At 63.6% G+C, this 56,978-nt stretch carries 53 protein-coding genes and 1 tRNA gene (1 of these 54 cut by a window edge); 24 read left to right on the top strand and 30 right to left on the bottom strand.

All coding sequences use genetic code 11. The features are described 5' to 3' along the window. Positions 1–161, top strand: the 3' end of a protein-coding gene (locus tag ENHY17A_RS13385) for a phosphoadenylyl-sulfate reductase (RefSeq protein WP_159713446.1). It extends 619 nt beyond the left edge of the window; the window shows 161 of its 780 coding nt (coding positions 620–780); its start codon lies off the left edge, out of view; its stop codon occupies positions 159–161. An 18-nt stretch (positions 162–179) separates the two neighbouring features. Here the strand turns inward: ENHY17A_RS13385 and ENHY17A_RS13390 are convergent, their stop codons facing one another. The 5 genes from ENHY17A_RS13390 to ENHY17A_RS13410 form a co-directional block, all read right to left on the bottom strand. Next, on the bottom strand, positions 180–980 hold the full coding sequence (locus ENHY17A_RS13390; RefSeq protein ID WP_159713448.1) for an SDR family NAD(P)-dependent oxidoreductase: 801 nt from the start codon (positions 978–980) through the stop codon (positions 180–182). Beyond that, complete coding sequence (locus tag ENHY17A_RS13395) at positions 980–1,747, bottom strand: SDR family oxidoreductase (protein WP_159713450.1); 768 nt, start codon at positions 1,745–1,747, stop codon at positions 980–982. The genes ENHY17A_RS13390 and ENHY17A_RS13395 overlap by 1 nt, the downstream gene beginning before the upstream one ends. Before the next feature lie 119 nt (positions 1,748–1,866). Next, positions 1,867–2,886 carry a phosphotransferase family protein gene (locus tag ENHY17A_RS13400; protein WP_159713452.1) on the bottom strand — a complete coding sequence of 340 codons (1,020 nt, stop codon included), beginning with the start codon at positions 2,884–2,886 and terminating at the stop codon, positions 1,867–1,869. Then, the gene (locus tag ENHY17A_RS13405; protein ID WP_159713454.1) at positions 2,883–3,968 is read right to left on the bottom strand and encodes a Zn-dependent alcohol dehydrogenase; all 1,086 of its coding nucleotides are present in this window, start codon (positions 3,966–3,968) and stop codon (positions 2,883–2,885) included. The genes ENHY17A_RS13400 and ENHY17A_RS13405 overlap by 4 nt, the downstream gene beginning before the upstream one ends. 137 nt (positions 3,969–4,105) lie before the next feature. Further along, a complete protein-coding gene (locus ENHY17A_RS13410; RefSeq protein WP_159713456.1) occupies positions 4,106–5,389 on the bottom strand; it encodes an acyl-CoA dehydrogenase family protein in 1,284 nt (427 codons plus the stop codon). A gap of 186 nt (positions 5,390–5,575) precedes the next feature. Between ENHY17A_RS13410 and ENHY17A_RS13415 the strand changes: the two genes are divergently transcribed. Further along, entirely contained in the window at positions 5,576–6,814 is a 1,239-nt protein-coding gene (locus ENHY17A_RS13415; RefSeq protein ID WP_159713458.1) for a TetR/AcrR family transcriptional regulator, read from the top strand. A gap of 158 nt (positions 6,815–6,972) precedes the next feature. Here the strand turns inward: ENHY17A_RS13415 and ENHY17A_RS13420 are convergent, their stop codons facing one another. The 4 genes from ENHY17A_RS13420 to ENHY17A_RS13435 all read right to left on the bottom strand — a co-directional run bounded on the left by ENHY17A_RS13420 (position 6,973) and on the right by ENHY17A_RS13435 (position 13,755). Further along, positions 6,973–8,289: a spinster family MFS transporter gene (locus ENHY17A_RS13420; RefSeq protein ID WP_159713460.1), complete on the bottom strand. Its 1,317-nt coding sequence runs from the start codon at positions 8,287–8,289 to the stop codon at positions 6,973–6,975. Positions 8,290–8,366: 77 nt separating this feature from the next. Beyond that, complete coding sequence (locus ENHY17A_RS13425) at positions 8,367–11,174, bottom strand: TonB-dependent receptor (protein ID WP_159713462.1); 2,808 nt, start codon at positions 11,172–11,174, stop codon at positions 8,367–8,369. Positions 11,175–11,359: 185 nt separating this feature from the next. Further along, positions 11,360–12,424, bottom strand: a complete 1,065-nt coding sequence (locus ENHY17A_RS13430) for an acyl-CoA dehydrogenase family protein (RefSeq protein ID WP_159713464.1) — start codon at positions 12,422–12,424, stop codon at positions 11,360–11,362. Positions 12,425–12,534: 110 nt separating this feature from the next. Further along, positions 12,535–13,755, bottom strand: a complete 1,221-nt coding sequence (locus ENHY17A_RS13435; protein ID WP_159713466.1) for an acyl-CoA dehydrogenase family protein — start codon at positions 13,753–13,755, stop codon at positions 12,535–12,537. A gap of 169 nt (positions 13,756–13,924) precedes the next feature. Here ENHY17A_RS13435 and ENHY17A_RS13440 point away from each other — a divergent pair, with 169 nt between their 5' ends. Next, a complete protein-coding gene (locus ENHY17A_RS13440; RefSeq protein ID WP_159713468.1) occupies positions 13,925–14,611 on the top strand; it encodes a glutathione binding-like protein in 687 nt (228 codons plus the stop codon). A 151-nt stretch (positions 14,612–14,762) separates the two neighbouring features. Here ENHY17A_RS13440 and ENHY17A_RS13445 read toward each other — a convergent pair whose 3' ends face one another. Beyond that, positions 14,763–15,557 (bottom strand): SDR family NAD(P)-dependent oxidoreductase, encoded by a 795-nt coding sequence (locus ENHY17A_RS13445; protein ID WP_159713470.1) that lies wholly within the window; start codon positions 15,555–15,557, stop codon positions 14,763–14,765. Positions 15,558–15,630: 73 nt separating this feature from the next. Between ENHY17A_RS13445 and ENHY17A_RS13450 the strand changes: the two genes are divergently transcribed. The 7 genes from ENHY17A_RS13450 (at position 15,631) to ENHY17A_RS13480 (ending at position 24,293) form a co-directional block, all read left to right on the top strand. After that, positions 15,631–17,166 (top strand): class I adenylate-forming enzyme family protein, encoded by a 1,536-nt coding sequence (locus ENHY17A_RS13450; protein WP_159713472.1) that lies wholly within the window; start codon positions 15,631–15,633, stop codon positions 17,164–17,166. After that, on the top strand, positions 17,163–17,933 hold the full coding sequence (locus ENHY17A_RS13455; protein WP_159713474.1) for an acyl-CoA thioesterase: 771 nt from the start codon (positions 17,163–17,165) through the stop codon (positions 17,931–17,933). Before ENHY17A_RS13450 ends, ENHY17A_RS13455 begins: the two co-directional genes overlap by 4 nt. 208 nt (positions 17,934–18,141) lie before the next feature. Beyond that, entirely contained in the window at positions 18,142–18,948 is an 807-nt protein-coding gene (locus tag ENHY17A_RS13460; RefSeq protein ID WP_159713476.1) for a hypothetical protein, read from the top strand. Between the two features lie 106 nt (positions 18,949–19,054). Then, entirely contained in the window at positions 19,055–19,774 is a 720-nt protein-coding gene (locus ENHY17A_RS13465) for a response regulator (RefSeq protein WP_159713478.1), read from the top strand. A gap of 2 nt (positions 19,775–19,776) precedes the next feature. Further along, positions 19,777–21,156: a sensor histidine kinase gene (locus ENHY17A_RS13470; RefSeq protein ID WP_236548060.1), complete on the top strand. Its 1,380-nt coding sequence runs from the start codon at positions 19,777–19,779 to the stop codon at positions 21,154–21,156. 141 nt (positions 21,157–21,297) lie between these two features. Further along, a complete protein-coding gene (locus ENHY17A_RS13475) occupies positions 21,298–21,993 on the top strand; it encodes an endonuclease/exonuclease/phosphatase family protein (RefSeq protein WP_159713480.1) in 696 nt (231 codons plus the stop codon). Between the two features lie 17 nt (positions 21,994–22,010). Beyond that, positions 22,011–24,293: a patatin-like protein gene (locus tag ENHY17A_RS13480; protein WP_159713482.1), complete on the top strand. Its 2,283-nt coding sequence runs from the start codon at positions 22,011–22,013 to the stop codon at positions 24,291–24,293. A 3-nt stretch (positions 24,294–24,296) separates the two neighbouring features. On the opposite strand, the gene ENHY17A_RS13485 is transcribed toward ENHY17A_RS13480, so the two are convergent. Next, complete coding sequence (locus ENHY17A_RS13485) at positions 24,297–24,545, bottom strand: DUF7218 family protein (protein WP_159713484.1); 249 nt, start codon at positions 24,543–24,545, stop codon at positions 24,297–24,299. Positions 24,546–24,677: 132 nt separating this feature from the next. Here ENHY17A_RS13485 and purF point away from each other — a divergent pair, with 132 nt between their 5' ends. Then, complete coding sequence (gene purF / locus ENHY17A_RS13490; protein WP_159714666.1) at positions 24,678–26,135, top strand: amidophosphoribosyltransferase; 1,458 nt, start codon at positions 24,678–24,680, stop codon at positions 26,133–26,135. Between the two features lie 27 nt (positions 26,136–26,162). Then, positions 26,163–26,873 (top strand): SDR family NAD(P)-dependent oxidoreductase, encoded by a 711-nt coding sequence (locus tag ENHY17A_RS13495; protein ID WP_159713486.1) that lies wholly within the window; start codon positions 26,163–26,165, stop codon positions 26,871–26,873. 129 nt (positions 26,874–27,002) lie between these two features. On the opposite strand, the gene ENHY17A_RS13500 is transcribed toward ENHY17A_RS13495, so the two are convergent. The 6 genes from ENHY17A_RS13500 to ENHY17A_RS13525 all read right to left on the bottom strand — a co-directional run bounded on the left by ENHY17A_RS13500 (position 27,003) and on the right by ENHY17A_RS13525 (position 35,080). Further along, on the bottom strand, positions 27,003–28,223 hold the full coding sequence (locus ENHY17A_RS13500) for a serine hydrolase (protein ID WP_159713488.1): 1,221 nt from the start codon (positions 28,221–28,223) through the stop codon (positions 27,003–27,005). A gap of 5 nt (positions 28,224–28,228) precedes the next feature. Next, the gene (locus tag ENHY17A_RS13505) at positions 28,229–29,488 is read right to left on the bottom strand and encodes a class I SAM-dependent methyltransferase (RefSeq protein WP_443018299.1); all 1,260 of its coding nucleotides are present in this window, start codon (positions 29,486–29,488) and stop codon (positions 28,229–28,231) included. Positions 29,489–29,638: 150 nt separating this feature from the next. Continuing rightward, a complete protein-coding gene (locus ENHY17A_RS13510) occupies positions 29,639–31,012 on the bottom strand; it encodes a cryptochrome/photolyase family protein (RefSeq protein WP_159713492.1) in 1,374 nt (457 codons plus the stop codon). Between the two features lie 147 nt (positions 31,013–31,159). Then, entirely contained in the window at positions 31,160–32,200 is a 1,041-nt protein-coding gene (locus tag ENHY17A_RS13515; protein WP_159713494.1) for a 2-oxoacid:ferredoxin oxidoreductase subunit beta, read from the bottom strand. After that, positions 32,197–34,074, bottom strand: coding sequence for a 2-oxoacid:acceptor oxidoreductase subunit alpha (locus ENHY17A_RS13520; RefSeq protein WP_159713496.1), 1,878 nt, complete (start codon positions 34,072–34,074; stop codon positions 32,197–32,199). The genes ENHY17A_RS13515 and ENHY17A_RS13520 overlap by 4 nt, the downstream gene beginning before the upstream one ends. Positions 34,075–34,117: 43 nt before the next feature. Beyond that, positions 34,118–35,080: a histone deacetylase family protein gene (locus tag ENHY17A_RS13525; RefSeq protein WP_159713498.1), complete on the bottom strand. Its 963-nt coding sequence runs from the start codon at positions 35,078–35,080 to the stop codon at positions 34,118–34,120. An 83-nt stretch (positions 35,081–35,163) separates the two neighbouring features. Between ENHY17A_RS13525 and ENHY17A_RS13530 the strand changes: the two genes are divergently transcribed. From ENHY17A_RS13530 to ENHY17A_RS13560, 7 genes are all read left to right on the top strand, one after another. Then, positions 35,164–36,141 carry an alpha/beta hydrolase gene (locus ENHY17A_RS13530; protein WP_159713500.1) on the top strand — a complete coding sequence of 326 codons (978 nt, stop codon included), beginning with the start codon at positions 35,164–35,166 and terminating at the stop codon, positions 36,139–36,141. A 108-nt stretch (positions 36,142–36,249) separates the two neighbouring features. Beyond that, the gene (locus ENHY17A_RS13535) at positions 36,250–36,744 is read left to right on the top strand and encodes an RNA pyrophosphohydrolase (RefSeq protein ID WP_159713502.1); all 495 of its coding nucleotides are present in this window, start codon (positions 36,250–36,252) and stop codon (positions 36,742–36,744) included. A 63-nt stretch (positions 36,745–36,807) separates the two neighbouring features. Then, positions 36,808–37,842, top strand: coding sequence for a DUF481 domain-containing protein (locus ENHY17A_RS13540; RefSeq protein ID WP_159713504.1), 1,035 nt, complete (start codon positions 36,808–36,810; stop codon positions 37,840–37,842). A gap of 44 nt (positions 37,843–37,886) precedes the next feature. After that, positions 37,887–39,095 (top strand): hydrolase, encoded by a 1,209-nt coding sequence (locus ENHY17A_RS13545; protein ID WP_159713506.1) that lies wholly within the window; start codon positions 37,887–37,889, stop codon positions 39,093–39,095. Beyond that, positions 39,092–40,102 (top strand): arginine N-succinyltransferase, encoded by a 1,011-nt coding sequence (locus ENHY17A_RS13550; protein WP_159713508.1) that lies wholly within the window; start codon positions 39,092–39,094, stop codon positions 40,100–40,102. The genes ENHY17A_RS13545 and ENHY17A_RS13550 overlap by 4 nt, the downstream gene beginning before the upstream one ends. Position 40,103: 1 nt before the next feature. After that, on the top strand, positions 40,104–41,357 hold the full coding sequence (locus tag ENHY17A_RS13555; protein ID WP_159713510.1) for an N-succinylarginine dihydrolase: 1,254 nt from the start codon (positions 40,104–40,106) through the stop codon (positions 41,355–41,357). A gap of 77 nt (positions 41,358–41,434) precedes the next feature. Next, positions 41,435–41,659, top strand: coding sequence for a hypothetical protein (locus ENHY17A_RS13560; RefSeq protein ID WP_159713512.1), 225 nt, complete (start codon positions 41,435–41,437; stop codon positions 41,657–41,659). Here the strand turns inward: ENHY17A_RS13560 and ENHY17A_RS13565 are convergent. From ENHY17A_RS13565 to ENHY17A_RS13615, 11 genes are all read right to left on the bottom strand, one after another. Then, entirely contained in the window at positions 41,656–42,480 is an 825-nt protein-coding gene (locus ENHY17A_RS13565; protein ID WP_159713514.1) for a transglutaminase family protein, read from the bottom strand. The genes ENHY17A_RS13560 and ENHY17A_RS13565 overlap by 4 nt on opposite strands. Further along, positions 42,477–43,415 (bottom strand): alpha-E domain-containing protein, encoded by a 939-nt coding sequence (locus ENHY17A_RS13570; RefSeq protein WP_201296455.1) that lies wholly within the window; start codon positions 43,413–43,415, stop codon positions 42,477–42,479. The genes ENHY17A_RS13565 and ENHY17A_RS13570 overlap by 4 nt, the downstream gene beginning before the upstream one ends. A gap of 13 nt (positions 43,416–43,428) precedes the next feature. Next, positions 43,429–44,910 (bottom strand): circularly permuted type 2 ATP-grasp protein, encoded by a 1,482-nt coding sequence (locus ENHY17A_RS13575; protein ID WP_159713518.1) that lies wholly within the window; start codon positions 44,908–44,910, stop codon positions 43,429–43,431. Between the two features lie 189 nt (positions 44,911–45,099). Further along, positions 45,100–45,711, bottom strand: a complete 612-nt coding sequence (locus tag ENHY17A_RS13580) for a redoxin domain-containing protein (RefSeq protein ID WP_236547978.1) — start codon at positions 45,709–45,711, stop codon at positions 45,100–45,102. 16 nt (positions 45,712–45,727) lie between these two features. Continuing rightward, positions 45,728–47,782 (bottom strand): protein-disulfide reductase DsbD family protein, encoded by a 2,055-nt coding sequence (locus ENHY17A_RS13585; protein WP_159713520.1) that lies wholly within the window; start codon positions 47,780–47,782, stop codon positions 45,728–45,730. Positions 47,783–47,843: 61 nt separating this feature from the next. Further along, positions 47,844–48,005 carry a hypothetical protein gene (locus ENHY17A_RS13590; protein WP_159713522.1) on the bottom strand — a complete coding sequence of 54 codons (162 nt, stop codon included), beginning with the start codon at positions 48,003–48,005 and terminating at the stop codon, positions 47,844–47,846. Continuing rightward, a complete protein-coding gene (locus ENHY17A_RS13595; protein WP_159713524.1) occupies positions 48,002–48,166 on the bottom strand; it encodes a hypothetical protein in 165 nt (54 codons plus the stop codon). Before ENHY17A_RS13595 ends, ENHY17A_RS13590 begins: the two co-directional genes overlap by 4 nt. A 76-nt stretch (positions 48,167–48,242) precedes the next feature. After that, positions 48,243–48,632 (bottom strand): GFA family protein, encoded by a 390-nt coding sequence (locus ENHY17A_RS13600; RefSeq protein WP_159713526.1) that lies wholly within the window; start codon positions 48,630–48,632, stop codon positions 48,243–48,245. 27 nt (positions 48,633–48,659) lie between these two features. Then, positions 48,660–48,854, bottom strand: a complete 195-nt coding sequence (locus ENHY17A_RS13605; RefSeq protein ID WP_201296406.1) for a DUF1289 domain-containing protein — start codon at positions 48,852–48,854, stop codon at positions 48,660–48,662. A 5-nt stretch (positions 48,855–48,859) separates the two neighbouring features. Then, positions 48,860–50,359, bottom strand: coding sequence for a DEAD/DEAH box helicase (locus tag ENHY17A_RS13610; protein ID WP_159713528.1), 1,500 nt, complete (start codon positions 50,357–50,359; stop codon positions 48,860–48,862). A 103-nt stretch (positions 50,360–50,462) separates the two neighbouring features. Next, positions 50,463–50,888 carry a hypothetical protein gene (locus tag ENHY17A_RS13615; protein WP_159713530.1) on the bottom strand — a complete coding sequence of 142 codons (426 nt, stop codon included), beginning with the start codon at positions 50,886–50,888 and terminating at the stop codon, positions 50,463–50,465. Positions 50,889–51,002: 114 nt separating this feature from the next. On the opposite strand from ENHY17A_RS13615, the gene ENHY17A_RS13620 reads away from it, so the two are divergent. Further along, a complete protein-coding gene (locus ENHY17A_RS13620) occupies positions 51,003–52,454 on the top strand; it encodes an FAD-binding oxidoreductase (protein ID WP_159713532.1) in 1,452 nt (483 codons plus the stop codon). A gap of 56 nt (positions 52,455–52,510) precedes the next feature. Continuing rightward, positions 52,511–53,308, top strand: coding sequence for a SapC family protein (locus ENHY17A_RS13625; RefSeq protein WP_159713534.1), 798 nt, complete (start codon positions 52,511–52,513; stop codon positions 53,306–53,308). Between the two features lie 237 nt (positions 53,309–53,545). Here ENHY17A_RS13625 and ENHY17A_RS13630 read toward each other — a convergent pair whose 3' ends face one another. Then, entirely contained in the window at positions 53,546–54,400 is an 855-nt protein-coding gene (locus ENHY17A_RS13630) for an N-formylglutamate amidohydrolase (protein WP_159713536.1), read from the bottom strand. A 108-nt stretch (positions 54,401–54,508) separates the two neighbouring features. On the opposite strand from ENHY17A_RS13630, the gene cpdR reads away from it, so the two are divergent. The 3 genes from cpdR (at position 54,509) to ENHY17A_RS13645 (ending at position 55,997) form a co-directional block, all read left to right on the top strand. Continuing rightward, positions 54,509–54,886: a cell cycle two-component system response regulator CpdR gene (cpdR, locus tag ENHY17A_RS13635; RefSeq protein WP_159714673.1), complete on the top strand. Its 378-nt coding sequence runs from the start codon at positions 54,509–54,511 to the stop codon at positions 54,884–54,886. A 217-nt stretch (positions 54,887–55,103) separates the two neighbouring features. Continuing rightward, positions 55,104–55,178, top strand: a tRNA-Val gene (locus tag ENHY17A_RS13640). A 282-nt stretch (positions 55,179–55,460) separates the two neighbouring features. After that, positions 55,461–55,997 carry an AAA family ATPase gene (locus tag ENHY17A_RS13645; RefSeq protein ID WP_159713538.1) on the top strand — a complete coding sequence of 179 codons (537 nt, stop codon included), beginning with the start codon at positions 55,461–55,463 and terminating at the stop codon, positions 55,995–55,997. Between the two features lie 134 nt (positions 55,998–56,131). Here ENHY17A_RS13645 and ENHY17A_RS13650 read toward each other — a convergent pair whose 3' ends face one another. Beyond that, on the bottom strand, positions 56,132–56,758 hold the full coding sequence (locus ENHY17A_RS13650; RefSeq protein ID WP_159713540.1) for a glutathione S-transferase family protein: 627 nt from the start codon (positions 56,756–56,758) through the stop codon (positions 56,132–56,134). Positions 56,759–56,978: the final 220 nt, after the last annotated feature.

Raw genomic sequence — 56,978 nt, forward strand, 5'->3', positions numbered from 1 at the left:
TCGAAGATAAGGGCTACCCCTCGGTCGGCTGCGCGCCCTGCACCAGCAAGGTCGCGCCGGGTGAAGATCCACGTTCAGGCCGTTGGCGCGGTTGGGAAAAAACCGAATGTGGTATTCACACGCCAATCCCGGACGGCGATCCCGATCAGCCAAGTTTCTGAGCCTCCCGCCGTGTTTGGCTACACCGCGGTTTGCCCATATTCCTGACGCGTGACCGGGTGGCTCGACGACAGTCCCCCATCGACCGCCAGCGCCTGACCATTGACATAGCTCGCGTCATCGGACGCCAGAAACAGCGCCGCACGTGCCAGTTCATCCGCCTGCGCACCGCGTTTCAACGGATTTAGGCGTCCCACCCTATCCATTTTCCCGGCATCGCGGGCATAATCGAAGGTCGGCTTGGTCATGCCCGTCTCGGTCAAACCGGGGCAGAGCGCGTTGACGCGTATATTCGAACCCGAAAGCTGCTGGGCCGCGACCGCGGCGAGATTGATCACGCCTGCCTTGGACGCCGAATAGGCCGGACTGCCCGCACCCGATCGAATGCCCGCGACACTGGCGGTCAGCACGATCGCACCGCCGCCGCGCTCGGCGATCCTGGGCGCGCCATGTTTGATGGCAAGGAACGGCCCGATCAAATTGACGCGCAGAACTTCGGTAAACAGCGAGACATCGGTGTCGAAGATGTTGGCCATGCCGCCCGAGATGCCGGCATTGGCGAAGATCACGTCGATGCCGCCATGCGCTTCCACGGCGGCGTCGATCATCCGGATCACCGCCGGTTCGTGTCCGGCATCGGCGCGGATCGCCCGCGCGGTACCGCCTTGGGCCGCGATCATCGCCACGGTTTCATCGACGCCTTCGGTGACATCGGCGGCAAGCACGTGTCCACCTTCAGCAGCGAACAGCAATGACGCGGCGCGACCGATGCCCGATCCGGCGCCGGTGACGACGATCGACTTGTTCTGGAACCGCGCCATCAGATTGTTACCCCGCCATCGATCACCATCGCCTGTCCGGTCATGAACGCCGCCGCGGGCGAGGCGAGATAGACGACTGCGCCCGCAATTTCGTGCGGCTCGCCGATGCGGCGGAGCGGGGTGGACCGGTTGGTCTGTTTCTCGCGCTCCGGGTCTTCCCACAAAGCGCGGGCGAAATCGGTGCGGATCAGCCCCGGCGCGATGCAGTTCACGCGCACATTGTCCGGCCCGTATTCGACCGCATAGTTGCGGGCGAGCTGGAAGTCGGCTGCCTTTGAGACGTTGTATGCGCCGATCACCGGCGATCCGCGAAGCCCGCCGATCGACGACACAATGATGATCGCTCCATCCTTTCGCTCGCACATTTCGGGCGCGACCTGCTGGATCAACCAGTGGTTTGAGAGAACATTGTTATCAAGGATCTTGCGAAACTGATCGTCCTCGATGCCCGCAAGCGGTCCGTAATAGGGGTTGGACGCCGCGTTGCAGACGAGGATGTCGATGCGGCCGAATGCAGCACGGGTCTCGACAACGAGTCGTTCGAGCGCGGCTTTATCCGATATGCTGGCGGCAATGGCGATCGCGGTGCCGTCGCCATGTTCGGCGTTGATCGCGGCGGCGACCTCGTCGCACGCTTCCTGCTTGCGACTGGAGATGACGACCTTTGCGCCATGCGCCGCGAGTGCCTCCGCAGACGCCTTGCCGATCCCGCGCGACGAACCGGTGACGATGGCGACCTTTCCGGTCAGGTCGAACAGGTTTTTCATGCTTCTCCCCTCCCGCTTGCGGGAGGGGCCGGGGGAGGGCCTGTCTTCCGCGAGCGGTATTTCTATAGGAGAGCGACATGCCCTCCCCTAACCCCTCCCGCGAGCGGGAGGGGAATGTCTCACGCCCCCGCCTTCACCGCAAATTCCCAGGCCGCCTGTGCCAGCCCCGGCACCCGCGCCGCTGTCGCCTCAGCCTGCGCGTTCGACGCATTGCCGTCGATCACCCGCTTCTTGATCCCCTGGACGATGCCCATCAGACGGAACAGATTGTAGCTGAAATACCAGTTAAGATCGGGGACGCCGTCGCGGCCGGTGCGTTCGCAATAGCGCGCCGTGATGTCCTCGATCGTCGGGATACCGGTTTCGCCGCCATTCACACCCTTCACCCCCGAACGTCCTTCCGGCTCGGTCACCCAGTTCATCGCGAAATAGGCAAAGTCGGCGAGCGGATCGCCGAGTGTCGAGAGCTCCCAGTCGAGCACCGCGCGAATTTGAGGTCCGTCGGGCGCAAAGATCATATTGTCGATCCGGTAATCGCCGTGGACGATGCTGGTCCGCGTCTGTTCGGGCACGGTGCGCGGCAGCCATTTGATCAGCGCCTCGGCCTCCGGCAGATCGTCGGTCTGGCTCATCCGGTATTGCTTCGTCCAGCGCGCGACCTGGCGTTCGAAATAATTGCCGGGTTTGCCGTAACTCCCCAGCCCCGCCGCCTCGTAATCGACCGCGTGCAGATCGGCGAGGGTATCGACGATCGCGTCGTAGTGCGCACGGCGGTCGGAAGGCGCCATGTCGGGCAGCGTGCCGTCCCACAGCGTGCGCCCCTCGATCATTTCCATGATGTAAAAGGCCGAACCGATGACCGCATCATCCTCGCAAAGCCCATAAGGCTTGGCGACCGGAAAGCCGGTGGGGTGAAGCCCCGCGATCAGGCGATACTCGCGGTCCACCGCATGAGCGGACGGCAGCAGCGGTCCGAAGGGCTTGCGCCGCAGAACGTAGCGGCCAGACGCGGCATCGATGCGATAAGTCGGATTGGACTGCCCCCCCTCAAATTTCTGGTAAGTCAGCGGCCCTTCGAACCCGGCAACGTTCGCTGCCATCCAGTCGGTCAGCCGGGCGGTGTCGAGATCCTGCGTCATTGGAACATGATGATCGAACGCGCGGTGTCGCCGGTACGCAATTTGGCGAGCGCATCGTTGATGTCCTCAAGCGCAATCCGCTCAGCGACCATCGTGTCGAGGTCGAGCTTGCCGTCGAGATACATCTGGACCAGCCGCGGCATATCGATGGGGAATTGCGTCGATCCGAGCAGCGATCCTTGCAGCTTCTTGCCGGTCAGAAAGGTAGGACCCGCAATCTTCACTTCGTTACCGGGTGCAATCATCCCCAGAATCGTCGCGGTGCCGCCGCGGCGCAATATGTTCCACGCAAGCTCCGCGGTGTTCGACCGCCCGACCGCCTCGATGGCATAATGGACGCCGCCATCCGACAGGGCGAGCACCGATTTCATCAGGCCGGCCACATTGGCGTCGAGCGTGTGGGTCGCGCCCATCTTTTCGGCAAGCGCGCGCTTTTCCGGCACCGGATCGATTGCGATGATCTGGCCCGCGCCCGCGATCTTGGCGGCGTTGATCGCCGACAGACCGATGCCGCCCGCACCGATCACCGCAACGCTTTCGCCCGGTTTCACCTTGCTGTCGTTGAACACCGATCCCGCACCGGTGATCACCGCGCAGCCGAGCAGTGCCGCGCGGTCGAGCGGCATGTCCTTCGAAATCGCGACACACGCATTCTCATGCACCAGCATCATTTCGGCAAAGGCCGACAGGTTGAGGAACGGCGCGAGTGCCTGACCGTTTTTCAGCTTCAGTCGCGGCGGCGCATCTTTGGCCCGCCGGGTCGAAGGATCGACGCACAGCGACGGTCGCCCGGTTATGCACATTTCGCAACTGCCGCAGAAGACGGTGAAGAAGGTGATGACGTGATCGCCGGGCTTCACGCTCGACACCCCCTCACCCACCGCCTCGACCACGCCCGCCGCTTCATGGCCGGGTACGGTGGGCATGGGATGCGGGAAACTGCCATCGACGAAATGCAGGTCGGATCGGCACACGCCGACCGCGGCGGTGCGGATCAGCACCTCGCGCGGGCCGGGCTTGTCGACCACCACCTCGGCGATCTCAAGCGGGCGTTTCGCCTCGAACAGAACGGCTGCTTTCACGCTATTCCTCATCCTCTACAAAACACGCCCGAATATCGTCATTCCAGCGAAAGCTGGAACCTCAAGCGGTTCCTGTCTCCCCCCGCCGCACGATACCCCGGCTTTCGCCGGGGTGATGCGTTTGGGGCGGGGTCAGATCACCGCGAAGCGCCCACTTCCCCACTCGACACGGCACCGCTCTTGTGATCGCCGTATTTCCCGAACTCGTTGCGCGCGATCGCCCGGTTGTGAACCTCGTCCGGTCCATCCGCGAAGCGCAGCGTCCGCATCGATGCCCAGGCGCTCGCCAATGGGAAATCGCCCGAAACGCCACCGCCACCATGTGCCTGAATCGCATCGTCGAGGATCGACAGCGCCATGTTCGGCGCCTGAACCTTGATCATCGCGATTTCCTGCTGCGCGGACTTGTTACCTGCACGGTCCATCATGTCGGCGGCCTTCAGGCACAACAAACGCGTCATTTCGATGTCGATCCGCGCGCGGGCGATCCGCTCCTCCCACACCGACTGTTCGGCGATGCGCTTGCCGAACGCCACACGGCTCAGCAGTCGCTTGGCCATATATTCGATGCCCATTTCAGCCACGCCGATCGTGCGCATGCAGTGATGGATGCGCCCCGGCCCCAAACGCCCCTGCGCAATTTCGAACCCACGTCCTTCGCCGAGCAACAGGTTGTCGACCGGCACGCGCACATCGGTCAGCACGACTTCGCCATGCCCATGCGGTGCATGATCGTACCCATATACCGATAACATCCGTTCGATCTTCACGCCGGGCGTATCGAGCGGGACCAATATCTGGCTTTGCTGGGCGTGGCGTTTGGCGTCCGGGCTGGTCTTTCCCATGACGATCGCGATCTTGCAGCGCGGATCGCCCGTCCCCGACGACCACCATTTGCGGCCATTAATGACATAATGATCGCCATCGCGAACCATCGAGGTTTCGATATTGGTCGCATCCGATGATGCCACCTGCGGCTCGGTCATCAGAAAGGCAGAACGGATTTCACCGTTCATCAACGGCCGCAGCCACTGGTCCTTCTGCTCGCGTGTACCGTAACGATGGAACACCTCCATATTACCGGTGTCGGGCGCGGAGCAGTTGAATACCTCGCTCGACCAGTAAATCCGGCCCATTTCTTCGGCGCATAATGCGTATTCAAGGTTGGTGAGCTGCGTGCCCTCAAACTCGAAACTGTCGTCGACATGGGTCTGCCCCGAATGCGGCGGCATGAAGAAATTCCACAGCCCCGCGGCCTTCGCCTTGGGCTTCAGTTCCTCGATCACCTTGGACGGTGCCCAGCGGTCGCCGTCTTTGATATCGGCGTAATAGTCAGCCTGGCGCGGCACGATATGCTGATCGATGAAAGTGCGCACCCGGTCGCGGAAGTGAGTTTCGCGTTCGCTGAGCGTGAAGTCCATGGGGCATCCTCTTCCTGATAATGGTCGCCGGAGAACCTATCCCGGCACGCGCATCAACGCCATACCCGTTTTTCAATAAAACTGATTTCGTGTTTCTCGACGCCGCACAAACGGCTCGTCTCAACCAGCCCCATGCTGCGCACAAAAAACACTGTCGCTTCGAATTTCATTTGCTAGAGTTTGGCGATGCAGGGGCAAGACACCACGGCGGAGACGTCGGCCGGAACCAAGCGATTCCAGGCCAAGCGCGACGCGATCCTCGCTGCCGCGGCAGAGGCGATCAACGAGCAATCGGCCAAGGGGATGACCTTTGCCGATGTCGCGCGGCGGGTGGGGCTGAACACCACCAGCGTCACTTACTATTTCAAGCGCAAAGAGGACCTTGCGGCTGCCTGTTTCGATCAGACGCTGACCCGGCTGACTACGATGCTGGATGCGGCGCTGGAGGAAGCGACACCACAGGCGCGGGTCGCCAAATTCCTGTCGATCAACATGGCACGTCTAGCAAGCGTTCGCGAAGGCGAAGAGACCGAATTCGCGATCCTGTCCGATCTTCGCGCCACCGAGGAGCCGGCGCGCACGAAGTTGATGGCGGGCTGGCGAGAAGTGTTTCGCAAGACTCGCGCCTTGTGGGGCGAAAGCGGCGGTCGCGAGCATACCGACCTTCGCAGCGCGCGTGCGCATACCCTTCTCGAGAACAGCTTCTGGTTGTCGGCGTGGCTGGAGCGTTACTCGGTTGATCAATACCCCCGCGTCGAAGCGCGGTTGATGGACGTGTTCGAACATGGTTTGGCCGCGCCGGGGCGCGACTGGTCACCACAACTGCTCGACCTCGATCATGGCGACACCGTGCCGCAGCGGGTGCAATTCCTGCTCGCCGCCACGCGCCTGATAAACGAACTCGGCTATCGCGGCGCCTCGGTGCAGCGGATTGCGTCCGAGCTGAACGTGACCAAGGGCAGCTTCTATCACCATCTCGACGCCAAGGACGATCTGGTGATCGAATGCTATAAACGCAGCTTCGACACGATCACCCAGGGGCAGCGCGACGGCGACGATCTGGGCGGGGATTACTGGCAGCGGTTGCAGAATGTCGTCGCGACATTGCTCGATATCCAGTTTTCGGAAGCCGGGCCGCTGCTCCGTACCACAGCGCTTTCCGGGCTTCCCCTGCGGGTGCGCCAGACGATGATCGACCGATCGAACCGCATTGCACGCCGCTTTGCGGGCACGATCAGCGACGGGATCGCCGAAGGATCCATCCGCGCGGTCGATCCGCTGGTGGCGAGCCAAGCCTTGATGGCGCTTCAGAATGCCGCGTTCGACATGCGCAAATGGGCGGGCACGATGCCGCGCGAGAAGGCGGTCGCAATCTATGCCTCGTCACTGATGTTCGGGATGTTCGACGACCGCGCAGTGGAGTGAGCGAGTCTATCCGGTTTCCGTCAGCGCCAACGCATTTCAATTATAAGCAAGCTACCTCCACCCGTTGTTTCGAGCGAAGTCGAGAAACGTGCCCTAAGCGCTTGTCTCACGCTTCTCGACTTCGCTCGAAACGAACGGTGTAGGAGGAGGCGTATTCCTTAGGCCGCCTTAGCCCGCTCCGCCTGCTGCTGCTTCAACAGCACCCCCGCGCGCCAGTAATGGAAGATCGCCCAGGGCGTGATCGCGGCAAAGATCAGCATCGCATAACGCAGCGAATCCTCGCCATAGGTAGGATACAACGCATCGCTGATCCGCCCGACCGCAACCGGCCCGATCCCCAGTCCGACCATGTTGATGACCAGCAGGGTAATCGCCGCCCACAGTGCCCGCACCTTTTGCGGTGCGAGGCTCTGGATCATCGCGAAACTCGGTCCGAGATAGCTGTTCTGAAATAGCAGCGCGACGACATAGGCCGATAGCGCGAGCTGCCAGCTATCGAGCCAGTAGAATGCCAACGCGAAGGGCAGCGCGATCAGTTTCAGCACCGCCACCATCCAGCTTTGCGAATGCATCCCGTGACGCTTCGCAAGCCAGTCGGCGAGCCTCCCGCCGATGATCGTCGACGCCGCGCCCACCACGCCCAGGATCGGGGCAACGATCCACGCGATTTGAAGCAAGTTCATATCGAGCGACCGCTGCATATAGCTCGGACCGAATGCGGCCAGTCCGTAGCCGATCATTGAGGTGAGCGTGACGCCGATGACGATGTGCACCGCCGCCTTGTTGCGCCACATGACGGCAAAGCCTTCGCGCAACGTCGGCATCGTGTCGCTTTCGGCAACCTTGGCGATATCGGACAGGCCGCGACGCGGCTCGACCACGAATTTCCAGACGAAGAATGCGAGCAGCACGCCGGGAATCCCGACCGCGAACAATGCGATCCGCCAGCCATAATAATGCGCGACCGTGCCGCCGATCATCGTCCCGAACGCAGTGCCCAGCACCACGCCCAGCGAATACACTGCCATCGCGCTCGCGCGTTTTTCGGGCGGATAAAGATCGGCGATGATCGAATGGCTGGGGGGCGAAGACCCAGCTTCGCCGATGCCGACGCCGATGCGGAACAACAGCAACTGAATGAAATTCTGCGCCAAGCCGCACGCGGCGGTCATCGCGCTCCAGATGGTCAGCGAAATCGTGATGATGTTCTTGCGGTTCATCCGGTCGGCGAGCCGCGCAACCGGAATGCCGAGCCCGGCGTAAAAGACAGCAAACGCAAGACCCGTCAACATGCCAAGCTGGGTATCGGATAGGTTCAGGTCTTCCTTGATCAGCTCTTGCAGGATCGCGAGAATCTGGCGGTCCATGTAGCTGAAGAAATAAGTGACCGTGAGCAGCCCCAGCGTCAGGCTCCGCCGCTTGATCGCGACATCATCGGCGATGGCGTCGGCAACTTGGGTGGGGCTGACGCTCACGGGCGGCTCCTTAGATGATACTCAAACAAAAAGGGCGGGTCGCTCCCCCAAGCGACCCGCCCCTTGGGCGCAGGCAGTTAGAACTTGCCGCGCAACGTAACGCCATAAGTCCGCGGTTCGGCCAGGAACTGCGAGAAGATCTGGCGCCCGCCGGGATATTGCGGATCTTGGAACGCAGCGGTGTTGGCCCCTTCCTGGAACGGCGAGTTGAACGCGACCTGGGCGTAATCCTTGTTGAGCACATTCTGTCCCCAGAATTCGAGTGCCCAGCGCTCGGAAGGTCCGCGAATGCCGACTCGAGCGTTCAGGATGAAGAACCCGTCCTGTTCCTTTTGCGGGAACAGATCGGACCCGGTGTTGTAGTCGCCGGCGAGACGGCCATCGACATAGAACAGCCCCGACAGGCCGGTGTTGCCGATGTCCGGCGTCCAGCCGACCGAGGTGGTCACGACCATTTCCGGCGCGTTGGACAAATTGTCGCCCGGCAGCTTGCGAAGCGCTTGATTCAACGGCGCGCCGCTTGCGTTTCCAACCAGATTGTCCCGGAATTTCGTATCGGCATAGGTGAAGCCCATTGCGATCCGCAGGTCGCGGTACGGCACGATCTGCGCCTCGAGTTCGACACCCTGCGAGATCACGCCATAGCCGAGATCGTCGGTGGCACATGCACCAGTCGCCGCCGCACCTGCGTTGAAATTGGGTGCGCCCGTGAACTTGCTCTGGTCGCGATCACCGCCAGCAAGATCGGCGGTACAACCGTTGACGTTTTGGACGATGAACACCGTCCCGTCGAAGGTGTTGAGCTGGAAGTTCTTGAACTCCTGACGGAACGCCGCGACCGACAGGCTGAACGGACCGGTGGCATATTTTGCACCCACTTCGAACGCATTCACCGTCTCGGGATCGAACTGGAGGTTCCCGACCAGCGCCTGCGCCCCGCCCTGTGATGCGAACGAGAAGATCGGCTGCTTCAGTGCCGAACGGTCGAGGTTGAAGCCCCCCGCCTTATATCCGCGAGAGAAGCTGCCATAGACGAGCAGGTCCGGCGTCACCTTGTACGAGAGGATTGCCGTGCCGGTGAATTCGCTCTCGTTACGCTCGTCATTTATGCTGACGCCGTTCAATTCCGACGTCGCGTTGCCTTGGCAGGACAGACCAAGAATGCCCGCTGCGATCGGCTGTAGCCCAGGATTTGCAAGAAACGCGGTCAATGCCGCCTGGTTCGCAACGCAGGCCGTATTGTCGTTCGTGAAATCAGCGGAGAATTTCTTGCTTTCGTCGGTGTACCGCAGGCCCAGCGTCAAATCGAGGCTGTCGGTGATGTGGACGATGTTATGCGTGAATGCTGCGAAGCTTTGCGTGTTCTGGCGATAGGTATCCTCGATCGAACCGCGATCGCTGATCCCGTCCAACCGGTCGAATGCAGCCAGGATCGTTGGCCCTGCCGCACCAAAGGGCGACGGAGCCTGCGGCACCTGTCCGCCGATCACTGCACGCCCGGTTGGAGAGAGACATGAGGTGCCGGTCGGCGAGTAAAGGCTGGCCAGTGCCGTACCCGATATGATGCGGCAGGTGGCGAAACGGCCATATTGCGTGCCGAACCGCAGATCGCTGTTCACCTTGATCTTTTCATCGAGGTAGAAGCCACCGACCAACCAGTCGAGACGACCGTCGAACGCTGTCCCCTGCAATCGCAATTCTTGCGTGAAGGTGCGGAACAACCGCGAGTTGGCGTCCCCCCCGCCATTGTAGAGAATATCGGGCGTGCCGTAATCGATGTCGCCTGCCTGGGTATTGTAATAGTTTCGATAGGCGGTGATCGACGTCAGCGTAACGTCGCCGAAGGTCCAGTCGACCTGACCCGAAATGCCATAATCTTCCGACTCGCTGGCAAAATCGCGACCCGGCGTCACCGAGACGTTCCGACTATAGCCTTGATTGAACGCAGCAGGATCCTGGCCGAGCGCGGTCAACACGTTGATGATGTTGTTGCCGCTGTTGAAGTTTGCAGGACCCGCATTCACCGACGGCACCGGATTGTTCAGATTGCCAACGAACGGGTTCACAGTCCGCCCGACATAGGTCGCCGCGCAGCAATTTTCGTCGCGCTTGCTGTAATCGCCGATCAGGCGGACGTTGATGTCGGAATTGGGCTGGAACAGCAATTGGCCGCGGACGAAGTAACGATCGCGATCGTTGATCTTCGTATCGTTGGCCGGATCGTTATAGAAACCGTCGCGTTTTACGTAGACGCCATCGACCCGCGCTGCGAGTACATCCGAGATGATCGGCCCGGTCAGGCCGACCCCGAAGCGCCAGAAATCGTAATTTCCGTACGTCGCCTCCGCACTGCCACCAAAGCTGAACTCGGGCTGCTTGCTGACGATGCTGATGAGGCCCGCCGACGAGTTGCGGCCACCCAGCGTTCCTTGCGGTCCGCGCAGGACTTCGATGCGGTCGATCTCGCCCAGTTCGTTCAGGCCGATGCCCGAACGCGAGCGATAGACGCCGTCGATGAAGGTGACGACCGAGCTTTCGAGGCCGGGGTTGTCGCCGACGGTGCCGATGCCGCGAATACGCGCGGAGCCGTTCGCTTCGGAACCGGTGGAGGAGACCAGGAGCGACGGCGCCAGCTGGTTGAGCTGGCGAATATCGTTCGCACCCGACAGCGCCAGACTTTCGGCATTCACCGCGGACACCGCGACCGGCACGTCAGCCAGAATCTGCGAGCGCCCCTGCGCGGTAACGACGATCGAACCGCCGACTTCCTCTTCGGCTTCCTGCTCGACCGCAGCGTCGGCAACTTCCTGCGCATGGGCCGGCATCGCCAGCGCCATGACCAACGCAGTCCCCGCGCACGCAACCAGATAATGTCGCTTAGCCATAACATCTCCTCCCGATTGGCTGCGCCTTTTCAGCCGGCGCATACCTCATCCTCGAATTTGAAGCGGTGTCGCTAATTCGTCAAGCGATTATCCCGCTGAATCTCTAGTGTTCGACCAAGGTGTAACACAAAAGCCATACACGGCTGATGGCATACCCCATGCCCGAATAGGTAGCGAAACGAAACTCAATAGCCATTCAAGCGCGCGAAGCGGTCGCGGTGGAACGACGCGGTTCCACCCATCGTCTCCAACACCTGCGCGCGCTTCATGTAGAAACCGGCGTCATGCTCCTCGGTCATGCCGATGCCGCCGTGGAGCTGGACCATTTCGCGACTGACCAGATGCAGGGTTTCGCTCGCCACCGCCTTGGCAAGGCTTGCCGCCTGATCGACGCCCACCCCGCGATCGAGCGCCTCGAATCCGCCCTCTACCGTCGATCGCATCAGCTGCAACTCGGTGAACATCTTGGCCATACGGTGCTGAAGCGCCTGAAAGGTCGACAGCTTCTGCCCGAACTGGGTCCGGGTCTTCAGATAATCGTTGGTCTGCTCGAAAGCGGCCTCGGCCATGCCCAGCATTTCCGCCGACACCGCGATGGCGGCGCGGTCGATGGCGGCTGCGATCAGCTCGGTGCCGCCCAGCTTGCGCGCGGGTGCGCCGTCGAAACGGATATCGGCATGGCTGCGGAAATCGACCATGGCGCGCGAGGATTTGGTCACCCCTTCGCCGTCCTTGACCAGATACAGCCCATCCTGTGCGGACACCACGAACAGGGTCGCGGCGTCGCCTTCGGCAACGAACATCTTCGCCCCCGTGAGCTTGCCACCTTCAACGCGCGTTTCGCAGCGCGACGGATCGAAACGCGGCCCTTCGTTGACTGCCAGCGTGGCGATGGCTTCTCCGCTGGCGATGCGCGGCAAGACCTCGCCTTTCAAAGCCGCATCGTCGGACAGCAGGATCGCGCCCGCCGCGGATGCGGTCGTGGCCAACGGACTTGCCGCCAGCGTCCGGCCAAGCTGTTCGAGCACCACGCCCAGCGCCAGCCATCCCATTCCGACGCCGCCCTGTTCTTCGGGGATGATGACACCCGCCCAGCCCATTTCGGCCTGCGCGCGCCATTTCTCAGGATCGAACTTCTCCGTCGCGCCCGATTTCCGAACTTTGCGGAATTCGGTCACCGGCGATTCATTGTCCGCCCATTCGCGCGCCATGTCGCGCAGCATCACTTGTTCGTCGTTCAGTACGGCCATCGTTCAGCCCCGCCTTTTCAAACTTCCCGTCATGCCAGCGAAAGCTGGCATCTCAGGCCGCGCTCCTGCCGCCCGATGCTCCAGCCTTCGCTGGGGCGACGATGTGGATTCTACTGGTGGTCGAGCATCCCCAGGATGCGCTTGGCGATCACATTGTTCTGGATCTCGGTCGATCCGCCATAGATCGACACCGCCTTGCCCCATAGCCAGGTGCGGGTCTGTTCCAGCTCCTTCGCGGTAAAGCCTTCGCCTTCCCAACCCAGCCCCTGCATCCCCATGATTTCGAGCGCGAGTTCCGCGCGGTCCTGCGTGATACGCGCGCCGACATTCTTCATGATCGACGTGGTGGCCGACGGCCCCTGATTGGACTTCGCTTCCTCACCCGCGCGTTTGAGCGTCAACAGGAACGCGCGGACGTCCATTTCATGTTTGATGATGCGGGTGCGCAGGTCGGCGTCGGCGATGCGGCCTTGTTCGTCGGTGCCGACATATTCCTTCGCCAGCACGCTGAGCGGCATGCCTGCGAACAAGCGGCTCGCGCCGCCGCTGCCGCCCGACAGGCTGGCGCGTTCGTGCTGGAGCAACCGCGTGCCGATTTCCCAGCCCTGCCCTTCGCGACCGACCAGATTGGCTTTGTCGGTCTTGGCCTCGGTGAAAAAGGTTTCGCAGAAAGGCGACGAGCCGGAGATCAGCCCGATCGGTTTCGTATCCACACCGGACTGATCCATGTCGATCAGCATGAAGCTGATCCCGCCATGCTTCGATTCCTTCGACGTGCGGACCAGCGCGAAGCACTTGTCCGCCCATTGTCCGCCGCTGGTCCAGGTTTTCTGCCCATTGATGACGTAGTGATCGCCCTTGTCTTCGGCAAAGGTCTGAATATTGGCGAGGTCGGAACCCGCATTGGGTTCGCTATACCCCTGACACCAGCGCACTTCGCCGCGCGCGATGGCCGGGATATGTTCGTTCTTCTGTTCCTCGGTGCCATATTCAAGCAGCGTCGGCCCGAACATCATCACGCCCATCCCGCCGATCGGGTTATAGGCGCCCGCACGACCAAGCTCGTCCTGCAGCACCCGCGCTTCGGCTTTGCTCAACCCGCCGCCGCCATATTGCTTGGGCCAGGTGGGGACACCCCAGCCCTTCTCCCCCATTGCTTCTCGCCACGCCTTTTCGTCGGCGCTTTCTTCGCTCGGTCCTTCGAGCGCGGACAGACTGTGGTCATGCCCTTTGAGCGATGCGGGAAAGTTCGCCGCGAGCCAGTCGCGGACTTGTTGCCGGAAATCGTCCAGCGAATTGACGGCCGGTTCGGCCTCGGCAACGCTTGCCATCCTGCTCCTCCATTTCGGCGCCCGGCGCTTATGCGCGAAAAGGTCGCCCGGTCAGAATTCGAAATTGCGGTATGTCCGACGCCACGTCAAGCGCGATGATGCGCGGTTGCGGTCTCAACAAGCCGTGCCCATCTGGCGCAGAGAGGGATTTGCAACGGAGCGCCACACTATGATCGACCTGCATTACTGGCCCACGCCGAACGGCCACAAGATCACCCTGTTTCTGGAAGAAGCCGGGCTCGATTACCGTATCGTGCCGGTCAATATCGGCGAAGGCGCGCAGTTCGAACCCGATTTCCTGCAGATCGCCCCCAACAACCGGATGCCCGCCATTGTCGATCATGCGCCCGCCGATGGCGGCGATCCGGTGAGCGTGTTCGAATCGGGCGCGATCCTAATTTATCTCGCGGAGAAGACCGGGCGCTTTCATGGCCCGGACGCCCGGACGAAGACTGAGCAGTTGCAATGGCTGATGTGGCAGATGGGCGGGCTTGGCCCGATGCTGGGGCAGAACCATCATTTCAGCCGCTATGCGCCCGAGAAGATTCCGTATGCGATCGACCGCTACGTCAAGGAAACCGCACGGCTGTACGGCGTGCTCGACCGGCGGCTTGAAGGGCGCGAGTACATCGCCGGGGATTATTCGATTGCCGACATGGCGGCCTATCCGTGGATCGTGCCGTATGAGGCACAGGGCCAGCGGCTGGAGGATTTCCCGAACGTAAAGCGCTGGTTCGAAGCGATCCGCGCGCGACCCGCGACGGTTGAGGCGTATCGCAAGGGCGATGAGGTCAACCCGCCCAACCAGGCGATGAGCGAAAAGGCGAAGTCGGTCTTGTTTGGGTTGAAGGTCTAGGCGCGGTCACGCCAGCCTCAAACTTCCTTCTCGTCACCCCGGACTTGGTCCGGGGTCCACCGGCCGGCAGGCGCAACTCACTGGAACGTGGCGCAGCGCGAGCAGCTTGGTGGACCCCGGAACAAGTCCGGGGTGACGACAGGTCGCGAACCTAACCCCGTCCCGGCCGCCTGCTCAGCCCCACATCCAGATGCGCGCCCGCGTCGAGCAGCATCGTCTCCCCCGTAATCACCCGGCTCGCTGGATCGAGCAGCATCACGATCGGCCCGGCGATATCTTCTGCGTGCGCGGCCATCGCCATCGGCACCTGGCCTGCGATGAAGCCTTCGAACTTGTCGAACTGACCCGCGTCCATCCGCTCCGAAAACCAGCCCGTCCCGACATAGCCCGGTGCGACCGCATTCACCCGGATCGCGGGTGCCAGCACGCGCGCCAGGCTCTTGGTCATGGTGATCAGCGCGCCCTTCGACGCGGCATAGGCGACCGATGATCCGTTGCCGAACACGCCTGCGACCGAGGCGAGATTCACGACCGCCGCATTCGGGCTTTCGCGCATGAGCGGTACGCACGCCCGCGTCATCTGAAACGCAGCCACCGTGTTCAGCCGATAAATGTCGATAAAGTCTTCCGCCGACAGCGCGTCGAGATCCTCGTGATCGGCGAATTTGGTCTTGCCCGCATTGTTGACGAGCAAATCGATGCGACCAAATGCCTCATGCGCGGCGTCGGCCAGCGCGCGGCACTGGGCATCGTCGGCGATATCGGCCTGGACCGCGATCGATCCGTTGCCGACCTCGGCGGCCAGCGCCTCGGCAGCGTCGCGGCTGGAGGCATAATTGATGACGCATCGCACCCCGCGCGCGGCCAGCGCCCGCACCACCGCCGCGCCGATCCCGGTGCCGCCGCCGGTCACCACCGCGACCATGCCCTCCATCGCATCCGCCATCAAAGCATCTCCTTCGACTGGTTTTCGAAAATTGCGTATGGCATTCGGCGCGTGGCTCGCATAGCTGGAAAGCATGACGACCGACGCTCTGCCGCTCACCGCCGCCGAACTGCTGGAAGGCTCATTCTGCACCCTGCCTGATCTGATCGCCGCGCACGCCCGCACCCAGCCCGACACGCCCGCGCTGGTGGGGGAGGATAGGACGCTGGATTACGCCCGGCTCGATAAGGCGATGGGCCGGATCGCCGCGACGCTCCAGTCGCAGGGCGTTGCAAAGGGCACACCGGTGGCGATGGTCGGGATCAACAGTGCGGCACTCGCCACGCTGTTCTTAGGGGCGTTGCGCGCCGGGTGCGTGCCGACCCCACTGGCGCCGTCCTCCACGCCCGACCAGATCGCGGCCATGGTTGCGGACTGTGGGTCGCCGATGCTGTTTGCCGATGAAGCTTCGCTTGAAGCGCTGACCAATATCGAGCTTCCCGCGCCGCTGCTGGCGCTGAGCGATCTCGACCGCTGGGCCAGCGCGACCACACCGCCCGCCCCCGTCGAGATCACGCCTGACGACCCGTTCAACATCATCTATTCCTCCGGCACCACGGGTACGCCAAAGGGCATCGTTCAACCGCACGCGATGCGGTGGGCGCAATTGTCGCGGTCCAAATTCACAGGCGCGGTGACGATGATCGCGACGCCGCTCTATTCGAACACCACGCTCGTCAGTTTCCTCCCCACCCTCGCCTGGGGAGGAACGGCGGTGCTGATGAAGAAATTCGATGCGCGTCGTTTCCTCGAACTGGCGGAAGCCAACCGCGCCACCCATGCGATGCTGGTGCCGGTGCAATATGCGCGGATCATGGCGCTTCCCGATTTCGACGATTTCGACCTGTCGCGCTTTCAGTTGAAGACCTGCACCAGCGCGCCCTTTTCAGCCGCGCTCAAGGCCGATGTGGTCGCACGCTGGCCGGGCCTGCTGGTCGAATATTACGGCATGACCGAAGGCGGCGGCACGACGTTGCTGGTCTGCAACCAATTCCCAGACAAGCTCGGCACCGTGGGCACCCCGATCGAAGGCCATGACATCCGCCTGATCGACGATGACGGACGCGAAGTCGCGGCGGGCGAAGTCGGCGAAGTGGTCGGCCGGTCGCCCGCGATGATGAGCGGCTATCACGGACGCAGGGAGGCAAGTAGCGCGGCCGAATGGTTCGACGCGGAAGGAAACCGCTTCATCCGCCACGGCGATATCGGGCGGTTCGACGCGGATGGGTTCCTGACCCTGCTCGATCGAAAAAAGGACCTGATCATCTCTGGCGGGTTCAACGTGTATCCCAGCGATCTCGAGGCGATCCTCGCGACCCATCCGGACGTCGCGGACTGCACTGTCGTCGGGATGCCGTCCGAAGCATGGGGAGAAACGCCGATGGGCTTTTACGTCGCGCGACCCGACGCGGAGGACGACGCAGCCGCGATCCTAGGCTGGTTCAACGACCGGGTGGGGAAGACTCAGCGCCTCTCCGACCTCAAACGCCTGGATGAATTACCACGCAGCGCGATCGGCAAGGTGCTGAAACGCGAACTCCGCGACCGTTTTCAGGGGGCCACCGCATGACCTCGATCACCGCTCTGCTTGCTTCCGCTAAGCCCGTCGAAGGCGGGTTTTCAACCGAAATTCCCGCCAACTGGCTTCAGGGGCGGACCGCCTATGGCGGGCTGTCGGCGGCGTTGGCGTTGGATGCGGCAGTGCGGTTGGCGGACGACCTGCCGCCACTGCGGTCGGCACAGATTGCCTTCATTGGACCGCTGTCCGGGGAAGTGAACGTCACCGCGAGCCTGCTGCGCCGCGGGAGAAATGCCGCGTTCATCCAGTCGGATATCGTCAGCGAGGCCGGACTGGGGTTCCGGGCAACCTTCGTGTTCATGACCAGCCGCGACAGCGCGGTTGCGCACGATGCTACCGCACCCGCCCCGATCGCTCCCCCGCCTGGGGACGCGAAGCTTTATGTCGGGCCGGACAATTTCTTCACGAGCAATTTCGAGTTCTTCGATCCCAAAGCCGATCTCGGCCCTGCGGAATGGCTACGTTGGGGACGGTTGCGCGAGCGCGAGGGGCTGCATCCGATGGTCGAACTGATGGCGATCGGCGACGGACTGCCGCCGGGCGCGTTCAAGCTTTTCGGAAAGCCCACGCCGTTGTCGTCGCTCAACTGGCAAATCAATTTTCTCGACCCTGCGCCGGTGACCCAAGACGGTTGGTGGCTGCTCGGGGCCGCCAGCGACCACGCCCAAGGCGGCTATTCCAGCCAGCGCATGACGATCTGGAACGCGGACGGCGCGCTGGTCGCGGAGGCGATGCAGGCGGTGGCGATTTTCGGCTAGTCGTACTCCTGCGAAAGCAGGCGTGCTGGCAGTCGTCCGCCATATTGCCAACGCTCCCGCTTTCGCAGGAGCACGGAAGCGTCGCCTTTCTTACCTTGCGACAAATTGCGACAATTCGCCCCGCGCATGACATAGGCCTGCGACAGCCAACGTCCATTTTCCAGACCATCGACGCGGTCGTTCGCGTCACGGAACAAGGACGCTACCGATGAACAATCGACTTTTCATGGCCGCAGCACTTGCCGCCACCGCGATGACCGGCGTTGCGATCGCCGCGCAGGACGCGCCGAGCGCCGCGATGCAGGGCGCCAAGAAGACACCCGCCGACGCCAATCGCGACGGCATGATCACCCGCGCAGAAGTCCTCGCCCAGGCCGATTCCCAATTCGCGCGGCTCGACGCCAATGGCGACGGCCAGATTTCCGCCGAGGAACGCACGGCAATGCGCGGCAAGCGCGGTGGCGGCATGAAGAAAATGGGCATGGGCCAGGGTCGCCTGGCCCAGTTCGACACCGATGGCGATGGCCAGATTTCTGCCGACGAACGCGGTGAAGCGCGCGAAGCGATGAAGGGCCAGCGTCAGGCACGGCTCGACACCGATAATGACGGCACCATCACCGACGCCGAACGCGCCACCGCCAAGGCCAGCCGTACCGCCCGTCGCGCGCAGATGACCGAGCGGATGGACGCCAACAACGACGGCTCCGTCTCTGCCGAGGAACGCGCGGCGTTCCGCGAAGCGCGGCAGGCTCGCCGTGCCGAGGGTGGCGAAGGCCCGCGCATGGGTCGCCGGGGCGGTGCAGCGATGCTCGCCCGCGTCGATACCGACGGTAACGGCACGATCAGCCGCGACGAACATCGTGCTGCGGCGGTCGCCCGCTTCACCGCGATGGATGCCAATCAAGACGGCCGTGTCGATGCCGCCGAGCGTCAGGCGCACCGCGCCGACCGCCAGGGGCGGCGCGCAGAGATGCGGGCGCAGCGTGACGCGCCCGTTGCGGCGCCGACCAACTAAGGTCGCGCCGAAACCGGACCGCCGGGCGGGGGTATCAGCCCCCTCCTCCCCCTGCCCGGCGGCAACCGGCCCTTTTCTCCGCCCAAGGACCTGCTAACCGATGGATATGGCCGAAACTCCCCATCTGCTGCTGGTCGACGACGAACGCTCGATCCGCGAACCGCTGGCACAATATCTGACCAAGCAGGGTTTTCGCGTGACCCAGGTCGGCGATGCCGAGGCTGCGCGCACGCGGCTTCAGGCCTATGCCATCGATCTCGTCATTCTCGACATCATGATGCCGGGCGAGGACGGGCTCAGCCTGTGCCGCCACATCCGCGCGACCAGCGAGACGCCGGTGATCCTGTTGACCGCCAAGTCGGAAGAAACCGACCGTATCGTCGGGCTGGAAATGGGCGCCGACGATTATGTCGTGAAGCCCTTCTCCCCGCGCGAACTCGCCGCGCGCATCCGCGTCGTGCTGCGCCGCATGGCGGCAGGCGGCGCGCGGCAACATGCGCCCGAGACGGGCAGCTATGCCTTTTCGGGCTGGGTGCTGAAGACGGGCGAGCGCAGCCTGGTCGATCGCGAAGGCGTGTCGGTGCCGCTGTCGACCGGCGAGTACAACCTGCTTCTCGCGCTCGTCACCCGCCCGCGTCAGGTGCTGACCCGCGACCAGCTGCTCGATCTGACGCAAGGCCGCGAAGCCGCCGCGTTCGACCGTGCGATCGACAATCAGGTCAGCCGGTTGCGCAAGAAGATCGAGCTGGATGCCAAGTCGCCCGAACTCATCAAGACCGTCTGGGGCGGCGGCTACACGCTCGCCAGTGAAGTCACGCGACTTTGACGATCCGGCGTTTCCTGCCCTCCAGCCTGACCGGCCAGATCGCGCTGCTGGTCGCGCTTGCGCTGTTCGTCGCACAGGCGATCAATTTCGGGCTGATCTTTCGCGAGCGTCAGGCGCTGCGCTTCAATCAGGTTACCGCACCCGCCATCACCCGCGTCGTCGACGCGATCGAGCGGCTGCGTGCCGGACGGACGCTGGTCATCCCCCGCCTCGACCGCCGTGGAGAAGGCGGACCCGAACGCCGGGGCGGCCGGATCGAACTGGTCTCCGCCAATCCCATTCCCACGGGCCTTGCCCCTGCTCGCGACGTCGAGGACGGGCTTCGTACCGCGCTGACCGACCTCGGCCTTCCGCATGGTCGAATCGTCACCGCCGTGCGCGAAGTGGATCCCAGCGACCCGCGCTTCGCCGCCTATCCACGCAAACGGCTCGAACGGCTGACACGCATCGGAGCGGAACTTCTGATTGCGGTCGAGGTGCCGGGCGAAGGCTGGCTGACCTTGTCCACCGGCTGGCAGCGCGGCGCGCAGGGCATTGTGTGGCGGTTGGCGGCGCAAACGCTGATCTTCTACATCATCGTCCTCATCCCGCTGTTATGGGTCGGACGCCGCATCACCAAACCGCTCAAATCGCTCGCCTCCGCCGCGCGGGAATTTCGCCCTGGCGAAGAGGGGCAGCCCGTCGAGGAACGCGGCCCTGACGACGTGCGCGCGGTGATCGCCGCCTATAACGGCATGGGCGCACGCGTCACCGCGATGCTTGATGAAAAGGATCGGATGCTGGGCGCGATCGGCCATGATCTGCGAACACCGCTCGCAGCCCTTCGCGTCCGCATCGAATCGGTCGACGACGACGCCGATCGCGCGCGCATGGCCGAGATCATCGACGAGATGAACCGGATGCTCGACGACATCCTGTCGCTGGCCCGGCTGGGTCGGTCGAGCGAACCCGTCACCGACGTCGATCTGGCGGCGCTGGTTGATGCCGTGGTCGAGGATTTTCGCGATATTGGCGCTACGGTCACGCTGGAGGACAGCCCCCGCATCCGCGCCCGGATGCGCCCCGCGCTGATGCGTCGTGCGGTGCGCAACCTGATCGAGAACGCCGTCAAATATGCTGGCGGTGCCGAGGTTCGGCTGAACACCCCGCCGGGATCGGTCGCGATCGAAGTCTGCGACCGCGGACCCGGCATCCCGCAGGACAAGCTCGACGCCGTCTTCGATCCCTTCACCCGACTGGAGACGTCGCGTAACCGCGACACCGGCGGGATCGGGTTGGGCCTGTCGCTGGCACGCGCGATCGTGCGCGAAGCGGGCGGGTCGATCCTGCTCGCCAATCGTGACGGCGGCGGCCTGATCGCAACCATCACCCTGCCGCGATAGTTACGCAAATTCCTCCCCCACCGGGGGGACCAGCGAAGCTGATTGAGGGGGTGCCGCAAACGTCGCGCTCGCTTGGGTCGCCCCCTCCGTCAGGCTGCGCCTGCCACCTCCCCCGATGGGGAGGAATGTTTTGGGAACCGCATGATCAAGGTCGCCAGCTACAATATGCGAAAGTCGATCGGGACCGACCGTCGTCGCCGTCCCGAACGCACGCTTCAGGTCCTGAAAGAAATCGACGCCGATGTGATCGCGCTGCAAGAGGCGGATCGCCGTTTCGGCGCGCGCGCCAGCGTGATGACTCCGCATTTGCTGGAAGAGCATAGCGACTGGAAAGCGGTGCCCATCGCGCTTCGCGACCGGTCGATGGGCTGGCACGGCAATGCACTGCTGGTGCGCAAAAGCGCCGAAATACTGGATTGCGAAGCGATCCACCTGCCCGCGCTGGAGCCCCGCGGGGCGGTGATGGCGGATCTGAAAATCAACGGCAAGAAACTGCGCGTCGTCGGCATGCATCTGGACCTGTCGGGGCTATGGCGGCGGCGTCAGGCGCACGCGATCCTCGCGCATCTCGACCATGAGCGAGCGGCGATGCCGACCGTGATGATGGGCGACCTTAATGAATGGTCGGCGCGACTGGGCTGCGTGCGCGATTTCTGTCGTCATTACGACATGGCCGATACCGGACCGAGCTTCCACGCCCGCCGCCCGGTCGCGAAGCTCGACCGCATATTGGTGTCGAAGGAACTGAAAGTCACCGAATGCGGCGTCCATGCCAGCATGGCCGCACGCACCGCTTCCGATCACTTGCCGATCTGGGCTAGGTTGTCGCGAAGCTAGGGGAGCGACCGGACAGAATGCGCGAAAAGGAATTGCGGCTGGCGCTCGTCTGCTACGGCGGGATCAGCCTGGCCGTGTATATGCACGGCATTACCAAGGAAATCTGGCGACTGTCCTCCGCCAGCCGGGCATTCGCCGATGGCGATCCGCCCGCACCGGGCAGCCAGGGCGTCTATCGCGCGCTGCTTCAGGACATTGAGGATGAGACCGGCATCCGCCTGCGCGTGCTGATCGACATCATCGCGGGCGCAAGCGCCGGCGGCATCAACGGCGTGTTTTTGGCGCAAGCCATCACCACCGGCCAGCCGCTTGAGCCGCTGACGCAGATGTGGCTCGACAATGCCGATGCCGACGCGCTGCTCGACCCCGATCAGGCGCCCAAATCGGGCATGACCAAATTCTGGGCCGCGCCGATCGCGTGGATGGCGGCGAAAAAGGGGATCACTGTCGATGGCACGGTGGACCCGGAGGAACGCGAGGAAGTGCAGGCCAAATTGCTGCGCTTCGTCCGCTCGCGCTGGTTCGAGCCGCCGTTCGGGGGCAAGCGGCTTCTGAACATGATCCTAGACGCGCTCGACGCGATGGCGAAATCGCCCAAGGCCAAGCGGCTGCTCCCGAATGGCCAGCCACTCGATCTGTTCGTCACCGTCACCGATTTCGGCGGGCATCCCGAACGACTGCAGCTGAATTCTCCGCCCGAAGTGGTCGAGACCGAGCACCGCCTGGTCCTGTCCTTCACCGATCATGGCGGTACTCCCGATACGCTCGCACATCCAGCCGAACTCGCCTTCGCGGCGCGCGCGACGTCGAGCTTTCCCGGCGCCTTTCCTGCCTTCACCGTTGCCGAACTGGACGCGGTCGCCAAGGACCGCAAGATGCGCTGGCCGGGACGCAAGGCGTTCCTCAGCCGCACCCTGCCGCGCCATTTCTCGATCGGACGGGCGGATCACGCGGCGCTCATCGACGGCTCGGTCCTCGCCAATGCTCCCTTCCGGCCTGCGATCGAGGCGCTTCGCGAACGCCCAGCGCATCGCCAGATCGACCGGCGCTTCGTCTATATCGACCCGTCGCCCGGCATGACCTTTGCGCTGCGCAGCAATGGCGACGAGGCGCCCGGATTCTTCCGTACCGTCATCGGTGCGCTGAGCGAGCTGCCGCGCCACCAGCCGATTCGCGACAATCTCGACGCACTGTCCGAACGATCCGAAAAGATCGAACGGATGCTGACCATCCTAGAGCGAATCCGAGAGGAAGTGGAAGCGCAGGTCGAATCGCTGTTCGGTTATACGCTGTTTCTCGATTACCCCACGCCCAAGCGGCTGGAGAATTGGCGCAAACGCGCGCAGAATGCGGCCGCGGCCAAGGCGGGATATGGCCACACCGCCTATGCGCTGCTCAAACTGGACGGCATCGTCGATCGCACCGCCACCACGCTGAACACCATCGCGGGCAAGCCCGATCATGACGCCTGGCACCGGATACGCGCTCGCGTCGCCGCTGCGGTCGAGGCACGCGGCGCACACGAATTTTCGGCGAAGTCGTCCAATGCCGCGGCGATCGAGTTCCTGCGCGCGCACGATCTGGGTTTCCGCATCCGGCGTTTGCGTCTGCTCGCGCGCCGCCTGGCCGAACTCGACGCAACGCATGGCGAGGCCGAGTTGAAGCCGATGCGCGATGCGATTTACGATGCGCTTGCCGCGTATCTGGAATGCGAACGATCGGACCGTTATCGCGGGCTCCGCCCCGAGATGAGGGGGATGGACGACGACGCTGCGCCCTTGCTCGACAGGCTGGAGGCGGCAATGGATCTTCGCCGCCTGGACGATGAAACCGATGCCGCACTGTCGCGCGCGCTGAGCAGCCTGGACAAGGAGCTTCGGCGGCCGATGCTGCTCGCCTATCTGGGATTTCCATTCTTCGACATCGCGACGCTGCCGATGCTGCAAGGCGAGGGGCTGGACGAATTCGACCCCATCCGCATCGACCGAATTTCGCCCGACGACTGCAACACCATCCGCGCGGGCGGGGCAGCGGCGACATTGAAAGGCATTCAGTTCAACAACTTCGGTGCGTTCTTCAGCCGTGCCTATCGCGAGAACGACTATCTCTGGGGACGGCTGCACGGGGCCGATCGGCTGATCGACATCGTGATTTCGACCTTGCCTGACAACACGCCGCTTAAGCCGGGCACCGTCGCCGCTTTCAAGCGTCGCGCGTTTCATGCCATCCTCGACGAAGAACAGCCCCGGCTGAAAACCGCCGAGCGGCTTATCGCCTCGCTCAGGCTGGAGATCGGCTGACGATCAATGCGATCGAATCGCCTTGATCAACTCATCCTTGGTCATGTCCGACCGTCCCTCGATGCCGATTTCCTGGGCTTCATCGTACAGCGCGTCCTTCGACCGGTCATCGAGTGTCTTGCCCTTATGGTCGATCGTCCCGGCCGCCTTGGCATTGGCGATCCGCGCGGCCTTCTCCTTCGATTCGCCCTGTCGGCGCAGGTCTTCGTAGAGTTTGTCGTCCTTGATCTGGGGTCCGTGGTCTTTGGCCATCGCGCGGCTCCTTGGCTGAGCTAGCAAAACGCCCAATTCCACATGAGGTTCAGCCATGTGTGACAAAGGGGGGACAAAGCGGCCAACCCTCCCTATATGGCCGGTGACTTGGATCACGTGAAGCTGGGCCGCATGCTGACCACCAACCCATATGACGACGACAAACTCCGCGAAGAATGCGGCGTGTTCGGGGTATCCGGCGCAGAAGGAGCAGCCGCGCTCGTCGCGCTCGGCCTCCACGCGCTGCAACATCGCGGTCAGGAAGCCGTCGGTATTTCCAGCTTCGACGGCCAGCAATTCCACACCCACCGCGCAATGGGTCACGTGGCGGGCAATTTCGACCGGCCAGAGATCATCGATGCGCTGGCGGGCGATGTCGCCGCGGGCCATGTCCGCTATTCGACCACCGGCGAGACGGCACTTCGCAACGTACAGCCGCTTTATGCCGAACTCGCATCGGGCGGGTTCGCGATCGCGCATAACGGCAATATCTCGAACGCGATGCGGTTGCGGCGCGACCTGATTCGGTCAGGATCGATCTTTCAGTCCACCAGCGATACCGAGACGATCATCCATCTGGTCGCGACGTCGCATTACCGGACGTTGCTCGACAAGTTCATCGATGCGCTGAAGCGGATCGAAGGCGCCTATTCGCTGATCGTGATGACGCCCGAAGGCATGATCGCCTGTCGTGATCCGCTGGGCATCCGGCCGCTGGTGATGGGCAAGCTCGGCGAAAGCGTGATTTTCGCGTCGGAAACCGTCGCGCTCGACGTGGTTGGGGCGACCTATGAACGCGATGTCGAGCCAGGCGAACTGGTGATCGTCAAGGGCACCGAAGTCCGATCGATCCGGCCCTTCGCGGCGCGTCCCGCGCGGCCCTGCATCTTCGAATGGGTGTATTTCTCGCGCCCCGATTCGATTGCGGAAGATCGTTCGGTCTATTCGGTGCGCAAGGAAATCGGCGCGCAATTGGCGGCCGAATCTCCGGTCGATGCCGATCTGGTGATCCCGGTCCCCGATTCGGGCGTACCCGCCGCAATCGGATACGCGCAGGCATCGGGCATCCCGTTCGAACTTGGCATTATCCGGTCGCATTATGTCGGGCGCACCTTCATCCAGCCGGGCGACAAGGTCCGCCATCTGGGCGTCAAGCTGAAGCACAATGCCAACCGATCGCTGATCGCAGGCAAGCGCGTGATCCTGGTCGACGATTCGATCGTGCGCGGAACTACCAGCCTGAAAATCGTGCAGATGATGCGCGATGCGGGCGCGGCGGAGGTCCACATGCGGATCGCATCGCCGCCGACGCGGCACAGCTGCTTCTACGGCGTCGATACGCCCGAGCGCGCCAAGCTGCTTGCCGCCAAGCACGATGTCGGCGGCATGACCGATTTCATCCATGCCGACAGCCTGGCGTTCGTCTCGATCGACGGGCTCTACAAGGCGCTGGGCCAGCCGGCGCGCGCCGAGCGCGAGCCTGGCTATTGTGACGCCTGCTTCACCGGCGACTACCCCACCCCGCTGACCGATCAGGATGAAACCACCCAGGTCGATCAGTTCGCAATGCTCGAAGAACGCGTGGGCTGACCCCTTCGCTTACCCACAGGAACTGAGATGACCGACAAGCCCTTTGCCGACCGGATCGCGCTCGTCACCGGCGCATCGCGCGGGATCGGCGCAGCCACCGCCCTCGCGCTCGGCGCGCGCGGTGCGCATGTCGTACTGACGGCACGCACCGCAGCCGCGCTCGAGGAAGTCGAGGAGCGCATCCATGACGCTGGCGGATCAGCGACGATCGCACCCCTCGACCTGATCGACGGCGACAGCGTCGCGCGGCTGGCGCAGGCGGTAACCGAACGCTGGGGCAAGCTCGACATGCTGGTGCTGAACGCCGCGACGCTTGGCCAGCTATCCGCAGTGCCGGCGATCGACATGAAGGAAATGGCGCGGCTGTTGACCCTCAACGTCAGCGCACAGGCGGCGTTGATCGCGTCGTTCGACGACCTGCTCAAGAAAAGCGGTCGGGGGCGCGTGGTCGGCCTGACCTCCAGCGTCGGTCGCCGCCCGCGTCCCTATTGGGGCCTATACGGCGCGTCGAAGGCAGCGTTCGACACGCTGCTGTCGAGCTATTCCGAGGAACATCGCGGTCTGGACAAGGTCCGCGTCGCGATCGTCGATCCCGGGGCGACCCGCACCAAGATGCGCGAGCGCGCCTATCCTGGCGAAGACCCCAACAGCGTGAAACTGCCGGAGGTCATCGGCGACCGCATCGCCGCGCTGCTGGCCGAGGATTTCCAGACCAGCTATTTCGAACGCGTCGAGTAAGCTCCTCCCCGGCACGGGGAGGGGGACCATCCGAAGGATGGTGGAGGGGGCGGGCCTCAGAAGCTGCGCTGCGTGGCACGCCCCCTCCGTCAGCACTTCGTGCTGCCACCTCCCCGTACCGGGGAGGAATTACTGCCCAGCCGCCGCCATCAATTCACTCACGAACTTCAACCGCGGCATCGTCAGGTCAGTCCCCGTCGCCCGCGGCCACGCGCTGACGATCGCGACGACGGTCCTCGTCTTCGGATCGACCGTGATCGACTGCCCGAAAATCCCCTGCCCGCCATACATCTCGCCGGGATAGGTCCACCACTGATAGCCATAGCCGAACCCGGCGGCGTTCAGCGTCACATGCGCCCGCGTCGCCTCCGCGATCCAGCCCTCGGGCACCAGCCCCGCGCCGCCCTCCAGCGCGAACTGACCCATCCGCGCATAATCGCGCAACGACACCGACAGACAGCAGCCCGACACTTCCTGACCGCTGGGGTCGGTCATCCAGAAGGCATCGGCCTCCATGCCATACGGCTTCCAGATCTTTTCGCTCAGATAAGTCGCGATCGACCGATCGCCGATGGCGTTCGACACCAGTACGCCGATCAAATTGGTCTCGCCGGTCTTGTACACGAACTTTTCGCCCGGCGTCGTCTCGCGCGGCAGCGTCCGCATGTAGGCGACGGTCGCGTCCATCCCTGCGGGCGCGGGCGTGGCGTACATGCGCGCGACGTCCGAATTGGGGTCGGTGTAACTCTCGTTCCATTTCACGCCCGACGTCATCGTCAGCAGTTGCGCGATGGTCACCCCGTCATAGCCGGAGCCCGCCAGTTCGGGAATGTAGCGCGTCACCGGCTCGTCCACCGACTGGATGAAGCCGTCCTTGATCGCTGCGCCGACCAGCGTCGAGGTGAAGGATTTGGCGACCGAAAAGCTGGTCCAGCGCCCCTCGCGCCCAAAGCCCAGACCGTAGCGTTCGAGCCGAACGCGACCGTCCTGAAGCACGATCAGTCCGGCGACGTTGTTGGCCTTCATATAGGCATCGATGGTCGCGCCATCGACCGGCAGCGGCACACCTGCGGGTAGCGCTTTCACCCGCGATCCTGCCTCCACGACATAACCGGGAAAGATTTTTTCCATGTTGCGAAAATTGCGTTCGCGGGTCGGCTGGTCCCAGAACAGAATTTCCGAGCCGACCTGCTGCATCCGCGCCATGTCGCCCGGCGCGACGGTCATTGCGGTGGAGACGACTGCATCCTTCGCGACCGGATAGCCCTGGGGCGAAACCGTCTGCGTCTCCGCCGCGCATCCCGCCAGCATTACGATCGCGGCGATCCCGCCGAGCAGCCCTGCGCGCATTCCCCTCACCCCTTTTTCACCAGCGTCACCTGAGCCACGTCGATCGCGCCGCCCCGGAACCCGCCTTCGCAATACATCAGATAGTAACGCCAAAGCTCGCGGAATGCGTTGTCGAATGCAACCGGTATCCGCCCCTCACGATCTGCCGCATCGAACGCTTCGCGCCACTGCCGCAGCGTCTCGGCATAGTCCGCGCCGAAATGATGCGCGTCGGTCCATTCCAGCCCGTTCGCCTCGGCAATCCGGCGAAAGCGGCTTTCCGAAATCAGCAGGCCGCCGGGAAAGACATAGGTCTGGATGAAATCGACGTTCGCGGCGTAATGCTCGAAAATCGCATCGTCGATCGCGATATACTGGATTGCCGCGTGACCACCGGGTTTTAGGACGCGTGCGATCGTTTGCAGGTAAACGGGCCAATATTCCTGGCCCACCGCCTCGACCATCTCGATGCTGGCGACCGCGTCGTAGCTGCCCACGACATCGCGGTAGTCGGTCAGTTCGACCGCGACTCCCGACAATCCCGCCGCGGCCATCCGCGCCTCGACATGACGCTTTTGCTCCTCGGCAAGCGTCAGCGCGTGGACCCGACGCCCGCCCCGCGCGGCGGTTTCTGCGAATGAGCCCCAGCCGCATCCGATCTCCAAAATCGTGTCGCCGGGTTCGGTCGCGGTACGATCGAGGATTGCGTCCAGCTTTGCCTGCTGCGCCGCTTCGAGCGATTGCTCACCGGAAAACAAGGCGCTCGAATAGGTCAGCGTCGGATCGAGCCATTCGCGGTAGAAATCATTCCCCAGATCATAATGATAGGCGATGTTGCGCCGCGATCCCGCCTTGTCGTTCCGCCGCAACCGGTGCGCCAGCCGGCGGAACACGCGGGTCGCCGGGCTCGCACGCCCCAGCAATGCCAGCGTCGTGCGGTTGAGCGTGAAAATCTCGAACAACGGCACCGGATCGGGCGAGGACCAGTCGCCCCGCGCCCAGGCCTCATACCATCCGGCAGAGCCGCCTGCGGCCAGGCTGATGAGCGCGCGCCAGCTTCGTAGGTGGACGATCGGATGCGGCCCCGGCCTTCGCCCGCCGAGCAGCCGCGTGGTGCCATCGGGCAGGCTCGCCTCGATCGCACCGTCGACGATCGCGGCGTCCATCCGGTCGAGGAAACTGAGGAATAGCGCGGCGAACGGATTGAGCAGGCGATCGATCGCCCGCGCGCGATGCCCGCGCGGCGAGACGACCCGGCGTCCGCGATTGCCACGTTCGATATTCACTGACGACCCACCCCACCCGTCATTCCCGCGAAGGCGGGAATCCATAACCTATGTCGGAACATATGGATTCCCGCCTTCGCGGGAATGACGATGAGCAGCGTTGGCATCCCGTCCCTAATGCACTGCATTCGTCTCACCGCAAGCTTTCGCTCACTTCACTTTCGCATAAGCCGCCAGCGCCCGCTCGCGCCCTTCGCGGTGGCCGATGACTTTGGCCGGATAATCCTTCGGACGACACCCATGCTCGTCGGGATCGTGGATCACTGCGTCCGATAGTTTCGCCAGCTCCGGCACCCATTCGCGAATATAATCGCCCGCGTCGAATTTCTCCGATTGCGACAGCGGCGCCATGATCCGGCTGAACATATTGGAATCGATTCCGGTCCCCGCGACCCATTGCCAGTTGACCGCGTTCGATCCGTAATCAGCATCGACCAACGTGTCCCAGAACCATTGTTCGCCATGACGCCAATCGATCAGCAAATGTTTGATCAGGAACGATGCGGCGATCATCCGCACCCGGTTGTGCATCCAGCCGGTCGTCCAGAGTTGCCGCATACCGGCGTCCACAATCGGATATCCGGTGCGCCCCTGCTTCCATGCCGCGAAATCGCCTTTCGCTTCGCGCAAGTCGCGCCACGGCAGCGGATCGAACCGGTCGCGCGCGTTTTTCGATGCGTATTCGGGAAATTGCAGGATCACGTTCTGCGCATAATCGCGCCAGCCAATCTCGCCCAGAAACACATCGACCGATCCGCCTGCCTTCATCGTCCGGTGCCAGACATAGGCGGGCGACACCTCGCCGAAATGGAGATGCGGCGACAGGCGCGAACTCCCCTCGACGGATGGCAGGTTGCGGGTCGCGTCATAGTCCGCCGCTTCACTTACGAAATCATCGACCCGCGCTCGCGCCCCGTCCTCGCCCGGAGACCATTCCTGGGCGAACCCTGTCGCCCAGTCGGGCTTGGTCGGCAGCAAATCCCAATCGGCCAGCGTGTCCGATTTGGGCCAGGAGGACGGCGCTGGGATATCGCGCGGTCGATTGGCCGGATCGGGCGGCGGCATATGCTCTTTCAGTGCCCGCCAGAACGGCGTGTAGATCTTGTACGGATCGCCGCTCCCGGTCGTCACCGAACCCGGCGGCAACAAGTAATTCCCGTCATGGCAAACCAGATCAAGCGCCTGTGCCACGGCACGCTCGGCATTGCGCCACCATGGCTCGTAATGCCGGATGCAATGGACGCGCGTCGTCCCGACGTCATCGGCCAGTTCGCCAAGCACCGTATCGGATTTCCCACGCCGCAGGATCAGCCGCGATCCCTTGTCGCGCAGCGCCGCACCGAGACTGGCGAGACTGTGATGCAGCCACCACCGAGACGCGCCGCCCATCTTGCGATGCTTGGGGGTATCGTCGTCGAGGATATAGACCGGGACCACGGGCCCTTCCGACGCGGCAGCGATCAATGCGGCTTGATCCGATAAGCGAAGGTCGCGGCGAAACCAGAGAATAGTGGGGGTGGTCATGTCCGATAGAAGCCCGTTACTTTGGACTTGTTCCAGCCGTCCGCATTAAGCCCGTCATTCCCGCGAAGGCGGGAATCCATTAGCGCCGACATGGGTTATGGATTCCCGCCTTCGCGGGAATGACGCTTGACCCCAGCAATCCGCGGATCACTCGGCGCGCGGTTCCTTTTCCACCTGCCAGGTCTGGCCCTTGCTGACGAGTTTCTGCAAATCGGGCGTCTTGCCCTCGCTGACTGCCCTGTTCTGCGCAACGACCGCGCTTTCGAAGGTCGGACGCGGATCGTCATAAATCACGCCTAGCCCGACCGGAAAGCCCTCGCCCAGTTCCACCAGCATGTGCGCGACCGAACGGTTGGTCTGGTCATGGACCAGCACGCCCGCACCCTCCCAATCATTGCCGACGACATCGACGACTTTCAACGCCAGCGCGTCGCGGTCGAGCGCGATGCCCTTTACCCCGCCCGCCTTCTCGCTACCGAACAGCATCGGCTTGCCATGGTCGAGCCACAACTGCCCCATCGCGGCATTGGGCTTGGCCGTGAACGGCGCGAACACATCGTCATTATAGACGATGCAGTTCTGATAGATTTCGAGGAACGCCGCGCCCTGATGCGCGTGCGCAGCCTTGAGCACATTGGTCAGGTTCTTGTGGACGTCGATCCCGCGCGCGACGAACCGCGCACCCGCGCCCAGTGCGAAGGCGCATGGCGATGCCGGGCGATCGACCGAGCCGAACGGCGTCGACGGACTGCGCGTACCGACGCGGCTGGTGGGCGAGTATTGCCCCTTGGTCAGGCCGTAAATCTCGTTGTTGAACAGCAGGACCTGGCAATTCAGGTTCCGCCGCAGCAGGTGCATCGTGTGATTGCCGCCGATCGACAGCGCATCGCCGTCGCCTGTGATGATCCACACATCCAGATCCGGATTGGCGAGCTTCACCCCCGTCGCGACCGCAGGCGCGCGCCCATGAATCGTGTGGAAGCCGTAGGTTTCCATATAATAGGGAAAGCGCGACGAGCAGCCGATGCCGCTGACGAACACGGTGTTCTCCGGCTTAACGCCCAGTTCGGGCATGGTCCGCTGAACCGCCTTCAGCACGGCATAATCGCCGCAGCCTGGGCACCAGCGGACTTCCTGATCGGTTTCCCAATCCTTGGGCGTCGTCTTGATGGGGGTCAGGTCGTTCATGCGAGCGCGCCTTCGATTGCGTCTTCGATTTCGGCGATGCGGAAAGGTTGTCCCGACACCTTGTTGAGCGGTCTGGCGTCGACCAGGAACTGGTCGCGGAGCACCGTCTTCAACTGCCCGGTGTTCATCTCGGGAACGAGAATACGCTCGTAACCCCTCAACAGATCACCCAGATTTTTGGGCATCGGCCAGATGTGGCGGATATGGACATGCGCCACATCCAGCCCCTTGCGCCGCGCGCGACGTACCGCCTGGTGGATCGGGCCAAAGGTCGATCCCCAGCCGACGACCACCAACTTGCCGCTCGTCTCACCCAGCTCGACGGTCTGATCGGGAATGTCGATCCCCTCGACCTTCATGCGGCGAATATCGGTCATCGCCTGATGGTTTTCGGCGCTGTATTCGATGTTGCCGGTGCCGAGCTGCTTTTCGATCCCGCCGATACGGTGAAGCAGCCCCGGTGTCCCCGGCTTGACCCAGGGTCGTGCCAGCTTGTCGTCACGGCCATAAGGCAGGAACTTCTCGCCCTCGTCCGGTAGTGCCGTGTGATGCGTGACCGGAAACGGCGCATAATCGCTCATGTCCGGCACTTTCCACGGCTCGGCGGCATTGGCGATATAGCCGTCGGTCAGGATCATCACCGGCGTCATATATTGCGTCGCGATCCGAACCGCCTCGATCGCCACGTCGAAGCAGTCGGCAGCGGAGCGCGCGGCGATGACCGGCATCGGCGCATCGCCATTGCGGCCATAAACGGCCTGATAAAGGTCGGACTGCTCGGTCTTGGTCGGCAAACCGGTCGACGGCCCGCCGCGCTGCGAATTGACGATCACCAGCGGCAATTCCGTCATGATTGCCAGCCCCATCGCTTCGCCCTTCAGCGCGATGCCCGGTCCGGACGACGACGTAACGCCCAACTGCCCAGCATAGGAAGCGCCCAACGCCGCCGCGATTGCCGCGATTTCGTCCTCCGCCTGGAAGGTGGTGACGCTGTATTCCTTGAACCGCGACAGGTGATGCAGAATCGCAGACGCCGGGGTGATCGGATAGCCGCCAAAGAACATCGGCAAGTCGGCAAGCTGCGCGCCCGCGATCAGCCCGAGCGAAATCGATTCCGCCCCCGTGACCGTGCGATACAGGCCGGGCTCGGCGGGTGCCGCGGGCAAATGCACCTGCCCCACGCCCATCGCGCCCAGTTCCGCGGTTTCGCCATACGCATGGCCCGCATTCAGCGCGGCGATGTTGGCTTCCGCCAACTCCGGCGCCTTGGCGAACTTGGTCTTTAGCCAGTCGACGATCGGCTGACGGTCGCGATCGAACATCCACAGCGCCAACCCCAGCGTCCACATATTCTTGCAGCGCAACGCTTCCTTGTTGCCCAGCCCGAACGGCTTCACGGCATCCAGCGTCAGTTGCGAGATGTTGAGTTTGAGCAGCTGCCATTTGCCGAGGCTTTCGTCCTCCAGCGGGTTGGCGGCATATTTCGCCTTGTCGAGATTGCGCTGACCGAACTCGCCTTCGTCGGCGATGATCAGACCGCCGGGCTTCAATGCCTCGACATTGGTTTTCAGCGCCGCCGGGTTCATCGCGATCAGCACGTCGGGCTGGTCGCCCGCGGTTTCGATCGCCGCCGACCCGAAATTGATCTGAAAGGCCGACACGCCGAACAATGTGCCCTGCGGTGCGCGGATTTCTGCGGGAAAGTCGGGGAATGTCGCCAGATCGTTTCCGGCGAGCGCGGTCGACAGCGTGAACTGGCCGCCGGTCAACTGCATCCCGTCGCCCGAGTCCCCGGCAAAGCGCACCACCACGGCCTCTGGCGGCGGGTTCGCCGCGGCCTCCTGCGGGGTGACCTCGTGAATTGCGGTAGCCATGTTCAATCTGGTCCTTGCGGAATTCGCGTTGTTTGCGCGCTCTCTACGCGGGCGCGCCACACCCGTCCAAGGTAGAATGTTGCGGGGCGGTTGCAATCGCTACTTTGTGCAAGCCGAAGCCCTGGGCCAGCGCGAGCACCGACGCGACATGCCGTCCGGCGACTTCGATCAGGTCCGCGCCATAGCCGCCACCCAGCGTACTGGCGAGCGGCAGGCCCAATCGAACGGCTAGCCCCGCGATATAGGCTTCGCGCGCCGCCAGCCCCGCATGGGACAGGTTCAACCGCCCCAGCCGGTCGCCGACGAACGGATCGACCCCCGCCTGATACATCAGCATCGACGGACGAAAATCGGCGATCAACGGCTCCAGCGTACCCGCAAGCGATTCGAGATATTCGTCATCGCTCACCCCGTCCGGCAATCCGACGTCCAGCGTCGAGCGTGCCTTGCGTGCCGGAAAATTCTTCTCGGCATGGATGGAATAGGTCGCGATGTCGGTGCGCCCTGCCAGCAGCGACGCAGTGCCGTCGCCCTGATGCACGTCGCAATCGACGATCAGGATGCGGGCGGTCCTGCCCTCCTCTACCAGACGATGCGCTGCGACCGCCAGATCGTTGAACACGCAATAGCCAGCGCCCGTCTGGTACAGCGCATGATGGCTGCCGCCTGCGCTGTTGACCGCAAAGCCCTTGTCGAGCGCCTCGACCCCTGCCCGCCACGTGCCGCCCGGCACCCGAGCCGATCGTCGTGCGACCTGCGCCGTCACTTCGAAGCCGATGCGACGCGTCTTTTCGGGCGGCACGCGCTGTTCGAACACTTCCGCGACATAATCGGGGTCGTGCACCGCCTCGAGCCAAATGCGCGGCATCATCTGGGGCTCGATCCAGTCGATCGCCGCGCCGCTCGTCGTCAGCAACGCGTGCACCAAACCATATTTGTTGGTCTGGTGCGGACTGCCACTGCGCGCCGGACCGATATAGTCGGGATGGTGCACCACCGGGATCATTGCCGCTTTTCTCTCCGTGCCGTTTCGCTAAGCATGACAACAACCGCGATACCATGTGTTCGAAAATACCGGGAGAGCCGCAGATGACCGAGCCCTATGTCCGTCCCGACGTTCGCCAGTTCCTCGCCTATCTGAACGCACTGCCGGGGCCGAAGATGCACGAGATGGGCGCGGGGCCAGCGCGCGAAGTGTATCGCGCGACCAAGGATGTGGCCGACCTCCCCGTCGGCGATCTGGCCGTCATCCGCGATTTGACCATCCCCGGCCCGGCGGGCGACATCCCCGCTCGGCTGTTCGACGCGCAGGAAGCGCGCGAGCCCGGCCCGGTCATGGTCTTCTTCCACGGCGGCGGCTTCGTCATCGGCGATCTGGATACCCATGCGGGTTTTTGTGCGGAGGCGGCGCGGATGCTCGACGTGCCGGTGGTGTCCGTCGACTATCGGCTCGCTCCCGAGCACAAATGGCCCGCCGCGCCGGACGATTGCGAAGCCGCCGCGCGCTGGGTCGCGACCAGCCCAGAGGCGCTGGGTCGCAAGGTGACGAGCCTGATCCTGTGCGGAGACAGCGCGGGTGGCACGCTGACCATCACCGCCGCGCTCGACCTGCGCGACCGGCCCGCTGCGGTGCCGGTTATCGCGCAACTGCCCATCTATCCTGCCGCCGATATGAGCCGCGATTATTCATCGATGGCCGCGTTCGGCGAAGGTTATCTGCTGACCCGGGACACGATGACGTGGTTCAACGACTGCTACGCCGCCGACATCACCCATATGCGCGGATCGCCGATGAATGCCGACCTGACCGGCCTTCCCCCCGCGGTGGTGATGACCGCAAGCCTGGACCCGATCCGCGACCAGGGCCGCGCCTATGCGGGCGCGCTAGCGGCGGCGGGGGTCCCCGTGATCTTTCGTGAGGCGGTCGGCAATGTTCACGGCTTCATCAATCTGCGCCAGGCGATCCCGTCGAGCCAGGGCGATGTCGCGGGCTATCTGCTGGCGGCAAAGACGGTGATTGCTGAAGCGGAGGCCAACCGGGTGATGGCGCAAGCGGCGGGAAGCTGAGCCACGTTTCTCGACTTCGCTCGAAACAAACGGCTATTGGGTCCACATACCTCTTTTCCGTTCGTTTCGAGCGAAGTCGAGAAACGCATCCCGAAAGCCAGCCTCTAGATGACCGATCCCACGACCCTCCCCTACCGCCCATGCGCAGGTGTCATGCTGCTCAACCGCGACGGCAAGGTGTTCGTCGGCCAGCGCCTCGATTCGACGCTGGAGGCGTGGCAGATGCCGCAGGGCGGGATCGATGAGGGCGAGGACGCGCTGACCGCCGCGATCCGCGAGCTCGGAGAAGAAGCGGGGATCGCGCCGCATCATGTCGAACTGATCGCCGAAGCGGGGGAGGAACTTCAGTACGATCTGCCGGACGACCTGATCGGGAAACTCTGGAAGGGCAAATGGCGCGGCCAGCGACAACGCTGGTTCCTGTTCGCATTCAACGGCGAGGATGGCGACGTGAATATCGCCACCGACCATGCCGAATTCCGCGCGTGGCGCTGGATCGAGCCGGCCGAACTGCCCAATGTCATCGTCCCCTTCAAACGCGCGTTGTACGAACGGCTGCTCGACCTGTTCGCGCCGCACCTTCCCCGAAACGAACCGCGCTGACGCGGCGGCAACCCGTCGCAAAGCGCCTTTTCTCTGCCACGTTCGCGCGTTAGGAAGCCATCCGTGCGTCGCGTCCTCCCCCTCCTCCCGCTCATATTATTTGCGCTACCCGCTCATGCCCAGGAAGCGAGCGAGGACACCGTGCAGATCATCCCCGTCGAATTGCCGCCGCCGCCGATCATCATCGTCCCGGTCGAACAATTCCTGCCGCCCGCAACGCCAGTCGCCTCCGCGCACATGCCGCCCGGCAAGATCAAACGCCCGATGCCGGACCGCGCGCGTCAGACGCTCGACGCGGCGCTCGCGACGAATAACGAGGGCGAGGTCAACACGGTCGTCAAATATCTGCGCCGCTCCTATCCCGACCATCAGGGAGAGTTCACCCGCATCGCCGGCGACTGGAAGCGCGCGCGCGAGGAAGCCGCGATCCGCCGCCTACAGGAATCTGATTTCTGGGAACTGGCCAAGGGCAAGGTCGAGGTCGGCGGCTTCCAGACCACCGGCAACACCAGCAATACCGGCGTCCACGGCGTCATCGACCTAGGCCGCGAAGGCTTTTCCTGGCGGCACAAATGGCGTCTGAACGCCGAGTATCAGGAAAGCGCGGGCAACACGACGCGCGAGCGTTACGTCGCGTCGTACGAGCCCAACTACAAGGTCGATGACCGGCTCTTTATCTTCGGCACCGCGCTTTACGAAAGCGACCGGTTCGCTGGATATTTCGCACGCTATTCGACGGCGGCGGGCGCGGGTTACACCGCGATTCGCGACGGCGGAAAAGTGCTCAACGTCTCCCTCGGCCCGGCATTCCGCCACACTGATTTCACGACGCAACCCACCGAATCCGATCTGGCGGCACGCGGCAGCATCGAATTCGACTGGCGGTTGAGCCCGACGATCACCTTCGATCAGGATGCCTCCTTCTACGTTCAGGCATCGAACAGCAGCACGGTGACATCGACGACGGCGGTCCGCGCGCGGCTGTTCGGCCCGATCCAGGGGCAATTATCCTATCTGGTCAATTACGAATCCATGCCACCGATCGGCCGCAAGAGCGTGGATACGACCAGCCGTGCTTCCGTGGTCTATGCCTTCTAACGCTCGGGTTCCGTTTCTCCACGCTCCACGCTAGAGCCGTTCCAATGATAACGCTAAGCCGAGAGGAACAGACCACCGCCGAAAAGGCGGGCGACGCGGACATTTTGCCGCTGGTTGAGCGCTGGGTCGCGGTAAACAGCGGGACGCGCAACGTCGCCGGGGTAGAGGCAATGGGCGAATTACTCGCCGACAGCTTCTCGGTCCTGCCCGGCGACATCGCGATGGTCGAACCGACAGCCGTCGATGCCGTCCGCCCCGATGGCGTGGTCGAAGCGATCGAACATGGCCGCCACATGCACCTGACCGTCCGCCCCGACGCACCCGTTCAGATGCTGTTTACCGGGCATATGGACACCGTGTTTCCGGTCGATCACCCGTTCCAGACCGCGACCTGGCGCGAGGACGGTGCGCTGAACGCACCGGGTGCCGCCGACATGAAGGGTGGCCTCGCGCTGATGCTCGCTGCGCTTGAGGCGGTGGAGGCATCGCCGCTCGCGCCGCAATTCGGCTATGAAGTCGTCATCAATTCGGACGAGGAAACCGGCTCCTTTTCCTCAGCCGCGCTGATCGAACGCGCCGCGCGGGGCAAGGTCGCCGCGCTTACCTACGAACCCGCTCTACCCGACGGCACGCTGGCGGGCGCGCGCGGGGGCACCGGCAATTTCTCGATCACGGTCCGCGGAAAGAGCGCCCATGCCGGGCGAAATCCCGATGATGGCCGCAACGCCGTGCTTGCCGCCGCCGCCATCGCGCTAAAGCTCGCAGAGGCGCGCGCACCGACGCTATCGGTCAACCCGGCGCGGATCGATGGTGGTGGCCCCAACAATGTCGTCCCCGACCTCGCTGTGCTGCGCGTCAATTTCCGCCCGCATTGCGCCGCCGAAATCGATCGCGCGCGCGCCGCAATCGAGGACGCCGTTGCTGAGATTGCCGCCGCGCACGACGTGAAAATCGACGTCCATGGCGGCTTCAACCGCCCGCCAAAGCCGATCGACCCGCAAGCCGAACGCCTGTTCCATTTGGTCCGCGATGTCGGTGCCGCGCTTGGCCAGCCGATCGCGTGGAAAGCGACCGGCGGCGTGTGCGACGGCAACAACATCGCTGCGTGCGGCGTCCCCATCATCGACACGATGGGCGCGCGCGGTGGCGCGATTCACTCATCTGACGAATTCATGATCCCCGAAAGCCTGGGCGAACGCGCCAGCCTGTCGGCGGTCACCATCCTTCGCATCATTTCCAAAGGGCTGTCATGACGTTCCGCATCCGCGCCGCGCGCGACGAAGACCTGCAACCCTTGTATGAAATGGCGAAGCTGACCGGCGGCGGCTTCACCAACCTGCCCCCCGACAAGCCCGCGCTGACCGCCAAGCTGGAGCGCAGCCACGAAGCGTTCGCGCGCGACGAAGACAGCGTGAAGGACGAATTGTTCGTCCTCGTCCTCGAAAATATCGACACCGGCGAAGTCCGCGGCACCTGTCAGATTTTCACCCAGGTCGGCCAGAAATGGCCCTTCTACAGCTATCGCATCCACACGCTGACCAAGCACAGTCAGGAACTGGACCGCACCTTCCGCGCCGAGCTGCTCAGCCTGACCAATGACCTCGAAGGATGCAGCGAAGTCGGCGGGCTGTTCCTGCACCCTGGCGAGCGCGCGGGCGGGCTGGGCATGTTGCTCGCGCGCAGCCGTTACTTGTTCATCCGCGCCCATCGTGCGCGCTTTGCCGATCGCATTCTCGCCGAGCTTCGCGGCGTCATCGACGAAGCGGGCGGATCACCCTTCTGGGATGGGGTCGCAGGACGCTTCTTCGGGATGAATTTCCAGCAAGCCGACGAGTTCAACGCCACCCATGGCAATCAGTTCATCGCCGACCTGATGCCCGAACATCCCATCTATATCTCGATGCTGTCGGAAACCGCGCGCGCCGCGATCGGCCTGCCGCACCCTTCCGGGCGCGCGGCGATGCGCATGCTGGAGAATGAGGGATTTCGGTTCGAGAATTTCGTCGACATCTTCGATGGCGGCCCGACCATGACGGCACGCGTCGACGAGGTGCGCTCGATCAAGGACGCCCGCGATGCGGAAGTGTCGGACATCGGCGAGGCCGAATCGACCGCCATCCTCTCAACCGGGCGGCTGGCCGATTTCGTTGCCGTATCGGGTGATTGCCATGTGTCGGGCGACCGCATCGCACTGACCCCCGACACTGCCCGCGCACTGGGCGTCTCGGTCGGCGACACCGTCAGCCATATCGGTCGCTGACATGCTGCAAGAGATTAATTTCGACGGGATCATCGGCCCCAGCCACAATTATGCCGGGCTCAGCCCCGGTAACCTTGCGGCGACCGGCAATCGCGGCAAGGTGTCGCAACCGCGCGCTGCCGCGCTCCAGGGCCTGGAAAAGATGCGCGCAAACCTGCGGCTGGGCCTGACCCAGGGAATCTTTGTACCCCAATCGCGCCCCGACACCGGCTGGCTCGCGGGGCTGTCGACCGATTATGCAAACGCGCCCGTCCATCTGCAAGCTCAGGCGCTCTCGGCGTCGTCGATGTGGGCCGCCAACGCCGCGACCGTGTCCCCCGAACCCGATACAGCCGATGGTCGCACGCACCTGACCGTCGCCAACCTCATGACGATGCCGCATCGTAGCCATGAATGGCGCGAGACTCTGGCGCAGCTTCGCCTCGCCTTCGCAAACGAAGCGTTTGCCGTCCACGCCCCCGTCCCCGCCCCGTTCGGCGATGAGGGCGCGGCAAACCACATGCGGATGTGCTCGGCGCATGGCGCGCCCGGCGTCGAAATCTTTGTCTATGGCGTCACCGGCGGGCCGTTTCCGGCGCGGCAGCACCGCGAGGCCAGCGAAGCCGTCGCCCGCGCCCATCGGCTCGACCCCGCCCGCACGCTGTTTGTCCAGCAGTCGGAAGCAGCGATTGCAGCGGGCGCATTCCACAACGACGTGGTTGCCGTCGCGAACGAACGCGTATTGTTCGCGCATGAACAGGCATTTGCAGACCGCGAGGGGTTTTACGCCGACCTTCGCGCCGCGATGCCCGATGCCGAAATCGTCGAGGTCCCCGCCGACCGCGTTTCGCTCGCCGACGCGATCCAGTCCTATCTGTTCAACGCGCAGCTCGTTACGCTGCCGACGGGCGAGATGGCATTGATCCTGCCCGGCGAGGCGCAGGAAAACACCAGCGTCTGGTCCTGGCTGCAAGAAATGATTGCGGGCAACGGTCCGATCCGTCGGCTGGAGGTCGTGGATGTACGCCAGTCGATGGCAAATGGCGGCGGTCCTGCCTGCCTGCGACTGCGCGTCGTCGCCGACTCCGCCACGATCGATCCGCGGTTTCTGGTCGATGAGGCCAAACTGGACCGCGTCGCCGCCGTCATCGCCGAACACTGGCCAGCCGAAATCGCGCAGGATCAGATTGCCGATCCCGCCCTGATCGACCAGATCACCGCAGCACGCATCGCCTTGTTAAACATGCTCGATCTGCCCGACTTCCTGTCGGGTTAATTGACAGGTAACCAAGTTCGTTCATCCGTAAACCGCGTAATTCGGCGGCTGGCACGATGCATGCTTAACCTTTTGGCATGTGGACGCGTATTGCCAGACTGTTCGTCATCAAAACCAAGTTCGAGGCGTTTCTGATCCTCTACGGCCTCGCGCTTGGTGCGACCGAACGCGGGGTTCACTTCGTCCAGAAATATCCCGGCTGGCTCGGCTGGTTCATGTTCGCGCTCTGCCCGATCGCTGTTTTCATGGCCGGACATCGCATCCTCGATTCGCTCGAGCGCGAGCGCGACGAGATGCGTTAATCGTTGCCGCCGCCAAGCTGGTCGACGCTGAGTTCGACGTCCATCTCTTCCTTGCCGTCCCCCAGTCGCGAACCGGCGATCGGCGCCGTTTCGTTGGAGTCCAGCCCGACTGCGACGCGGATGTGGTCGAGGTCCGGGGATTGTCCGATGGAAGGATCGAACCCGATCCAGCCGATGTCCTCGACATGGGCTTCGACCCAGTCATGCGGGCGCGGGTGCGCGCGATCGACGCACGGCACCAGACTGTATCCGCCGACGTGGCGCGCCGGTATCCCGGCATGGCGCGCGGCGGCCAGAAACACGTGCGACAGGCCGCGCGGCGACAGCGACGTGTCCGTGAAACAATCGGGCGCGGCGCACGGTGCCGTACCGGATGCGCTTGCAGTAACCTCGAACCGCTCATGCACCGCATGGTTCAGCCGCTGTAGCCACGCCGCCGGGTTCTTCGAAGGATCGCCGATCGCATCGGAAAAGGCTGCGATCGCCGCATCGGCGCGGGTCAGCGGCGTCATCCTCCGGAACACCAGCGGCGGCATCGGCTCGGGTGCGCCCCGCGCAATCCCATGCGTTTCGGATGTCAGCACTTCCCCCGACACGACGATCTCAATCTCCTCGATCGGACCATCGGCATACAGCATCGTCACTGCATTGCCGTAGCCGTCCGGCTGATACCGCAATTTCGCGTCGCAGCTGACCGAGATGTTCCAGTCCACGATGGTCTGGCCTTCGGTGCCGAGCGGCGTCATCCGCAGCATCTGCACCAGCCGCGCCTGCGGTTTGCTGAACCGGTAATGCGTCCGGTGATCGACCGCGATCCTCATGTCACGAACCGGAACTGACGGGCGATGGCGGCATGGAGCATCGCATTTTCCCGAATAAAGGCCTGAAGAAATTCGTGCATCCCGCTGATGACGATCTCCGCCGATCGCGTGCGCTGCATCCGCCCGACCCGCGCACGCGCCATGCGGTCGGCCTCGCCGTGCAGCCCGGTGCGCTTGGCGAGCATCCCGAGTACGTCCACCGTCTCTTCGGAACAGGCCGTCAGGGAGCGCGGCATCTCAGGCCTGGCGATCAACAGGTCGACGACTGACGACACGCGCAGCCCGTCATTATAGAGCCAGCGATAGGCGGTGACGGCCGACACGGTTTGCAGGATCGTCGTCCACTGATCGCGATCGACGACCCCGCCGACGCTTTCGCCTTCGGGCAGCAGTAGGTGATATTTGACGTCGAGCAATCGCGCGGTGTTGTCCGCCCGCTCGATCGCGGCACCCAGTCGGATCAGCGCGGTCGCCTCGTTCCGCATCATCCGCGAAACCGCGCCCTCGAACCCGCGCGTCTCAGCCTTGACCGCTTCGAGCAGATTGAGCGTCGCGTTGGTGCCACCAGGGCTCGCCCGGTTCTGGAACAACAGCCAGGCGCGGTTGATCGCCGTCCACGCATCGCGGGTGAGCGCGGTCCGCACCGCGCGCGCATTGTTGCGCGCGGCGTTCAGGCACGACATGATCGACCCGCCATGCGCTGCATCAAGCGTCAGGAATCGGGCAACATGTTGTTGGCTCAGCGTCTGCGCGGTCTTGGCGAAATCCTTTTCGGTATAGGTCACGCGCAGTGCACTCGCCCATGCCGCCTCGCCCGCCGGGCGCGGGGATAGCGCGTCGAGCCGCACCGTCGCTTCCACCAGCCGCGCGATGAAATCGGCACGTTCGACATATCGGCCGAGCCAATAGAGCGACGCCGCCGTGCGCGCGAGCATCAGCATGGCGCGCTCACAGTCTACCGCCCTGGGTCTGGCTCTGACTTTGCGGCGCCGCCGGCCCGTCGTCCATCAGCACGAAACTGTCCTTGGTGCCGCCACCTTGGCTGGAATTGACGACCAGCGAGCCTTCGCGAAGTGCGACGCGCGTGAGGCCGCCGGGTACCACCTGAACCCCGCGGCTGCCGGTCAGCACGAACGGCCGGAAATCGACGTGGCGTGGCGCGAGACCCTTTTCGGTCATCGTCGGCACGGTCGAAAGCGCTAGAGTGGGCTGCGCGATGTAGCGATGTGGCTCGGCGATCAGCGCGGCGCGGAAATCCTCGATCTCCTGCTTGCTTGCGGTCGGCCCGACCAGCATCCCATATCCGCCCGATCCGTCGACAAGCTTGACGACGACGTCCTCCAGATTGTCGAGAACGTACTTCAGCGCTTGCGGTTCGCGGCACCGCCACGTCTCGACATTGGGTAGTTTGGCCTCTCCGCCGGAATAGAATTTCACGATATCCGGCATGTAGCTGTAGATCGCCTTGTCGTCGGCGATCCCGTTGCCCGGTGCGTTGATCAGCGTGACATTGCCCGCGCGATACGCCGCCATGATCCCGGGCACGCCCAGCATCGAATCCGGTTTGAACACCAGCGGGTCGAGGAAGTCGTCGTCGATCCGGCGATAGATCACGTCCACCCGCACGCGCCCGGCGATCGTCCGCATATAGACGATGTCGTCATCGACGATCAGGTCGGCGGGCTCGACCAGTTCGACGCCCATCGAATCGGCCAGGAAACTATGCTCGTAATAGGCCGAATTGAAATGCCCCGGGGTCAGGACGACGCATAACGGCTCGCCGCGGCAGGATGGCGGCGCGACCGATCGCATCGTCTCGTGCAACCGGTCGGGATAGCTGTCGACCGCCGCAACGCGGTAAGCGCGGAACAGTTCGGGGCACAGCCGCAACATCGCCTCGCGGTTCTCGAGCATATAGCTGACGCCCGACGGGGTACGGGCATTGTCTTCGAGTACGAAGAATTCGTCCGGCCCGGTCCGCACCAGATCGATACCGCAGATATGCGCCCAAACGTCGTGCGGGGGGCGGATCCCGGCGACCTCGGGCCGAAACTGATCGTTGCAGAAAATCAGGTCGGGCGGCACCACGCCTTCCTTAAGAATGCGCCGCTCGCCGTAAATGTCGTTCAGGAATGCGTTGATCGCCTCGACTCGCTGAATCAGTCCGTCGGACAATCGAGTCCATTCGCTGGCAGTGAAGATGCGCGGCACGATGTCGAACGGGATGATGCGCTCGCTGGCGTCACGCTCGCCATAGACGGCAAAGGTGATCCCCAATTGGCGAAATGCGGCTTCGGCGGCCTGCAGACGACGATCCATTTCGGACCCCGGCGTGTCCTGCATCCACCGCGCGAGATCGGAAAACTCCGCTCGCGGCCTCGTCGGGCCGCCGCGTCCCCAGATTTCGTCGAATGCCCCGCGCTTCCCCATCATCTCTCCGAACCACCGGAAAGTCCGGCGGTTCCATGCTGCTACGCTTTGCTGCGTCGCACAAGGGGGTCCGCCGTCAATCCGTCATCCCAGCGACCCGAAGGGCGGCGAGGCCAACGCTGGGGTCTCATGCCGGACAAGAGCCGCCTGAGATGCCAGCCTGCGCTGGCATGACGATTTGGACGTCGATCACGCGTCGGGATATTTGACGGTGCAGCCATAGGCCCGGCTGGTGGCAACCGAGACCGGTTTGCCCGCACGGACCTCCTCGACTGCCGCCAGCACATGGTTGCGCGCGGTCGCGATGTCGGCGACGTTGGCCGTCGGCTTGTCGTCGATCGCACCCTGATAGACGAGCGCGCCTGCCGGATTGATGACATACATGTGCGGCGTCGTCTTGGCGTCGTAGCCCTTGCCGACGATCCCGCGCGGATCGAGCAGATAATGGGTGGGCGTCGAATTCTGATCGGCGATCAGCTTCTTGGCTTCGGCCCCGTTCATATGCCCTTGCTTGCCGGGCGCGCCCGAATTGATCGTCAGCCACACGCCGCCCGCCGACGTCACGGCGTTCTGCGTTTTTTGCATGTTGCCGCTTTTGTAATGCTTCACCACGAACGGGCAGCCGGGATTGTGCCATTCGAGCACCACCAGCTTTCCCTTGAAATCGGACAGTGCGACATTGTTACCGTTGACATCGGTCAGCCGGAAATTGGTTGCTTGGGCACCGTTCGACACCTGTGCCGAGGATGGGATGGCAAAGGCCGCGACAGCCGCGACGCTCGCAATGATCATGCGCTTCATTCGTCTCTCTCCTTTTTTACGTCGCCACCAGATCGGTGAGCATACCCGGCGTCAGCACTTGCGGCATAACGCGCGGCCCCTGTTCCCCCGGAGCATACCATAGATAAAGGGGCACGCCTGCGCGGTTGTGCCGCTCGATAAAGCGGCCGAGTTCGGGATTGCCGTCGGTCCAGTCGCCGACCAGCACCGCGACGCCGCCATCGCCGAAGGCCTTCGCCACCCGGTCGGTTTCGATCGCGGCCTTCTCGTTGACCTTGCACGTCACGCACCAGTCGGCGGTGAAATAGGCGAAGACGGGTTTTCCCTGCGCCCGCAATTCTTCCAACCGCGCCTCGGTAAAGGGTTCCGCACCCAGGACAGCGGGCGACATGGCCTGCGCAGGTGCGCGGGTCACCGTCCCCACCGCGACTAGCGAAACTGCTGCCAGCGCGGCGGCGGGAACCCAGGCGGCATTCGCCCCCCGCCCCTGCCGTCTACCGGTCCACCAAAGGCCCAGCGCGAACAGCAACGCCGCGCCGATCCCCAGCGTCATGCCATCGACGCCAGCCTGACGTCCCAATACCCAGGCGAGCGCCAGCGCGGTCAGGAACATCGGCACCGATAGCGCCTTGCGGAATGTATCCATCCACGCCCCCGGCTTGGGCAAACGACGCCGCAGCGCGGGCACGAAGCCCAACAGCAGGAACGGCAGCGCCAACCCCAGCCCCAGCCCCGCGAACACCGCCAGCGCCGCGGGCCACGGCAGCACCAGCGCCGCGCCAAGCGCCAAGCCCATAAACGGCCCGGTGCACGGTGTCGCGATGAAGGCGGCCAGCGCACCGGTCAGGAACGATCCCCCCGCCCCGCTGGCGCTCAATTTGTTGACCGCGCCCGGCGTCGCAATCTCGAACAGTCCGGCCAGATTGAGCGCGATGGCCGTCACCAGCAGCAACAGGAACAGGATGACGCGCGGATCTTGCAACTGGAATGCCCAGCCCGCGCTTGCACCCGCCGCGCGCAAGCCCAGCAACAACGCGCCCAGCGCGACGCACACCAGCACGACGCCCGCCGTATAGGCCAGCGCATCGCGCCGCGCCGCACCTTCGGACGCACCCGATTTGGCGAGGCTGAGCGCCTTCAGACTCAATATCGGGAACACGCACGGCATGACGTTCAGGATCAGTCCGCCCAGAATCGCCCCGCCCAGCGCCAGCAACGCCGCGCCCCAGGCAAAAGCTGCGCCGCCCTCGACCGCCGCCACTGCGCCCGGCGTCGCCGCCAGCGACAATCCGCGCCCGTTGCCGATCGCCAGCACCCCTTCGATTGCGTCGGGCGCACCTTCGGCGGCGATCGTTTCGATCACCAGCATATCGCCGTCGCGCGCAGCCGATTGGGGCGCGGCCATGTCGATGATGTCGCCGGTCGCCGGATAGAAATAGGGGTCGATCGCGGTCGCGTCCGCCGGATAGGGCACCGCCAGACGGAACATGCGCTGCGCGCCTGCTGCCTGCACGATCTCGAAGGTTGCGTCCGAACCCAGCGGCTTGGGCAATTTCGCCCGCCAGCCATCGAACCGCGCGCGCGCATCCGACGCGATCGCGCCGTCGCCGACCGTCAATACGGTCGACACCGACGCGCTTTCGGGCACGCAAATCTCGTCGGTACAGACCAGATAATCGACTTTGGCTGCGACCGGGATGCGCGTGCCGGGCGCAAGTCCAGCGGGAATCGAAAGCGTCGCAAACTGCGCGAACTCACCTTCGTAGATGTAATTCATCAGCCCGCCGATGATCAGCCGCTGCGGCACGGGATATTGCAGCGGCCCGGCGCTAACCCCGTCAGGCAGGGTCCATGCGACACTGGTTTCGATCCCCGCATCGCCAGGATTCTTCCAGTATCCATGCCAGGTCGGCTTGGGCCGCGACACGAATGCCAGCGTCACTTCGCTGCCAGCGGCGGGCGCGGCGCTTTCCGCCTCCAGCGTCATCGCGATATAGGGCGGCTGATCGGTGCCGAGCTGCGCCGATGCAGGCAGCACAAGCGCCGCAACGATCGCGCACAGACAAGCCACTACAAATCGAACGCTACTCATTCGCCATCCCGTGCCGATGATCGGATCGGAAGAGACTAACAGGCTCGCACGATTTTACGAGTCATCGTCCCATCGTCCTGCGTACCAGCCACAGATGGAGCAGTTGCCCGGCGATCAACGCCACGCCGATCATCGCTTGAACTTCTCGTACCGCACTAGCGTCTCCGCTTGGATCGCCACGTTCGCCAAATGCAATTCCGAACAGGATCACGCTGCCGATCACCGGTACGACGCCAGCGCGATCCGGCGGGGTGCACTCCACATGACGTGTTTGCCCGGTGTCCATTGCATCGGCAGATCGCCACCATCCCCGATGCGCCAGTGCGCGACTGTTGCAATCCCGACCATGATCGCAACGAAGACGGTGGCGATAGCGAACAACATGGCTTTTCTCTCGAGCCAGGATAGCTTCGGCGGATCGGTCTGCAATGCCTGTGGGAAACCTATAGGCGTTGGCCTGCTACGACTCCTGCGGCACTCCATCGGCGATGTCGTAATAATCGCCCTTGTCGCAAACGAAAATGTGCATCTCCAGGTGCGTGTCCGTGGGCATATCGAACGCGCCCATCGCCACCGCGGTTCGCGGCTGATGGATGGGTTTCCAGAACAGCGCCGAGCCGCAAGTGGCGCAAAAACCGCGTCTTACTTGTGCGGAGGACTGGAACCAGCGGACCTGGTCTTCCCCAATAACCGTCAGCCGGTCGTCGGGCACGTCGGTCGATGCCCAGACATGGCCCGATACGCGCCTGCACTGGCTGCAATGACAGGCGTCGGGAGCTTTCAGGTCGCCGGTAACGACAAAGCGGACCGCCCCGCACAGGCAGGAACCGGAATATTGGGGGTCGCTCATCTGGGCCTCGCGATCACGTCGCGCGCATCATGCCTCTTTCGTCGCGATCCGATCAAGGATGGCCTGTCGCCGCGCATCGGTCGCGTCCGGCCACTCGGCAATTTCCGCCAGCGTGCGGTCGCAGCCTTTGCAGGTGCGGCTGACGGAATCGACCTTGCAGATGCCGATACATGGGCTCTGGACCGCGGCGATGGGTACGTATTCGAGGAAGTCGTCGTCCACGCGCTTCAGCGGCCGAGCGTTACATCCAGGAATGCCGGCATCGGGCCGTTCCAGCCGTCGTCCGCTTCTTGATCCGCGTCACGCTCACGACCGCGACGCGGACGGGGCACATCGCGCTCGGTCCGATCAGGACGGGGAGCGCGTTCTTCGCGCGGGGGACGCGCTTCGCGAGCCGGACGCGGCTCGCGCGCAGGCCGTTCCTCGCGTGGGGCACGCGCTTCACGCGCGGGGCGCGCTTCGGATTTTGCAACCGGCGCGGCGGCTTCCGCTGCCTCTACCAACGGCGCATCGGCCGCAGCCTTTGGCTTGCGCCCACCACGGCTGCGCGGCTTTGCCGCAGGCTTGCCTTCTGCTTCGCCGTCGCGTGCTTCCTGCGCGTCGGCAGCACTCGTAACGCCATCGTAGCGAGCAATCTTGTGACCCGTCAGCTTCTCGATATTGTCGATATTCTCTGCGTCTTCGCTCGTGACAAGCGTAAACGCGACGCCCGTCGCGCCCGCGCGTCCGGTCCGACCGATGCGGTGAACATAATCGTCCGGGTGCCAGGGCGCGTCGAAATTGAACACGTGGCTCACGCCCTTGATGTCCAGCCCGCGCGCGGCGACGTCGGATGCGACCAGCACGTTGACTTCGCCCTTCTTGAACAGGTCGAGTTCGGCCAGCCGCTGCGACTGGTCCATGTCACCATGGATCTCGCCCGATTTGAAGCCCGAACGCTTCAGCGACTTGTTCAGCTCGCGCACCGTCGTCTTGCGGTTGCAGAAAATCACCGCGCTGGTGACGTCCGCCGCACCCAACAGCCCGCGCAGCGTATCGCGCTTTTTCGGCGCGCTCGTCTCGACCACCCACTGGGTGATGCTCAGATTGGCGGACGCGGGCCGCGCCACTTCGATCTGCTTGGGATTGGAAAGGAATTTGTCGGCGAGCTTTTTAATGGGCGGCGGCATCGTCGCCGAAAATAGCAAAGTCTGGCGGTTCTTGGGCAGCTTGGTGCAGATTTCCTCGATATCGGGGATGAACCCCATGTCGAGCATCCGGTCGGCCTCGTCGATCACCAGCAGGTCGCAACCGGTCAGCAAAATCTTGCCGCGCCCGAACAGGTCCATCAACCGGCCCGGCGTCGCGATCAGGACATCGACGCCCTTTTCCAGCGCCGCCATCTGGTCGCCCATCGACACGCCGCCGATCAGCAGCGCCATCGATAGCTTGTGATACTTGCCGTATTTCTCGAAATTCTCGGCCACCTGGGCAGCGAGTTCGCGCGTCGGCTCAAGGATCAGGCTCCGCGGCATCCGCGCGCGGCTGCGGCCATGCGCCAGGATGTCGATCATCGGCAGCACGAAGCTGGCGGTCTTGCCGGTGCCCGTCTGGGCGATGCCGATCAGGTCACGCATCATCAATACGGACGGGATCGCATTCGCCTGAATCGGCGTCGGCTCAGTATAACCGGACTCGTTGACTGCGCGCAGCAGTTCGTCGGAAAGGCCGAGATCGGCAAAGTTCATGCAAGGTTCCGGAAATGGGGCATGGTTACGCACGCCGTGCTAGCGCCCGCGCCGTCGCGGATTTACCGCATTTTGTCAAGGAAAACGCCGTTGCTCCGCTGTATCAGTCGGCAGGAACCAATCGGCGGAACGTATCGATCTCGCACATGGCGCCCGACCGGGTGCGGATCGAATCGCGATCGGCACAGATTCGGCCGTCCGTGGTCTGGCGAATGTAGAAGCCCGAATAGAAATCGAGGCTGGGGCAACGCTTGTCGAGCCGGGCGCGCATCCGCTCGCCATTGTTGGTTAAAAGGTCGATGTTCCGGCGGTCGCGCACGGCGGCGGCGGCGATCCGCTCGGTCGCGATGCAACGCGGGGCGCGGCGCTCTTCCCACTTCTGCTGGCTCGGCGGCTTGGTCCCACGCGGCGGGGGCGCCATCTTTGGCACGCGGATGGTCACCCGCTGGCTGAAGGTCGCCCGGACACTGCGTTGCTGATCGAGCACGACCATAGCATTCGGCGCTGACGATGCGGTCAGTGCAGCCATGGCAGCAGCGATCAGGAAAAAGGACAGAGATTGCACGACCACGGGTGTTTAGCGCGATCGGTTGAACAGTCGATGAATTGTCGCACCCGACTGCGACATGCTAGCAACACTGCCATGAAAAATGCGGCTCAATGGCAACTGATCGATCAGGTTCGCGCACGCTTCGGACCGCGTGCCGCCGTAACCGATGCACATGACATCGCCCCCTGGCTGACCGACTGGCGCGGGCGTTTCCACGGCGCGGCGGCGGCAATCCTGGCTCCCGTCGATCGGGACGAGGTCGCAGCGATCGTCGCGATGGCCCATGCGCTGGGCGTCGCGCTGGTTCCCCAAGGGGGCAACACGTCGATGGTCGGTGGCGCGACGCCGCCTGTCGATGGCTCGGCGCTGGTCCTGTCGCTCCGACGGCTGAACCGGATACGCTCGATCGAACCAGCAGCGGGGATCGCGATTGCGGAAGCCGGAGTCATCCTGTCGGACTTGCACATAGCGGCGGACGCGCAAGCAATGCGATTTCCGCTAACGCTCGGGGCAAAGGGGTCGGCGACGATCGGCGGGCTCGTCTCGACCAACGCAGGCGGCACCCAGGTTTTGCGCTGGGGCACGATGCGCAAACTGGTCGCGGGCGTGGAGGCGGTGCTCCCCGATGGCTCGATCCATGACGGGCTGGCCGCGCTCAAGAAGGACAATCGTGGCTATGATATCGACCAGTTGCTGATCGGGGCGGAGGGCACGATCGGCATCGTTACCGCCGCCGCGTTGCGTCTGGCCCCTGCCATCCATGCGCGCGCGGTGGCGTGGGTGGGCCTCGCTTCCCCGCACCGCGCGCTGGGCCTGTTGCGCTTCTTCGAGCGGCGCACCGACGCCGTCGAGAGTTTCGAGATCATCCCCGCCTCTGGGCTCGCGCATGTACTCGCACACATCCCGGACACCCGCGCACCGATTTCGGGCGAACACCCATGGCATCTACTGATTGAAGCGGTGTCGAGCGATGGCGATGACGAGCCCCCCGCCTCCCTGGTCGAACGGCTACTGGGAGAGGCGCATGCATCGGGCCTCATCGAGGACGCGACCGTCAGCGCCAGCGAAGCACAGGCAACGGCATTCTGGCGCATCCGCGATTCGCTGTCCGAGGCGGAACGCGCGCAAGGACCGGCGGTGCAGCATGATATTTCGGTGGGTGTCGCGGCGATGCCCGATTTTCTGATCGATGCTGCCGCTGCGGTGATGGCGCGCTATCCGGGCACGCATGCGACCGGGTTCGGGCATCTGGGCGACGGTAATGTCCATTTCCATGTCCGTGCGCCGGAAGGGGTGGATCGAGACGCCTGGTACAAGAACGAAGCTCCCGGAATTACGCGCTTCGTCCATGATCTGGTGGTGGCCGCGGGCGGATCGATTTCCGCCGAACACGGCATCGGCCAGATGAAGCGCGACGAACTCGCTCGGCTCGGCCCGCCATCGCGCATCGCGGCACTCACCGCGATCAAGCGCGCGTTCGACCCTTCGAACTTGATGAATCCCGGAAAGCTCGTCACGCTTGCGCCATCGGCCTGCGATCAATAAACGCGCAGCGCAATCGAACGATACGAAATTCCTGTCCAGTTTCCACGGAGAAGACGATGGCCAGCGCGCCTCAGAACCAGTTACCGATCCTTTATAACGATCTGATGCCGCTCTCGAGCGTCGATCATGCCGATTATCGTATCCGCCCCGCCGAGAAACTTCCCTTTCTGGGCAAGGTTCACGCCGTACCCGTCACGGTCGAAGAATTTCCGCTGATTCAGCGCCGGATGCCGATCGTATTTTCCGACGGTGACGATGCCATCCCGCTGGTGTTGATGGGCCTGAACGAAGGCGTTAACACGTTTATCGACGAAGAAGGCGCGCTGGTCGAGCAGGACGTCTATGTCCCCGCTTATATCCGCCGTTATCCTTACATGCTGGCACGGCTTCGCCCCGACAGCGAGGAAATGTCGCTGTGTTTCGATCCCAGCGCGGAATCGATCGGGGCGTTCCCGGATGGCGAAGCACTGTTTGCCGACGGCCAGCCGACCGACCTGACCAAGAACATCCTGCAATTCGCCGAACAATTCGAACAGGCGGGTCAACGCACCGGCCAGTTCATGAAGGAACTGCGCGACGCGGAACTGCTGATGGCAGGCGAGGTGTCGATCACCGTACCGGGTCAGGAGCAGCCCTTCGTCTATCGCGGGTTCCAGATGGTGAACGAGGAAAAGCTGCGCGATATGCGCGGCGACCAGCTTCGCAAGATGAACCAGAACGGCATGTTGCCGCTGATCTATGCGCACCTGATGTCGCTGTCGCAGATGAGCGAAATCTTCAACCGCCAGCAGCGCCAGGGCAAAGGACCGCAAGTCGGCGCCCCCCAGGCGCAGTCGGTCGAAACCGTCCAGTAATCGGCGCTTTTCAACGAAAGTCGGGGGCGTGGCCACAATTGTGGCCGCGCCCCTTTTCATGCAATTTTTCAGGTGCTTGCTGCCCCTTGAAGCCGGTTTGCGCTTCCCCTATATTGGTCGTGCGCGGTTCCCGTGTTCCCCCCCTTTCGCGGGGTCGCGCGACACGCCTTCGGGTGTGTCTCCTCCCTGAACCTTGGCCACCTCGTGCATCATGCACGGGGTGGTTTTTTTATGTGCCTATTCGGCGGCGCGGGGGAGGGCGGTGATCTCGTCGGCGACCGCGCTGATGATCGAGCGGAGCAATCCCGCCGTCGCCGCCAGCCCCGCGCCCGGCTGGTCCAGGTTCGCATCGAGATAGAGCGTGCGGTCGATTTCGATCTGGATCGCATCGATCCCGCGTGTCGGATTGCCGTGCGTGTCGAGGATGTGTCCGCCTGCATAGGGCGAATTCAGCGCAAAGCGTACGCCGTGCGATCGAATGACCGATTCGACCAACGCCACCGTCGGCGCACTTGCCGATCGCCCGAACCGATCGCCGATGACGATACGGGCGGGATCGGGTGCTTCGATCGGCGGCATCGAATGAATGTCGAGCAGCACCGCGCGCCCGAATGCATCGCGCGCCGACCGAAGCGCGGCGGCCAACGCGGCGTGATAGGGGCGGTGATCGGCGGCGATGCGCGCAGCGACTTCCTCGCCCGAAAAACGGCGCCGCCAAAGCAAGGTCGCGCCGCTCGCCCGACGCGGCACCAACCCCAGCCCACCGCGCAGCTTCGACGATCCGCCCGGCTGGCTTTTCGCATCCGCCCCCAGATCGACTGCTGGGTCGCGTTCATGTTCGCCGCGATTGAGGTCGATCCACGCCCGCGGTCGTCGCGCAACGAACAGCGTTTCGGCGCGGCGCGCCAGCAACGCCAGCGAATCGACATGGCGATCCTCCAACGGCAGCAATTGGTCGAACGGCACGCCAAGCGCGTCGATCAGCGCGGGCGGATAATCGCGACCGGCGTGCGGCACCGACAACAGCACCGGCGAGCGGGGCGCAACCGGCCCATGCCGGTCGAAACTGATGGCAGGGGCCGCATCGTCCATTCTGCAACGCTATGCCGCACAAAGCACAGCGGCAAGCCGACGGGTCTGGAAAATGTTAAGGGATGCGCGCATAGAATGACGCTCTCCAAATCGAGCGCGGGCGTGGGCATGTTCAGAATTTTGCTGGCCGAAGACGACCAGGTAATGCGCGAATATCTGACGCGCGCGCTGGAACGTGCGGGCTATGCCGTATCGGCGGTCGATCGCGGCACCGCCGCGCTGCCATTGATCGAGACCGAACCGTTCGACCTGCTGCTCACCGACATCGTCATGCCGGAAATGGATGGCATCGAGCTCGCGCAAAAGGCCAGCGACATCGCACCCGACATGCGCGTGATGTTCATCACCGGTTTTGCGGCGGTCACGCTGAAAGCGGGTCAGGCGATGCCGCAGGCGCGGGTGCTGTCCAAGCCGTTCCACCTGCGCGATCTGGTGCTGGAGGTCGATCGCCTGTTCGAGAATGTGAAGCTGCCCAACAGCAACTAGAAAATCAGGCTCTCAACCCCGTCCTACCTCCACCGTTCGCAGTGAGCCTGTCGAAATGCTGTCCTTTTTGGAAGCGAAGAAGGACAGTGCTTCGACAAGCTCAGCACGAACGCGATGGGATCATTCTGTCTAATTGTAGCTTACCCCGATGCCTTGCCAAAAAAGCTTCGATTGCGGGTTGCCAGCCGAACGAGGCCCGGCTAATGCCCCGCCTCTCGGGCGCGTAGCTCAGTGGTAGAGCACTGTGTTGACATCGCAGGGGTCGCAAGTTCAATCCTTGCCGCGCCCACCATAAACCCAGCCAGACCAAGCGGTTTGGCTGGGTTTTTGTTTTTTTGGCGCTGCGTGATGCCCGAGCGTGAAGCGCTCAAGCACAAAGCTGGGCAAAGTCATTCGCTCCCGAAATGCTCGCCTCGACCTTTACCCGAACCGCCCATGTGTAACGTCGGCTAACGACCCCATAGAGGCCGTGAGGCGGAATAGGACGGGTTGCCGAAACCGGCCGATCGTTCAGCGCGACCTTTCCCGTCGTTGGATCGTTTTCGAGAAGGACGGTCTCAGCCATAAGGATCGTATGACAAATCACCTTCACATCATCACCGGCGGCCCTGGATCGGGCAAAACGAGCTTGATCGACGCGCTTACAGCCGAGGGTATCCGGCATATGCCAGAGGCCGGCAGGGCAATTATTCAGGACCAAGTGGAGATTGGCGGCACAGCTCTCCCGTGGAGCGATCGGGAGGCATTTGCGGCGCTAATGCTCGGTTGGGAAATGAGGTCTTATCGTGAGGCAATGGGTGTGCCTGGCCCCATTATCTTCGACCGCGGCATCCCTGACGTGATCGGCTATTTGCGCCTGTGCGGACTGCCGGTTCCGGCATCTGCCATCAAAGCAGCCGAGCAGCGCCGCTATGCAAAAGAGGTGTTCATCGCTCCGCCCTGGCCTGCCATTTTTGAGCAGGACACCGAGCGCAAGCAGACGCTCGCTGAGGCAGAGGCGACCTATCTTGCGATGGTCAATGCCTATACCAGCTTTGGCTACGAGCTTGTCGCCCTTCCGCTGGCATCAATAGTGGAACGGGCAGGTTTCGTCCGCAGCCGGATCGCGTAGCTACCCCAAAGATCGATCGTCTTAGGGAAAGCGGTACGGCACAGTGTCGGCTATGCAGGTCGGTGCTCCCGTTACCGGACCGTCCGCTCTCCACCCAAAACCAGTCGAACCGCCAATGCTGTGGCTGCCCTAGCTTACCCCTCCCCCTCCTTCGGCATCGCAGCATCATCCTTCGCGCCTGCCGACTTGTAAGCCGCCCGCTCCGACAGCCGCGCGGCATAGGCCGCGAAGGCGTCGCGTTTGGGGAGCGTACCGAACTGGGTGCCCCACATCACATGGCTGCCGACATAGACGTCCGCCGCGGTGAAGCGGTCGCCTGCGATATAGGGATGCGCCGACACCGCCTTTTCCAGCACATCGACCACCCGGTCGTAGTCGCCGTATCCGACCATCGTCTTCTGCTCGTCGGTCGGCTCGACCTTCAGCGAACGGTTGGTGATCGCCGCTTCGACCGGTCCGGCAGCGAAGAACATCCAGCGGTAATAATCTGCGCGCTCCGCCTCGGTCGGGGCGAGGCCCGCGTCGGGAAATGCCTCCGCCAGATAGGCGCAGATCGCTGCGCATTCGGTCACGATCCGGTCGCCGTGGCGGATGGCAGGCACCTTGCCCATCGGATTGATCGCCAGATAGTCGGCGTCCTTCATCGTCCCGCCATAGCCGAGCAGAACCGTTTTATAGGGCGCGCCGGTTTCCTCGATCATCCAGCGCGCGATCCGGCCGCGCGACATCGGGTTGGTGTAGAGAATCAGTTGATCGGCCACGACTCGCATCCTCCTCAATCCATTGGAACGAAGTAGGAACGAGAATGGCGGTGCGGTCAAGGGCAGCGCGGGGAACCGGACGGAAATCGAGGCGCTCAGGCACTACCGGTCAGGGAGGGGACAGGGGCCGGCAACACCGAGCGCACTCGATACGTCCGACATCGCAATCCATGAAGATTGCCAGAGGGGCCCGGTCCGCAAGGGTCAGATAGGGAAGCGG

The organism is Sphingomonas sp. AX6, from assembly GCF_902506605.1.
In the GTDB taxonomy this organism is placed as follows: domain Bacteria; phylum Pseudomonadota; class Alphaproteobacteria; order Sphingomonadales; family Sphingomonadaceae; genus Sphingomonas.

What these genes read in the sequence shown, in the direction of transcription:
- ENHY17A_RS13390 (WP_159713448.1), bottom strand. Translation starts at nt 980, where the DNA reads ATGGCGCGGTTCCAGAACAAGTCGATCGTCGTCACCGGCGCCGGATCG.
- ENHY17A_RS13395 (WP_159713450.1), bottom strand. Translation starts at nt 1,747, where the DNA reads ATGAAAAACCTGTTCGACCTGACCGGAAAGGTCGCCATCGTCACCGGT.
- ENHY17A_RS13400 (WP_159713452.1), bottom strand. Translation starts at nt 2,886, where the DNA reads ATGACGCAGGATCTCGACACCGCCCGGCTGACCGACTGGATGGCAGCG.
- ENHY17A_RS13410 (WP_159713456.1), bottom strand. Translation starts at nt 5,389, where the DNA reads ATGGACTTCACGCTCAGCGAACGCGAAACTCACTTCCGCGACCGGGTG.
- ENHY17A_RS13415 (WP_159713458.1), top strand. Translation starts at nt 5,576, where the DNA reads ATGCAGGGGCAAGACACCACGGCGGAGACGTCGGCCGGAACCAAGCGA.
- ENHY17A_RS13425 (WP_159713462.1), bottom strand. Translation starts at nt 11,174, where the DNA reads ATGGCTAAGCGACATTATCTGGTTGCGTGCGCGGGGACTGCGTTGGTC.
- ENHY17A_RS13430 (WP_159713464.1), bottom strand. Translation starts at nt 12,424, where the DNA reads ATGGCCGTACTGAACGACGAACAAGTGATGCTGCGCGACATGGCGCGC.
- ENHY17A_RS13435 (WP_159713466.1), bottom strand. Translation starts at nt 13,755, where the DNA reads ATGGCAAGCGTTGCCGAGGCCGAACCGGCCGTCAATTCGCTGGACGAT.
- ENHY17A_RS13440 (WP_159713468.1), top strand. Translation starts at nt 13,925, where the DNA reads ATGATCGACCTGCATTACTGGCCCACGCCGAACGGCCACAAGATCACC.
- ENHY17A_RS13445 (WP_159713470.1), bottom strand. Translation starts at nt 15,557, where the DNA reads ATGGCGGATGCGATGGAGGGCATGGTCGCGGTGGTGACCGGCGGCGGC.
- ENHY17A_RS13450 (WP_159713472.1), top strand. Translation starts at nt 15,631, where the DNA reads ATGACGACCGACGCTCTGCCGCTCACCGCCGCCGAACTGCTGGAAGGC.
- ENHY17A_RS13455 (WP_159713474.1), top strand. Translation starts at nt 17,163, where the DNA reads ATGACCTCGATCACCGCTCTGCTTGCTTCCGCTAAGCCCGTCGAAGGC.
- ENHY17A_RS13460 (WP_159713476.1), top strand. Translation starts at nt 18,142, where the DNA reads ATGAACAATCGACTTTTCATGGCCGCAGCACTTGCCGCCACCGCGATG.
- ENHY17A_RS13465 (WP_159713478.1), top strand. Translation starts at nt 19,055, where the DNA reads ATGGCCGAAACTCCCCATCTGCTGCTGGTCGACGACGAACGCTCGATC.
- ENHY17A_RS13475 (WP_159713480.1), top strand. Translation starts at nt 21,298, where the DNA reads ATGATCAAGGTCGCCAGCTACAATATGCGAAAGTCGATCGGGACCGAC.
- ENHY17A_RS13480 (WP_159713482.1), top strand. Translation starts at nt 22,011, where the DNA reads ATGCGCGAAAAGGAATTGCGGCTGGCGCTCGTCTGCTACGGCGGGATC.
- ENHY17A_RS13485 (WP_159713484.1), bottom strand. Translation starts at nt 24,545, where the DNA reads ATGGCCAAAGACCACGGACCCCAGATCAAGGACGACAAACTCTACGAA.
- purF (WP_159714666.1), top strand. Translation starts at nt 24,678, where the DNA reads ATGCTGACCACCAACCCATATGACGACGACAAACTCCGCGAAGAATGC.
- ENHY17A_RS13495 (WP_159713486.1), top strand. Translation starts at nt 26,163, where the DNA reads ATGACCGACAAGCCCTTTGCCGACCGGATCGCGCTCGTCACCGGCGCA.
- ENHY17A_RS13500 (WP_159713488.1), bottom strand. Translation starts at nt 28,223, where the DNA reads ATGCGCGCAGGGCTGCTCGGCGGGATCGCCGCGATCGTAATGCTGGCG.
- ENHY17A_RS13510 (WP_159713492.1), bottom strand. Translation starts at nt 31,012, where the DNA reads ATGACCACCCCCACTATTCTCTGGTTTCGCCGCGACCTTCGCTTATCG.
- ENHY17A_RS13515 (WP_159713494.1), bottom strand. Translation starts at nt 32,200, where the DNA reads ATGAACGACCTGACCCCCATCAAGACGACGCCCAAGGATTGGGAAACC.
- ENHY17A_RS13520 (WP_159713496.1), bottom strand. Translation starts at nt 34,074, where the DNA reads ATGGCTACCGCAATTCACGAGGTCACCCCGCAGGAGGCCGCGGCGAAC.
- ENHY17A_RS13525 (WP_159713498.1), bottom strand. Translation starts at nt 35,080, where the DNA reads ATGATCCCGGTGGTGCACCATCCCGACTATATCGGTCCGGCGCGCAGT.
- ENHY17A_RS13530 (WP_159713500.1), top strand. Translation starts at nt 35,164, where the DNA reads ATGACCGAGCCCTATGTCCGTCCCGACGTTCGCCAGTTCCTCGCCTAT.
- ENHY17A_RS13535 (WP_159713502.1), top strand. Translation starts at nt 36,250, where the DNA reads ATGACCGATCCCACGACCCTCCCCTACCGCCCATGCGCAGGTGTCATG.
- ENHY17A_RS13545 (WP_159713506.1), top strand. Translation starts at nt 37,887, where the DNA reads ATGATAACGCTAAGCCGAGAGGAACAGACCACCGCCGAAAAGGCGGGC.
- ENHY17A_RS13550 (WP_159713508.1), top strand. Translation starts at nt 39,092, where the DNA reads ATGACGTTCCGCATCCGCGCCGCGCGCGACGAAGACCTGCAACCCTTG.
- ENHY17A_RS13555 (WP_159713510.1), top strand. Translation starts at nt 40,104, where the DNA reads ATGCTGCAAGAGATTAATTTCGACGGGATCATCGGCCCCAGCCACAAT.
- ENHY17A_RS13560 (WP_159713512.1), top strand. Translation starts at nt 41,435, where the DNA reads ATGTGGACGCGTATTGCCAGACTGTTCGTCATCAAAACCAAGTTCGAG.
- ENHY17A_RS13565 (WP_159713514.1), bottom strand. Translation starts at nt 42,480, where the DNA reads ATGAGGATCGCGGTCGATCACCGGACGCATTACCGGTTCAGCAAACCG.
- ENHY17A_RS13570 (WP_201296455.1), bottom strand. Translation starts at nt 43,415, where the DNA reads ATGCTCGCGCGCACGGCGGCGTCGCTCTATTGGCTCGGCCGATATGTC.
- ENHY17A_RS13575 (WP_159713518.1), bottom strand. Translation starts at nt 44,910, where the DNA reads ATGGGGAAGCGCGGGGCATTCGACGAAATCTGGGGACGCGGCGGCCCG.
- ENHY17A_RS13580 (WP_236547978.1), bottom strand. Translation starts at nt 45,711, where the DNA reads ATGAAGCGCATGATCATTGCGAGCGTCGCGGCTGTCGCGGCCTTTGCC.
- ENHY17A_RS13585 (WP_159713520.1), bottom strand. Translation starts at nt 47,782, where the DNA reads ATGAGTAGCGTTCGATTTGTAGTGGCTTGTCTGTGCGCGATCGTTGCG.
- ENHY17A_RS13595 (WP_159713524.1), bottom strand. Translation starts at nt 48,166, where the DNA reads ATGTTGTTCGCTATCGCCACCGTCTTCGTTGCGATCATGGTCGGGATT.
- ENHY17A_RS13600 (WP_159713526.1), bottom strand. Translation starts at nt 48,632, where the DNA reads ATGAGCGACCCCCAATATTCCGGTTCCTGCCTGTGCGGGGCGGTCCGC.
- ENHY17A_RS13610 (WP_159713528.1), bottom strand. Translation starts at nt 50,359, where the DNA reads ATGAACTTTGCCGATCTCGGCCTTTCCGACGAACTGCTGCGCGCAGTC.
- ENHY17A_RS13615 (WP_159713530.1), bottom strand. Translation starts at nt 50,888, where the DNA reads ATGGCTGCACTGACCGCATCGTCAGCGCCGAATGCTATGGTCGTGCTC.
- ENHY17A_RS13620 (WP_159713532.1), top strand. Translation starts at nt 51,003, where the DNA reads ATGAAAAATGCGGCTCAATGGCAACTGATCGATCAGGTTCGCGCACGC.
- ENHY17A_RS13625 (WP_159713534.1), top strand. Translation starts at nt 52,511, where the DNA reads ATGGCCAGCGCGCCTCAGAACCAGTTACCGATCCTTTATAACGATCTG.
- ENHY17A_RS13630 (WP_159713536.1), bottom strand. Translation starts at nt 54,400, where the DNA reads ATGGACGATGCGGCCCCTGCCATCAGTTTCGACCGGCATGGGCCGGTT.
- cpdR (WP_159714673.1), top strand. Translation starts at nt 54,509, where the DNA reads ATGTTCAGAATTTTGCTGGCCGAAGACGACCAGGTAATGCGCGAATAT.
- ENHY17A_RS13645 (WP_159713538.1), top strand. Translation starts at nt 55,461, where the DNA reads ATGACAAATCACCTTCACATCATCACCGGCGGCCCTGGATCGGGCAAA.